Here is a 57,671-nt window from a genome sequence, read left to right as displayed (position 1 = left end):
GCACGGGGGACCGACATGATCACGACCGAGCGAGAGACCCTATCCATGTGCCAGCACCAGCCGCCGTGTCCGACCGCCGAATCCGCCGACCGGGAGTCCGCCCGCCTCACGGCGCACCACCCGGAGCAGGGCTGGAGCCTGCTGTGCAACGGCGTTCTGCTCTTCGAGGACACCGGTGAGCTCCTGCCCGACGGCCAGATCATCGCGCCGCACCGCCCGCTCGGCGCCGGCCGCGTGGTGACCGCCGCCTGAGAGACCACCGCACCACCGCATCACCCCGGGCGGTCCCGCCGCTCCGCCCGGTGACCAGCAGGGGCCGGACGCACACGCATGGTGCGCACCGGCCCCGACGTGCGTCCGGGGTCGGTCACCCCGAGTAGCCGAGAGCTGTGCGCAGCGCGAAGTAGGCCGGTTTGGGGGCGAGTTGCTCGTCCCAGGGCAGGGCCGCGCCCTCACCGGGGAAGAACGCCGGGATCCACGAGTACTTGTCCGTGTAGTCCCAGACCGTGATCCCGACGCACCTGCGCACGGCGAGACACGCCTTGGTCAGATCGGCGTACCAGGTCGCCTGCTCGGCCAGCTTCTCGTCGGTGGCCGGCAGCTGCATCCGTACGTCCACCTCGGTGAGCGCGGTGTCCAGGCCGAGGCGGGAGAAGCGGCGGAGGTTGTCCTCCAGGGTGGCCGGATAGCCGTACTGCAGGGCGAGGTGGGCCTGGAGGCCGATGCCGTCCAGCGGCACGCCCTCGGCCTTCAGCTGCTGGGCGAGCGCGTAGTAGGCGTCGCTCTTCGCGCCGAGGGCCTCGATGTTGTAGTCGTTGAGGTAGAGCTTCGCGTGCGGGTCGGCCTGGTGGGCCCAGCGCAGCGCGTCCGCGATGTAGCCGGGGCCGAGCGTCTTGTACCAGAGGGTCTCGCGGTAGCTGCCGTCCTCGTTGAACGCCTCGTTGACGACGTCCCAGGAATAGACCTTGCCCCGGTAGTGCCGTACCTCGGTCTGGATGTGCTTCTTCAGGACCGCCCGCAGTTCGGTGGCCGTCCACTCGCGTGCGGTGAGCCAGCCGGGCAGCTGGCTGTGCCAGACCAGGGTGTGGGCGCGGACCTGCTGGTGGTTCCTGCGGGCGAGGTTCACGATCTGGTCGCCGTTGGTCCAGTCGAAGACGCCCTGCTGGGGCTCGGTGGCGTACCACTTCATGCCGTTGCCGGGCGTGATCATGTCGAACTCGGTGCCGAGGAGCTTCGTGTAGGCGGTGTCGGTGAGTTCGGGGTTGTCGGTGGCGCTGCCGAAGTAGCGGCCGTGGCGCTGGGCCAGTTCGGCGAGGGTGGGCTGCCGGTCGTGGGCCTGGGCGGCCGGGCCGGTGGCCACACCGGCCGCCACGAGTACGGCCGCGAGGGCACCGGCGAGTCTGAGACGCGTACGGGACATCGTGCGACTCCTGTCCGTGAAGGGGCGTGGATGGGGTGTTCAGCCCTTGGTGGCGCCGGCGGTGAGGCCGCCGACCAGCTGGCGCTCGGCGACCGAGTAGAAGGCCAGGGCGGGAACCATGGCGAGGACCAGGTACGCGAAGACCCGGGCGGTGTCGGTGGCGTACTGGCCCTGGAACTGCTGCACGCCGACCGGGATCGTCCACCACTTCGGATCGGTGAAGACCAGCAGCGGCAGGAAGAAGTTGTTCCAGCTGGTGACGACCGCGAGCACGGAGACCGTGCCGAGCGCCGGCCGGGCCATCGGCAGCAGGACCCGCCAGAAGAAGCCGAACGGCCCGCAGCCGTCGAGCGTGGCCGCCTCCTCCAGCTCCCCGGGGATCTCCCGGAAGAAGCCGCGCAGGATGATGATGGTCATCGGCAGCCCGAACGCGGCCTGCGGGAGGATCACGCCCAGCGGGTTGTCCAGCAGGTTCATCGAGCGCAGCAGCAGGAAGAGCGGAAGGGCGGCCACCGCGAAGGGGAACATCAGCCCCATCGTGAACACGGTGAACAGCACTTCCCGCCCACGGAACGCGAACCGCGCGAAGGAGAAGGCGGCGAGTGCCGAGACCGCGACCACCAGGACGGTGGTGGCGACCGCGATCAGCGTGCTGTTGCCGACCAGCCGCCAGAACGCGCCGGAGCCGAGGATGCCGGTGTAGTTGGCGGTGACCCAGGACTCGGGCAGCCCGACCGGGTTGCGGGACAGCTCGCTGGTCGTCTTGAACCCGGAGAGCAGGGCGTACAGCAGGGGTACGACCATCAGCGCGCCGACCACGACGAGGACCAGGTGCAGCGGAAGGGTCCGTACGGTCTTGCGGTCGCCGCTCATGCGCCGTCCCCCCGCATGTTGGTGGTGGCGCCGGCCAGGTCGCGGCGGAGCACGAACCGCTGGTAGGCGAGGGCGAAGACGAGGCTGACGGCGAACATGGCGACGCTGATCGCGCTGGCGTAGCCGACCTGGTAGCGCTTGAAGCCGTACTGGAACATGGTCACGGCCATGGTCTCCGAGTGGTGGTCGGGGCCGCCCGCCGTGACCACCCACACCAGGTCGAAGAGCTGGATGGAGCCGATCACCGACAGGAAGACGCTGATGCGCAGGGTGGGGGCGAGCAGCGGTAGGGTGACGTGCCGGAAGCGCTGCCAGGGCGAAGCGCCGTCGACGGTCGCGGCCTCCGTCAACTCGGCCGGGATGGACTGGAGTCCGGCGAGGTAGAGCATCATGTGGAAGCCGAAGTACTTCCAGGTCATGACCAGGAAGAGGGTGGCCATGACGGTGGAGGGGTCGGCGAACCACTTCCCGCCGAGCGCGCCGAGGCCGAGGTCGCCGAGGATGTGGTCGGCGAGACCGTCGCCGGGCGCGAAGATCATGCCGAACAGCACACCGGTGATCGCCTCGGAGAGCACGTACGGCGCGAAGAACAGCATCCGGTAGACGGCCCGGCCGCGGATCCGCTGGTTGAGCAGGACCGCCATGGCGAGCGCGAACGGCAGTTGCAGCGCCAGCGACAGCACGACCAGGAGCAGGCAGCGCCACAGGTCGCCGAGGAAGACGTCGTCCTGGAAGAGCCGGGTGAAGTTGTCGGTGCCGGTGTAGTCGGAGGGCATGCCGAAGCCGCCCCAGCGGAAGAACGAGGCGTACAGCGCGAACAGGATCGGCAGCAGGACGAGGACGCCGAACAGGACCAGGGCGGGCAGCTGGAAGCCCATCGCGGTGAGCCAGTGCAGCAGCCGGCGCCTGGAGCGCGCCCGGCCCGCGGGCGGCAGCGGCTGCGGCGCGGCGTCCGGTCCCGACCGCGTGCCGGGCAGGTAGGTCGAGGTCATCGGGCGGCCTACTGCTCTTCCTTCGCGGTCTTGGTGATCGCCTGGGTGACGTCCTCGGGCGACTTGGACCCGGCGATCAACCCGGCCACGCTGTCGTTGACCTGCTGGCCGACGGCGGGCGCGTAGGCCTGGTCGAGGTAGAGCTGGAAGCCGGTGGCGGCCTTCAACTGGGCCTGTACGAGCTTGAGGTTGGTGTCGGTCAGCGCGCTCTCGGCGGCGGGTACGACGGGCAGCACGCTGGTCTTCTTCACCAGTTCCACGTCCGTCGTCTCGGAGGCGAAGAACTTCAGGAAGTCGACGGCGGCCTGCGGGGCGTCGGCGCGCAGTGCGTGTCCGCCGCCGCCTCCGAAGACCTCGGTGACGGTGCCCTTGCCGCCCTCGACGGCCGGGAACGGGAAGAAGCCGAGGTCGGCGCCGATGCCCTTGCCGGCGTCGGCCTCGACGCTGGGGGCCCACTGGCCCATCAGCTCCATCGCGGCCTTGGCGTTGCCGACGGTGGCGGCCTGGCCGGTCGGGGTGGAGTAGGCGGCGCCCAGGAACCCCTTCTGGAAGGGCTGGAGGGCGACCAGGTCCTTCAGGTGCTGTCCGGCCTCGACGAACCCGGCACCGGTGAAGTCCTTGTCCTCGTCGGCCTTCTTGAGGGCGTCGATGCCGGCGGTGCGCATCGCGAGGTAGGCCCAGTAGTACATCCCGGTCCAGCTCTCCTTGCCGGCCAGGGCGAGCGGGGTGACACCGGCGGCCTTCAGCTTCCTCACGGCGTCGAGGAAGCCGCTCCAGGTGGCCGGGGGTGTGCTGATGCCGGCCTTCTTGAAGAGCGCCTTGTTGTACCAGAAGCCGATCATGCCGATGTCGAACGGGATGCCGTACGTCTTGTCGTCCAGGATGTACGGCTGCTTGGCCACCGGGAGCAGGCCGTCGGCCCAGGACTTGGTGGGGTCGGTGAGGTCCTTGACGAGACCGGCGTCGACCTGCTGCTGGAGGACGCCGCCGCCCCAGGTGTGGAAGATGTCGGGGAGCTTCCCGGAGGCGGTCAGGGCCGTCATCTTCGTCTTGTAGGCGTCGTTCTCCAGCTGGACGATCTTTATCTTGACCTTGGGGTTCTGCGCCTCGAACTTCTTGGCGAGAGCCGCCCAGACGCCCTTCGCCGGGTTGGTCGTGGAGATGTTCCACCACTCGATGGTGGTGGTTCCCCCCGACGACCCCGAGTCCGAGCCACCGCAGCCGCTGAGGGCGGTCATGCCCAGACCGGCGGCCGCGGTGGCCGCCAGGAAACCGCGACGGGACAGTGCCGGGTCGCCCATGTTGCGCTCCTTGGGGTACGGGACGACCGACGCCGTCCTGGTTCGGTGGTGCTCTGGGGCCGCCGTTTTCGAAACATTCGGTGTTTTCACCGAACGTTCCGAACGGCGACTCTAGAAAGGCGCATCAGGAGCGTCAAGGTGTCGCGCATCAGCTCATCGGCATGTATGCGAACCAGTCGAAGGCGGCCCGGCCCTCGGTGACGTACATGCCGATGACCCGGCCGGTGAACCCGCCCGCCACCTCGGTGGAGAGATAACGGCCGTCGAGTTCGGCCAGTCGAACGACACCGTCGGACGTTTCGATCGAAAGGGTCACGGCGTCGGGCCCGGCGGGGCGGACCCCACGCCCGTCGTCCTGCCCCGGTGCGGTGGCGGTGGGCGGCGGCACCCGGGTGGTGCGGATCTCCACCACGAGGGTCGACGGGCCGGGTGGGACCGCGCGTTCGGCGATCCGCTGCCGCAGGGGTCCGATCCGCGCGATCGCGCTCACCACTCCCCCGCTCACCTCCAGGTCGTAGTGGTGGGCCTCGTCGACGCGGACCGTGAGACCCGCACGTCCCACGCCCGGGTCGAGCAGTGCGGCGACCCGGCAGTCGGCGTGCTGCTGGCGCCGGCCGACGAAGGTGTGCCCGGGGCGGTCGAGGCTGTCCCCGGTGGCCGTGAGCGTGAGCCATCCGGGTCGTTCGGCCAGCGACCAGGACCCGGCCGGCCGGCTGCGCGGGGAGATCCAGTGCGGCGCGAGGGCGGGGGCCGTGAAGTCGTCCCGTGCGGGCGGCTGTTCGACCGGGTGCCAGGCGGCCGGCGCCTCCTCCCGTACCCGCACCGGGCCCATGCGCGGCCAGCCGTCCACCCACTCCACTGGGGCCAGGAAGGTCTCCCGGCCGAGCACATGGAACTCGGGGAACCAGCCGCGCGGCCGGGTGCCGAGCAGCACCGCCCACCAACTGCCGTCGGCCGCCCGGACCAGGTCGGCGTGCCCGGTGCACTGGACGGGTTCCCGGGTGCCCCGGTGCGAGACCAGCGGATTGCCGGGCGCGGGTTCCCAGGGCCCGCGCGGCGAGCGGGCGCGGGCCACGGACACCCCGTGCCCGAGCGCGGTGCCGCCCTCGGCGACCAGCAGGTACCACCAGCCGCCGACCCGGTGGAGGTGCGGCGCCTCGGGGTCGCGCAGCCCGGTCCCGGACCACATCGGCAGCGGCCCTTCCAGCACCTTCCCGCTGCGGGTGTCGATCCGGGCGACCGCGACGCCCGCCACGGCGCACCAGCAGTCGCCGTTCTCGTCCCAGGCCAGGTCGGGGTCGATGCCGGGGACGTCGACCCACACCGGGTCGGACCAGGGTCCCTCGGGCCGCTCGGCGGTGACGAGGAAGTTCCCTCCGCCGCTGACATTCGTGGTGATGACGTGGAAGAGCCCGTCGTGGTGCCGGATCGTCGGGGCGTACACACCGCCCGAGGCCGGCGTGTCGTCCGGGAGCGTCAACTGCCCCGGCCGGTCCAGGACGTTGCCGAGCTGCCGCCAGTGCACCAGGTCCCGGCTGTGGAAGAGCGGGACGCCGGGGAAGTACTCGAAGCTGGAACAGACGAGGTAGTAGTCCTCCCCGACCCGGCACACGCTCGGGTCGGGGTGGAAGCCGGGGATGACCGGGTTGTCGTAGGTCCGCAGGTGCGGGTCTCGCATGTGTGTGCCCCTCCCCAGGCCGCACCGAAAGTTTCGGCACGGTCGGCGAACATTACGGGGCGCACTGTAGGAGCCTGTCCGAGGCCCGACAAGGCAGCGGTCACAGCTTCAGCCGGTACGGCAGGAGGCACACCACGACGTCGGTGCGGGCCCGCAGGACGGTGGCGAGCAGCAGGCCGCGCTGGTTCTGGAGGATCTCGTAGCGCCGGTGCCTCGGCTCCACCTCGGGGATGAGGACGGCGACCTGGCGGCCGTCCGCCGCCGCCCGCTGCACGTAGTCGACGACCGGCTGCACCAGCGAGCGGTGCGGACTGTCGATGATGTCCAGGCGCACGCCCGGGTTCCAGCGCTCCCAGGCCTCCTCCAGCGCGCGGGACCTGGCCGGGTCGCCGTGCACCGCGACCGCGACCACCTCGTCGCCGAGGGCGAGGGCGGCGCCGAGGGCGTGCCGGGCGAGCTTGCTGACCTCGCCGATCGGCACGATCACCAGGCTGGCGGTGCGCCGGGCTGGCGGTTCCGGGACACGGCCGAGGCCGAGTTCCTCGCCCACCTCGGTGTAGTAGCGCTGGATGCGGGCGAACAGCAGCATCATCAGCGGTACGGCGAGCACGACCACCCAGGCGCCGGAGAGGAACTTGGCGAACAGCAGGATGACGCCGGCGAGGGTGGTGAGCACGGCGCCGGTGCCGTTGACGAACGCGCGGCGCTTCCAGCCGGCCGGGCGCAGGGTTGTCCAGTGCCGGACCAGGCCGGCCTGGCTGAGGGTGAAGCCGATGAAGACGCCGATGGCGAAGAGCGGGAGCAGCCGGTGGGTGTCGGCGTCGGTGGCCAGCAGCAGGAGCGCGGCGAGCAGGGCGAGGGCGACCACGCCGTAGCGGTAGACCGGGCGTTCGGCGCGCAGGCCGAAGAGGTGGGGCAGCCGGTGGTCGCGGGCGAGCAGGCTCATCAGCACCGGCAGCCCGCCGAAGCTGGTGTTGGCGGCAAGACCGAGGACGAGGGTGACGACGAGGTTGGTGGCGTAGTAGGGCCAGCCGGTGCCGTAGGCGCCCGCGGTGAGCTGGGCGAGGACCGTCACGCCGCCGCGCGGGGCCACATGGTCGCGGTGGATGAGGACGGCCAGCCCGATCAGCATGGTCCCGAGCAGCGCCCCCAGCATCAGTTCGGTGCGCTGGGCGCGCCTGACCCTCGGCTCCCGGAAGGTCGGCACGGCGTTGGCGATGGCCTCCACGCCGGTCAGGGCCGAGCAGCCGGACGAGAACGCCTTGAGGACCAGCAGCGCGGTCAGTGCCTCGGTGGCGTGCACGGGCTGGGCGGTGCCGACTTCGGCGACCGGGTGCGAGCGCAGCAGGCCGAGCACGATCACACCGAGGATCGCCACGATGAACAGGAGGGTCGGCAGCATCAGCACCCGGGCGCTCTCGGTGACACCGCGCAGGTTGACGGCCGCCAGCAGGGCCAGGCCGATCAGGCAGACGAGCAGCTTGTCGTGGGCGAGGGCCGGGAACGCGGAGACGAGCGCGTCGGCGCCCGCGGCGAGGCTCACGGCGACGGTGAGCACGTAGTCGACGACCAGACTGGCGGCGGCCAGCAGGCTCGCGGTGGCGCCCAGCTCCGCCTTGGCGACCGCGTAGGCGCCACCGCCGTCCGGGTGTACGGCGATGACCTGGCCGTACGACACGACGAGGGCGGCAAGCAGGAAGGTGATCGCGAGGGTGATGGGCAGGGTGGCGGTGAGCGCGCCGGTGCCGGCGACCACCAGGGCCAGCACGATCGCCTCGGGTCCGTACGCCACCGAGCTGAGCGCGTCCAGGGAGAGCGCGGCCAGGCCTTCCAGGCTGGTCAGATGGTGTTTGTCGCCCTCGCCCGGGCGCAGCGGAACCCTCGGTCTCAGTTCACGGCGTGCCAGGCCATACGCCATCGGTACCTCATCACGGCCGGTGGGTCGGTCGGCAACAGTGTCCTCTGAGCCGCCCGTGTCCGCCCGACCGCGGGCGGCTCACAGGTTGTGGAAGTCGGTGGCGCCGTCGAAGCCCGCCATCGCGCTGCCGTCGCCGTTGACGTCGGAGGTGTAGGCGTACACCAGCTCGGTCAGCCCGTGAGCCCCCGGGTTGCCCATGGAGGACCGGCCGTCGCCGAGGGCGAGCGCGAGCGCCGCGCAGCCGAGGGTCGCCGTCGGGGCGTACAGGGCGTACAGGGCGACGTACCGCATCTCCGGGAACCCGATCCGCTTGCGCAGGTGCTCGGAGATGCGGCCACCATCAGACCGCCGACGAACACGGCGCTCACACATGCGGACATGGGTATGGATCACCTCCGGGCGGGGGCCGGGGAGTCTCCCGCCCGGAGGTGGGCATGGGGCGCGTGGGACGCGCGCTCGGCGCGGGCGGCGGACGGACGCCGGCCGGTCGCCGGGTGGGCCGGGGGCGTCCCCCTAGAGCCCCACGTCCCGGCGGCGGATGTCGTCCAGGGACTCCCGGCGCACCAGGAGCCGGGCCTGGCCGTCGTGCACAGCGGTCACCGGCGGTCGGCCGACCAGGTTGTAGCCGGAGGCCATGGACAGCTGGTAGGCACCGGCGACGGGCACCGCGAGCAGGTCGCCGGGGCGTACGTCGGCGGGCAGTTCGACATCGGCGGCGAGGACGTCGCCCGCCTCGCAGTGCCGGCCCACCACGGTCACCGGGGCCATGGGCCCGGTGCTCGCGCGGCCGATGAGGCGGGGCGCGTAGCGGACGCCGTACAGCGCGGGACGCGGGTTGTCGCTCATGCCGCCGTCGACGGCGACGAACGTGGTCGTGCCGGTGCGCTTGACCGCGAGCACGTGGTAGACGGCGATGCCCGCGGGACCCGCCACGGCCCGGCCCGGCTCGATGATCAGCCGGGGCACGGGGAGCCCGGCGGCCGTGCAGGACTCGGTCAGTTCCGCGCGGACCCTGCGGGCCAGCATGGTCAGGTCGAGTGCCTCCTCGCCGGGGCGGTAAGCGATGCCGTGGCCGCCGCCCAGGTCCAGCTCGGGCAGCACCAGCCCGTGCTGCTCGTGGAGGCGGGCCATCAGACCGACCAGGCGGCGCACGGCCGACAGGTACGGCTTGACGCTGGTGATCTGCGAGCCCAGGTGGCAGTGCAGGCCGGTGAGTTCGAGCTGCGGCTGGTCGAGTATGCGGGCGATGGCGTGCTGGGCGTAGCCGTCGCGGATGGACAGTCCGAACTTCTGGTCCTCGGTGCCGGTGCGGATCTTGTCGTGGCCGCCGGCGCTGATGCCGGGCACCACCCGGACCATGACCTTCTGCCGGCCCCCGGGGCCGACGGCGGCGGCGAGCCGGGCGATCTCGGAGGGGCTGTCGATCACGATCCGGCCCACGCCGAGCCGCAGTGCGGCCTCCAGGTCGCGCGGCGACTTGGCGTTGCCGTGCAGCACGATCCTCTCGGGCGGGAACCCGGTGGTGACGGCGAGCTCCAGCTCGCCGGCCGAGCAGACGTCCAGGCCGAGGCCCTCCTCGTCCATCCAGTGCACCATGGCCCGGCACAGGAACGCCTTGGCGGCGTAGAGGACTTCGGCGTCGGGGAAGGCGTTGCGGTAGGTACGGCAGCGCTCCCGGATCTCGTCCTCGTCGAGGACGTAGACGGGGGTGCCGAAACGGTCGGCGACCTCGGCGAGCGGGACTCCGCCCACGGCCAGGTCACCGGGCCGGGGCTCGGTGGTGGAGGCGGGCCACACCGAAAGGTCGGTGGGCGTGGTGGTGACGACGGGTTCGTGCAGGGTGGTCATCGATCGCTCCCCTCTGATGCGATTCTTATGCGATCCGCAGGGACACGGCGACGGGCGCGACGGGCCGCACCGGCGCGGGGGCCGGGGCCAGATGCGGAGCCGGGGCCGTGAGTTGGGGGTCGACCGTGACGGTGGTGACGCCCAGCGGTGCGGTCAGGGCACGCAGCGCGGGTTCGGCGAGCCGGATCCAGGCCTGGTCGGGGCCGAGCGTGGCGGCGAGTCTGCTGGGCGAGGTGAAGCCGACGGCGGTGCGCTCGCCCAGGGGGGTGCGGAAGAGACGGGCCGCACACCCCGCGGGTCCCGGCCGGACCGGTACGAACAGGGGACCGGCCGGGAAGCGTTCGGAAGGCTCCGGATCGTCACCGCACAAGAGTTCTGGCATGGAATGCCTCCTGGATCGGAAGGTGCTGAGCGCCCCGGGGGCGGGGAGGCCGACCGGGGCTCTGCCCAGACGCTACGCCCGCCCCGGGCACCCCTCCGATGCCTCATGACGCGACGCTGACGGTGATCCGGGCGACGTTGACGGGACGCTGACGGAGAGGTCGTCGGTGCTGGTCGCGGGTGTCAGAGGCGTGCCAAGAAGCGGCTGCGGGACTGGCCGTGCCCCGCCCCGAGGAGTGTCATGGAGACGGTTGGTCCCCGGGACACGCCCGGGGGCCGCTGACGAAGTACGGTGGATACATGTCCGGTTACGACACCTGCACATCCGGTCGGGTCGTCGTCGGTGTGAGCGGTTCGCTGGGCAGCGTCACGGCCCTGTGCCGGGCGGCGGCGGAGGCCCGGCGGCGGGAGGCCGAGCTGTGGCCGGTGCTCGCCTGGGAACCGCCGGGCGGCGAACTGGCGGCGCGCCGCTCCCCGGTTCCGCCGCCGCTGGTCACGGAGTGGCAGCAGACGGCCCGCGAGCGGCTGCTCGACGTCCTCGACCAGGTCTTCGGCGACGCCCGTCCCGACCTTGTGCTGCACGGCACGGTGGTGCGCGCGACCCCGGGCCTGGCCCTGGTGGAGACGGCGGACCGGGAGGACGACATCCTGGTCGTCGGCGCGGGCCGGCGCGGCTGGCACCGGCCGTTCTCCGGCCGCGTCACCCGCTACTGCCTGACCCACGCGCACTGTCCGGTCCTCGCGATACCACCGTCCCCGCTGGAGGACACGCTGGCGTCGGCACACCGCCGCAACAGCTGGCATCTGCCGCTGGACGTACGGCAGTTGTCGTCCTGAGGCGTGACGACGCGCCAGCGGGCGGCACGGCTCACCACGTCGCCGCGGCCACGGCTACGACGTCGCCGCGGCCGAGAGATCCGGCCGCCCCGGTCTCCGTCCCGGCGCCAGCGGCAGGCTCAGCACCATGGTGAGCCCACCGCCCGGCGTGTCCTCGGCGGTCAGCGTGCCGCCCATCGCCTCGGCGAAGCCCCGGGCCACGGCCAGGCCGAGGCCCACCCCGGCACCGCGCGGCGAGTCGCCGTACCGCTGGAAGGGCTCGAAGATGCGCTCCTTGGCCTCGTCCGGGACACCGGGTCCGCGGTCCACGACCCGCATCTCCACCCGGTCGGCTATGGAACTGGCCTTCACCAGGACGGGGGTTTCCGCGGGGCTGTACTTGACGGCGTTCTCCACCACGTTGGCGACGACCCGCTCCAGCAGCCCCTTGTCGACGTACACCATGGGCAGCGTCTCCGGGACGTCCAGTTCGACGCTGTCCTCGGGGATCCCGCCGAGCGCCATCGGCACCACCTCGTCCAGATCGGCCTCGCGGACGATCGACGTGACGGTACCGGTCTGCAGGCGGGACATGTCGAGCAGGTTGCCGACGAGGTGGTCGAGCCGGTCGGCGCCCGCCTCTATGGCCTCCAGGAGCTCCGCCCGGTCCTGCTCGGACCACTCGACGTCGTCCGAACGCAGCGACGACACCGAGGCCTTTATGCCGGCCAGCGGGGTGCGCAGATCATGGCTGACCGCGGCGAGCAGCGCGGTGCGGATGCGGTTGCCCTCGGCCAGCTCCTTGGCCTGGTCGGCCTCTTCCTGGAGCCGCTGCCGTTCGAGTACGACGGCGGCCTGGGCGGCGAAGGCGGCGAGGACACGGCGGTCGGAGGCCGGCAGCACCCGTCCGGACAGGGCGAGGGTCATGTGCTCGCCCACCGGCATGTCGACATCCGCCTGTTCGGGCGCCTGGCACGGCTGCGGTCCGACGCTGCCCGCGCAGGTCCACGGCTCGACGTCGCTCACCCGCTCCAGCAGGGCCACGGACTCCATGCCGAAGGTCTCCCGGACCCGTTCCAGCAGTTCCTCCAGGCTGGTCTCACCACGCAGCACACTGCCCGCGAGGAAGGACAGGATCTCCGACTCGGCGCGCAGCCGGGCGGCTTGGTGGGTGCGGCGGGCCGCGAGGTCCACGACGGAGGCCACCGAGACCGCCACCCCGATGAAGATCGCGATCGCGACGATGTTGTTCGGGTCCGCTATCGTCAGCGTGTGAATCGGCGGGGTGAAGAACCAGTTGAGCAGCAGCGAGCCCACCACCGCCGAGGTGAGCGCCGGCAGCAGACCGCCGAGCAGAGCCGCCGCGACCGTCAGTGACAGGTACAGCAGCATGTCGTTGGCGAGGCCGACCGAGGGTGCCGCGGTGGTGAGCAGGAGCGTGAGCAGCACCGGGCCGAGCACGCCGACCAGCCACCCCCACAGGATCCGGGCGCGGCTGAGCCGGCTGTGGGCCACGGGCAGCCCGCGCCCCTTGCCGGCCTCGTCGTGGGTGATGAGGTGGACGTCCAGGTCGGGTCCCGACTCGCGGGCGACCGTGGCGCCGACGCCGGGTCCGAGGACGTACTGCCAGCTCTTGCGCCGCGAGACGCCGAGCACGATCTGGGTGGCGTTGACACCACGTGAGAAGTCGAGCAGGGCGGCGGGGACGTCGTCGCCGACGACGTGGTGGAAGGTACCGCCGAGGTCCTCCACGAGCGTCCGCTGGACGGCGAGTTCCTTCGGGGAGGCCGAGGTCAGGCCGTCGCTGCGGGAGATGTAGACGGCGAGCACCTCGCCGCCCGCGCCCTTCTCGGCGAGCCGGGCGGCCCGCCGGATCAGGGTGCGGCCCTCGGGGCCGCCGGTGAGGCCGACCACGATCCGCTCGCGCGAGCCCCAGATGGCCGAGACCCGGTGCTCGCTGCGGTACGCGTTGAGGTACTCGTCGACCCGGTCGGCGACCCAGAGCAGGGCCAGCTCCCGCAGGGCGGTGAGGTTTCCGGGGCGGAAGTAGTTGGAGAGGGCCGCGTCGACCTTGTCCGGCTGGTAGATGTTGCCGTGCGCCATCCGGCGGCGCAGCGCCTGCGGCGACATGTCGACCAGTTCGATCTGGTCGGCCCGCCGTACCACCTCGTCCGGCACGGTCTCCTGCTGCCGTACCCCCGTGATGGACTCCACCACGTCACCCAGCGACTCCAGGTGCTGGATGTTGACCGTCGAGACGACGTCGATGCCGGCCGCGAGCAGTTCCTCGACGTCCTGCCAGCGCTTGGCGTTGCGCGAGCCCGGGACGTTGGTGTGCGGCAGCTCGTCGACGAGGGCGACCTGGGGGCGGCGGGCCAGGACGGCGTCGATGTCCATCTCGGTGAACACCGCGCCGCGGTACTCCAGTTCCTTGCGCGGGATCTCCTCCAGGCCGTGCAGCATCACCTCGGTGCGCGGTCGGCTGTGGTGCTCCACGAAAGCGACGACGCAGTCGGTGCCCCGTTCCACGCGGCGATGCGCCTCGGACAGCATCGAGTAGGTCTTGCCGACGCCGGGGGCGGCGCCCAGGTAGATCCGAAGCCTGCCGCGTGCCATGTCATCCTTCGAAGCGGTAGCCCATGCCGGGCTCGGTGATCAGATACCGGGGATGTGCGGGGTCCGCCTCCAGTTTGCGGCGGAGCTGGGCCATGTAGACCCGCAGGTAGTTGGTCTTGTTGCTCTGCGAGACGCCCCACACCTCGCGCAGCAGGTGTTTCTGCGTGACGAGACGCCCCGGATTGGTCACCAATATCTCGAGGAGATGCCATTCGGTGGGGGTGAGACGGACGTCGTGATCACCGCGGGTGGCCCGCTTCGCGAGCAGGTCGATGGTGAAGTCCTCCGTCTCCACCAGCGTGGTCTCGGGGGCGAGCGGGGTGTCCCCGGTACGGCGGACGGCGGCGCGCAGCCGGGCCATGAGCTCGTCCATGCTGAACGGCTTGGTGATGTAGTCGTCGGCCCCCGCGTCGAGCGCGGCGACCTTCTCGTCGGACGCCTGACGGGCCGACAGCACCAGGATCGGTACACGGGTCCAGCCGCGCAGTGCCCTGATGACGTCGACCCCGTCCATGTCGGGCAGTCCGAGGTCGAGCATCACCACGTCCGGCTGACGCGCGGCCGCCAGCCGGAGGGCCGTGGCGCCGTCGGGCGCCGCGTCCACTCCGTACTGGCGTGCCTGCATATTGATCACGAGTGCCCGTACGAGCTGTGGGTCGTCTTCCACGACCAGCACCCGGGTCATCAGCTGCCCTTGATCAGTTCCTTGAGTGCGATGTTGAGTTCGAGGACGTTCACCCGGGGCTCACCGATGAAGCCGAGGGTCCGGCCCTCGGTGTGGTCCTTCACCAGCTTCTCCACCTGGGCGACGGGCAGGCCGTTCTTCTCGGCGACCCGGTGGACCTGGATCTCCGCGTACTCCGGGGAGATGTCGGGGTCCAGGCCGGAGCCCGAGGAGGTGACGGCGTCGGCGGGGACCTCGGAGGCCTTGACCGTGTAGCCGGCCACCGAGTTGTCCTTGACGACCGCGGCCTTGGCGTCCTTGACCTGCTGGATCAGGACCTTGCTGTCGGCGGACAGGTTGGTGGCACCGGACAGCAGCAGCTTGTACTGGGTGTTCACGCTGTTGCTGCCGAGCCCGTTGGCCGGCCGGCCCTGGAACCACTGCAGGGCGGCGTCCGGGGTCTCCTGCCCCTTCTTCAGCGGCAGGTTGTACGACTGCCCGATGAGGGACGAGCCGACGACCTTGCCGTCGGACTTGATCTCGGAGCCGTTCGCCTTGTCGTGGAACGCGGCCTGGGCGATGCCGGTGACGACCAGCGGGTAGACGACACCCGTCACCAGGGTCAGCACGAGGAGGGCCCGCAGGCCCGCCCACAGCAGCCGGGCGGTGTTGGTTACGGAGTTGTTCATCGCGATCAGCCGATTCCGGGAATGAGGGAGATGAGCAGGTCGATGATCTTGATGCCGATGAAGGGGGCGATCAGACCGCCGATGCCGTAGATCGTCAGGTTGCGCCGCAGCATCCTGTCGGCGCTCACCGGCCGGTACTGCACGCCCTTCAGGGACAGCGGCACCAGCGCGATGATGATCAGCGCGTTGAAGATGACCGCGGACAGGATCGCGGAGTCCGGCGAGGACAGGTCCATGATGTTGAGCTTGTCCAGGCCCGGGTAGACCGCCGCGAACAGCGCCGGGATGATCGCGAAGTACTTCGCGACGTCGTTGGCGATGGAGAACGTGGTCAACGCACCGCGCGTGATCAGGAGTTGCTTGCCGATCTCGACGATCTCGATGAGCTTGGTCGGGTTCGAGTCGAGGTCGACCATGTTGCCGGCCTCCTTGGCGGCCGACGTACCCGTGTTCATCGCCACGCCGACGTCGGCCTGCGCGAGCGCGGGCGCGTCGTTGGTGCCGTCACCGGTCATCGCGACCAGCTTGCCGCCGGCCTGCTCGCGCTTGATGAGCGCCATCTTGTCCTCGGGAGTGGCCTCCGCGAGGAAGTCGTCGACGCCCGCCTCGTCGGCGATCGCCTTGGCCGTCAGCGGGTTGTCACCCGTGATCATGACGGTCTTGATGCCCATGCGGCGCAGTTCCCCGAACCGCTCGCGCATGCCTTCCTTGACGACGTCCTTGAGGTGGATGACACCCAGGACTCGGGCGCCCTGGTCGTCCTTGACGGCGACCAGCAGCGGGGTGCCACCGGACTCGGAGATGCGGTTGGCGAGACCGTCCGCGTCCTCCGCGACCGTGCCGCCCTCCTCCCGCACCCAGGCGATGACCGAACCGGCCGCACCCTTGCGGATCTTCCTGCCGTCGACGTCCACACCCGACATGCGGGTCTGGGCGGTGAAGGCGATCCAGTCGGCGTGCGCCAGCTCGCCCTGGTGACGCTCGCGCAGGCCGTACTTCTCCTTGGCGAGGACGACGATGGAGCGGCCCTCGGGCGTCTCGTCGGCCAGCGAGGAGAGCTGGGCGGCGTCGGCCACCTCGGCCTCCGTCGTGCCGCGCACCGGCAGGAACTCGGACGCCTGACGGTTGCCGAGGGTGATGGTGCCGGTCTTGTCGAGCAGCAGCGTGGAGACGTCACCGGCGGCCTCGACCGCACGGCCGGACATCGCCAGGACGTTGCGCTGGACCAGGCGGTCCATGCCCGCGATGCCGATCGCGGACAGCAGCGCGCCGATGGTGGTCGGGATCAGGCAGACCAGGAGCGCGACCAGCACGACCATCGTCAGGTGGGTGCCCGCGTAGTCCGCGAGCGGCGGCAGGGTGGCGACGGCCAGCAGGAAGACGATGGTCAGCGAGGCGAGCAGGATGTTCAGCGCGATCTCGTTCGGCGTCTTCTGCCGGGCCGCGCCCTCGACGAGGCTGATCATCCGGTCGATGAAGGTCTCGCCCGGCTTCGTCGTGATCTTGATGACGATCCGGTCGGAGAGAACCTTCGTACCGCCCGTGACGGCGCTGCGGTCGCCGCCGGACTCGCGGATGACCGGAGCCGACTCGCCGGTGATCGCCGACTCGTCGACCGAGGCGACACCCTCGACGACGTCACCGTCACCCGGGATGATGTCGCCGGCCTCGCAGACGACCAGGTCACCGATCTTCAGCTCGGTGCCCGGGACCTGCTCCTCGGTCTCCCCGACGAGCCGACGGGCGACGGTGTCGGTCTTGGCCTTGCGCAGCGTGTCGGCCTGGGCCTTGCCACGGCCCTCGGCGACCGCCTCCGCCAGGTTGGCGAAGATCACGGTCAGCCACAGCCAGGCGCTGATCGCCCAGCCGAACCAGTCGCCCGGGTCCTTGAAGGAGAAGACCGTGGTCAGGACGGAGCCGACCCACACCACGAACATGACGGGCGACTTGACCATCACCCGCGGGTCGAGCTTGCGGCAGGCGTCGGGCAGCGACTTGAGGAGTTGCCTGGGCTCGAAGAGGCCCGCGCCGACACGGCCCTCGGCGGTCTTGTGCCCGGTGGGGACGTCGCTGTGCGGCGCCCGGGTCGGAGTGGCTGTGGACATCGAGTCCTCTTCGTTGTCTGTGCGGGTGGTCATCACGCCAGCCCCTCGGCGAGCGGACCCAGTGCCAGCGCGGGGAAGTAGGTGAGACCGGTGATGATCAGGATCGCGCCGACGAGCAGGCCGGTGAACAGCGGCTTCTCGGTGCGCAGGGTGCCCGCGGTGACCGGGACCGGCTTCTGCTCGGCGAGCGAGCCGGCCAGCGCCAGGACGAACACCATGGGCAGGAAGCGGCCGAACAACATCGCGAGCCCGGTCATGGTGTTGAACCAGTCGGTGTTCGCGTTCAGGCCGGCGAAGGCCGAGCCGTTGTTGTTGGCCGCCGACGTGAAGGCGTACAGGACCTCGGAGAAGCCGTGCGCCCCGGAGTTCAGCATGGAGTGCGGCGGCGTCGGCAGAGCCATGGAGGCCGCGGTGAAGACGAGGGCCAGCGCCGGGGTGATCAGGATGTAGATCGCCGACAGCTTGATCTCACGGGCGCCGATCTTCTTGCCCAGGTACTCGGGCGTACGGCCGACCATCAGACCGGCGATGAACACCGCGATGACCGCCATGATCAGGATGCCGTAGAGGCCGGAACCGGTACCGCCTGGGGCTATCTCGCCCAGCATCATGCTGAGCAGGGTGATGCCGCCGCCGAGGCCGGTGAAGGAGGAGTGGAAGGAGTCCACCGCACCGGTCGAGGTGAGCGTGGTCGACACCGCGAAGATGGACGAGCCGCCGACCCCGAAGCGGACCTCCTTGCCCTCGTACGCGCCGCCCGCGAGCTGGAGCGCCGGGCCGTGGTGGGCGAACTCGGTCCACATCATCAGGGCCACGAAGCCCAGCCAGATGGTGAACATCGTGGCGAGGATGGCGTAGCCCTGCTTGACCGAGCCGACCATCACGCCGAAGGTGCGGGTCAGCGAGAACGGGATCAGCAGGATGAGGAAGATCTCGAAGAGGTTGGTGAACGGGGTGGGGTTCTCGAAGGGGTGGGCGGAGTTGGCGTTGAAGTAGCCGCCACCGTTGGTGCCCAGCTCCTTGATGGCCTCCTGGGAGGCCACGGCCCCGCCGTTCCACTGCTGCGACCCACCCATGAACTGACCGACCTCGTGGATGCCGGAGAAGTTCTGGATGGCACCGCAGGCGACCAGGACGAGGGCGGCCACCACGGACAGCGGCACCAGGATGCGTACGGTGCCGCGCACCAGGTCGGCCCAGAAGTTGCCGATCTCACCGGTACGGGAGCGCGCGAACCCGCGCACCAGAGCCACCGCCACCGCGATGCCGACGGCCGCGGAGACGAAGTTCTGCACGGCCAGACCGGCGGTCTGCACGACGTGACCCATGGTCTGCTCGCCGTAGTACGACTGCCAGTTCGTGTTGGTCACGAAGGAGACGGCCGTGTTGAACGACTGCGCCGGGTTGACGGAGGAGAAGCCGAGCGAGCCGGGCAGGATGCCCTGGAGCCGCTGCAGCAGGTAGAGGAAGAGGACGCCGATCAGGGAGAAGGCGAGGACGCCGCGCAGATAGGCGGGCCAGCGCATCTCGGTGTCGGGGTTGGCGCCGATGCCCTTGTAGATCCACTTCTCGACACGCCAGTGCTTGTCGGAGGAGTAGACCTTGGCCATGTAGTTGCCGGCGGGGACGTAACAGAGCGCCAGGGCGCCTATGAGGGCGACCAGCTGGAGCACGGCTGCGGTAACGGGACCCATGTCGCCCGCTGCGGAGGCAGCTGATGTCACAGTCAGAACCTCTCCGGGAAGATCAGGGCGAGGACGAGATAGCCCAGCAGGGCGACGGCCACGACGAGGCCGACGATGTTCTCGGCGGTCACAGCTTGGTCACCCCCTTGGCGACGAGAGCCACCAGCGCGAAGCCTGCGAGCACGGTGACGACGAAGGCCAGATCGGCCATCGTGAACTCCTGGATGAGGTTCGGAACGGACGTGGACTGTTAGAGGAAAGCGTCTTTCTGGCCGGATTCGGCCCCCGTTGACGGGTCCCTTACGGCGGCGTTCACGCCTTTGACGGGACTCTTACGCGGGCTCGACCGACCCGCGACCGGAAGCCGCCGTTCGGCCGACGAAACCTCCTGAACTGGGGAAACGCCGGCCGCAGACGCATCAGAGGCGTCAGGACAGGCGGAACCGCAGCCGGCAGATCACCGCGTCGGTCTCGCGGCGCACGGCGTGCGCCACGACAGCACCCCGCTGGTTCTGCAGGAGTCGCTGCCAGAGCCGCTCGGGCTCGGTCTCCGGGATCAGCACGGTCACCTGGGTGGCCGGCTCGGCCGCGGTCACCTCACGGACGTACGCGGCGATGGGACGGCCGAGCGTGCGTCGCTCGCACGCGAGCCGGACCAGCGGCACCCCGGGGTCCCACTCGGCCCAGGCGCGTTCCAGGGCGTGCAGCCGGGCCCGGTCCTCGGGGTCGGGATGGCAGACGGTGACGGCACGGACCTCGTCGCCGAGGGAGGCGGCCGCGGAGAGCGCCTGGGAGGTGAGCCGGGTCAGGGACGACACCGGCACGATCACGACCGAGCGCTCGCGGTGCGGAGCCTCCGGGATCCGCCCGAGCCCGAGCCGGTCCCCGATCCGCCCGTAGGCGCGGTGCACGGCGACGAAGGCGCCGACGAGCAGCGGCAGCATCAGCACGACGAGCCAGGCGCCCTCGGCGAACTTGCCGGCGGTGACGACGACGGTGGCGACGCCGGTCAGGACCGCCCCGAAGCCGTTGAGCAGCGCCTTGCCCCGCCAGCCGGGCCCGCGCTCCAGTCTCCAGTGCCGCACCATGCCCACCTGGGCGATGGTGAACCCGACGAAGACCCCGATGGCGAACAACGGCACCAGCGTGTTGGTGTCGCCGCCGGAGAACACCAGCAGCGCGGCCGAGACGACGGCCAGGGCGAGCACACCGTGCCGGTGCACCTGCCGGTCGGCCTTCAGCGCGAAGACATGCGGCAGGTAGTTGTCCCGGGCGAGCAGCTCGAGCAGCACCGGCAGCCCGCCGAACGACGTGTTGGCGGACAACGCCAACAGGATCATCGTCGCGAACTGGATGACGTAGAAGCCCCAGTTGTGGCCGAGGGAGGCGTCGGCGAGCTGGGCGAGGACGGTCACGCCCTCGACCGGCTGGAGGTGGAACCGGGAGATCAGCACCGAGAGCCCGATCAGCATCGCGCCCAGCACCGCCCCCAGGGCGACCTCGGCGTGCTGGGCCCGCTTCGCCCGGGGCGCCCGGAAGGAGGGCACGGCGTTGGCGATGGCCTCGACGCCGGTGAGGGCGGCACAGCCGGAGGCGAAAGCTTTCAGCAGGAGCAGGGCGCCGACACTGGAGGCATTGTCGGCGAGCACGGAGGCATGCCCGGCGGCGGTGGCCATACTGGCCGGCGAGGACCGGAGGAGCCCCACCACGATCAGCACGAAGACCGACCCGACGAACACGACCGTCGGCACGATGAACGCCTTCGCCGACTCCACGATGCCCCGCAGGTTCACCCCGGTGACCAGCGCCAGCACGGCCAGGCACAGCCACAGCCGGTGCGGGTACAGCGCCGGGAAGGCGGAGGTGAGGGCGGCGACACCGGCGGTGACGGCGACGGCGACGTTGAGCACGTAGTCGAGCACCAGGGAGGCGGCGGCGACCAGGCTGGTCCGCGCACCGAGGTGGGCCCGGGCCACGGCATAGGACCCTCCCCCGTCCGGGAAGGCCGCGATGACCTGCCGGTACGAGGCGACGAGCACCGCGAGAAGGGCCGCGATGGCGAGGGTGACCGGCAGGGTGTAGCCGAGCCCGTGCGCACCGGCGGCGGCCAGCACGAGCACGATGGCCTCCGGTCCGTACGCCACCGACGCCATCGCGTCCAGCGACAGCGCGGCGAGGCCGGTGACGGCGGTGAGGCGATGCCGTTCCCCGGTGTCGGGCGGCTCCTGGCCGGCGGGCACGGCGCCCGGTTCGGCGGTCGGTACGAACATGGGACGGTGCTCCTCAACGAACGGGACATGCCTTCGCGCGCGGCAGTGCCGCGCGCGATGCGACCAGGTTCTGTCCCGTTCCGGCCAGGCCCGACAATCCCTTGCGCGTTCTTCGCGCGGGAGGCGGCGACTTTGACACGCCCTTGACGGCAGCGCCCCTGCAAGGGGAGCGGGGCTGTATCGATGTGCGGCTACCGCCGCGTGGGCGCGCTCAACCCCCACCGGCCCGCACGGACCCACAACCGTCAGAGTCCCATCAAAGACATGCCGCACCTACTGACGCCGTGCACCGCCGCTCCCTACCGTCACCCCATGCAGCACTCCGAGGACCACCGCTGGTCCAAAGACGTCTACGCATCGGCCCGTTGCGCAGGCGCCCTCCTCGCCCTGCTCCTCCTGATCGACTGGGGGTCAGGGACGCTGGGCTGGTGGCGCGGCACCCTCTGGATCTCCCTCGCCCTGCTCCTCTTCGGCGTCCTCTGCCCCGCCAGGGTCCGCGCCGGCGACGGCTGGCTCACTTCGCGCAGGCTGCTGCGCACCCGCAGGGTCCGCACCGACCTCCTGGTCTCCGTCCGCCGCCTCGACGGCATCTCCCCCCGGCTGCTGCTCCGCGACGCCTTCGGTGACCGGTTGGAAATCGACCCCCAGGTCCTCGTCGCCAACCCCGACCTCTGGCTGCTCGTGGACGCGGGTGCCCGCAAGGCCGCCGCGGCGGGCACCCTCACATGCGGCGCGATGGCGCTCAGCCGCCTCAGCGAGGAGATCGAACGCGAGAACGCCCTGGGCGTCTTCAAGGCGTCAGGCCTGGAGTAGGTACTGCTCACCCTTGCCGCACCCCCGTCATCAGCACGTCGAGCCCTCGCCGGGTGGTCACCATCACCACCCGGTCCCCCACCGCCAGCACCCGCCCCTGCGCCGGACGCCAGTCGAAGGCCGGCTGTCCCGGGGCGCCCCCGCCGACCGGCCCCACCGCCAGCACCCGCCACTCCCGCCGCCGGAACGCCTGGTGCACCGAGCGCCCCTCCAGCTCCGGGTGCCCGGCCACGTCCACGCAGGTGAACAGCAGCGAGCCCCGCTCCACCGGCATCACGCCCAGCACATGACGCCCCATCATGGCCGCCGCGAACGACGGCGCGGCCAGCGCCGAAACGCTCCGGCTCCGGGTGAGCGCGTCCGGGTAGGACGCGCGCAGCGTGCGCTGGACGGTCGCGGCGAAGGCGTCGTCGTACAGCCGGGTGACCACCCGTACCTCGGGGTTGGCCTCCCGGACGGCCATGACGATGTCGAGGTTCTGGCCGTCGTCGCGGGTGAGGACGAGCAGCGAGCCGCACTGCCGGACCCGGGCGAGGTCGAGGACGCCGTGGGCGGTCGCGTCCTCCAGGACGAGCGGGAAGCCGAGTTCCCGGGCGAGCGCGACTCCCCTGGCGCGTGGGTCCCGCTCGATGGCCACCACCTGGTGGCCGGTGGTGCGCAGCCGGTCCAGCACCCGGGTGCCGACCATGCCGAGGCCGACCAGGACGATGTGACCGCTGACGTCGTCGCCGGGCGGGTGGTTCACGGAGGCGGTGCGGAAGGCCTCGGTGGCGTTCATGGTCGCGGCGACCACGAGCGGCAGCACGGCGAGCCCGACGAAGCCGGCGAGGAGCTGCAGGATGCGGCGGGCGGGCGACTCCTCGGTCGCCGGATCCCCCATCGTGAAGATGTCCAGCAGAGGCAGATAGACGTTCTTCCACCAGGGGTGCTCGTCCGCGAAGAGCGCGGTGGCGGTGGACAGGGCGACCACCACGGCGGCCAACGAGCCGTAGACGGCGGCCAGTTGCCGGGAGAGCAGGACCCGCCACGGCAGATGGGCGAACCGGGCCCGGGCCCAGCGCACCGGCCGGAACCGCCAGGCGCGGCGGGCCGGTTCGGCCGTGTCGAGGTGGACGACCTCCTCCAGCATCAGCCGCCCGTGCGTGAACTGCCGGTGGTAGGCCGTCCGGTCGTCCGGCAGCAGCAGGGTGCCGTCCTCACCGGGCGTCTCCGCACTGTCCTGGCTGGCCGGGTCGTCCTCGTGGGCGCCGGAGAGCACGGCCAGGGTGGCGAGGTCGGTGAGGTGCGTCGGGGTGCCCGCGGGCCGTACGACACCGCGGAAGACCTTGCCCTCGACCTCCAGGGTGTGGCCGTGGCCCACGGCGGCTGCCGCGACCAGCTCGGGTACGGCGGTGTCGGCGTCGGAGAGCACGGTGGTGGAGGTGTCCGGCGCCGGGGCGTCGCACAGGCCCGCCGCCCGGTCGAGGAGCCGTTCCAGATGGCTGCCGCGCTCCCGGTTGAACATCCGCACGACCAGCCGGACGGAGGGGTTGACCGCGCGGGCGAGCAGGGCCGCGGTGACGTTGACCTGGTCGTCGCGGTAGGTCAGGGCGAGCGCGGCGGCCCGTGCCACACCGGCCGCGCGCAGGGTGGCCTCGTCCGGGCGGGCCGAGATGTGCAGCTGGACGGCGGACGCCGGGTCGCGGTGCAGGGCGGCGACCCGGGCGCCGTGCTCGTCGTCGGCGGACGGCAGGACCACGGTGACGGCCTCGCCGCACACGGCGTCCAGTTCGACGGCGAGCCGGTGCGCGAGGCCGTCGTCGCCGCAGATCACCATGTGCCCGGTTCTCTCTCCGGATGCCGCTGGTACGGCGAGGGTTGACGTCACATCAGCCAGAACGGAACCAGCCGCGGCGGCGGTTCCGGCCGGGCGCCGGGCTCCGTTCAAATGTCCGTCAAGAACATGTCAACAACGGTCCGCACCGGCCCGGGTCCCGGGGTGAGCATGAACCGGCCGAGGTGGTGCCCGTCGCCGTACGCGCGCAGCTGGGTCCGTCCTTGCCCAGCCGGGCCGGCTGTCCCAGCAGGGTGCCGTACTCGAAGCGGCAGCCGGACAGGCCGAGCAGCGCGGTCAGTTCGCCGCGGACGTGGTCGACGACGAGCAGCAGCACGGCCGTCCCGATGCCTGCGCCGGCGCTGATGTCGAAGGTCTCGTAGGGCCGGGTGAAAAAGAAGTCGAACCAGGCCGCCGCCGAGAGCGCCGCCACCACTCCGGCGAGGCGGCTGCCCGGCGCGGCCACCACGACGACCACCACGACGAGGATCAGCGCCGCATTGGTGTGGGAAAGGTGGGTCCGGAGGGGGACGAGGAGCAGGGAGACCGGGAAGGGGGCGACGAGACCTGCAGCGAGGGCCGCCCGGTCCCGCGTCGGCAGGGCCACGACGGGCCGCCGTACGACGCTCGCTCCGAGGCCGGCGTGCGTGCTGCTCATGGGGCACCTCCTACGCGCTGCGGCGTCCGGAAGGGTCGGGCCCGATCGGCCAGGGGCAGCGAGACGACCATGGTCAGTCCGCCGCCCGGGGTGTCCTCGGGGGTCAGGGTGCCGTCCATCGCCTCGGTGAGCCCCCGGGCGAGGGCGAGTCCGAGGCCGAGGCCGGTGGTGTTGTCGGTGTCGCCGAGCCGCTGGAAGGGCTCGAAGAGGCGGTCGCGGCCGTCGGCCGGCAGGCCGGGGCCCCGGTCGATGATCCGGAGTTCGGCCCGCCCCGCCAGCGCGCTCGCCGTCACCAGCACCCGCTTGCCGGGCGGGCTGTAGCGGGCCGCGTTGCCGACCAGGTTGGCGATCACGCGCTCCAGCAACGGCGGGTCGGCGAGCAGTGGGGGCATGTTCTCCAGCTGGCCGTGCACCTCGACCGCCGGAGTGTCCGCCAGAGCCGTCGGGAGCACCTCCTCCAGGGCCGTGGCCCGCAGGTTGAGGGTGAGGACACCGGCCTCCAGGCGGCTGAGGTCGAGGAGGTTGTCGACGAGGCGGCTGAGCCGGGCCATGGACTCCTCCGCGGTGGCGAGGAGTTCGTCGCGGTCCTCCGGGGTGAACTCCACCTCCCGGCTGCGCAGCGAGGTGACCGCCGCCCAGCCGGCCGCGAGCGGGGTGCGCAGGTCGTGGCCGACGGCCCGCAGCAGCGCGGTGCGCATCCGGTCGGCGGCGCGTACGGGTTCGACCTCGGCTGCGACCTGGGCGAGCCGGGCCCGTTCGACCGCCGAACCGACGTGCGCGGCGAACGCGGCGAGGACCCGTCGCTCGGAGGAGGAGGGCGTACGGCCGCGCAGCACCAGGTAGTTGCCGGTGCCCGCGGGCACGGCGGTGGCGTCGGCGCCGTCCGGCGGTTCGTCGACGAGTTCGGCGGAGTCCATGCCGAAGGTCTCGCGGGTGCGTTCCAGCAGCGCCGGGATGGTCTGGCCGCCGCGCACGATGCTGCCGGCCAGCGACGACATGGTCTCCGCCTCGGCGGTGGCCCGCGCCGCGCGTCTCGACAGCCGCAGCGAGCGGTCGACGACCGCGGCGACGACGGCCGCCACGACCGCGAAGACCCCGAGCGCGAGCAGGGCGTTGGGATCGTCGAGGGTGAACTGGCCGATGGGCGGTATGAACCAGTAGTTGAGCAGCAGGGACGCGGTGACGGAGGCGATCACCGCGGAGGTCACCCCGCCTATGCAGGCCACGCCGACCACCGCGAGCAGGAACAGCAGGGCCTCGCTGGTCAGGTTGACGGTGCCGCGCACCTGGGCGAGGGCGACGGTGAGCAGGACCGGGAGCACCAGCCCCGCGACCGGTCCGGCGATCAGGCGGCGGGTGGAGAGGGTGCGGCGGCGGGAGGGCAGCAGGGTGCCGCGGCCGGCGCGTTCGTGGGTGACCCGGTGGACGTCGATGTCGCCGGAGAGGGCGGTGACGGTCTCGCCCGTCCCCGGTCCGGTGAGGAAACGTTCCAGGCGGCCCCGGCGGCTGGTGCCGAGGACGAGCTGGGTGGCGTTCTCGGCGCGCGCGAACTCGACCAGCGCGGTGGCCACGTCGTCGCCGACGACGGAGTGGTAGCTGCCGCCGAGATCCTCGACCAGCCTGCGCTGCCGGGCCAGCGAGGCGTGCGAGACGCCCGCGGCCAGGCCGTCGCTGCGGGCCACGTGCACGGCGAGCAGGTCGCCGCCCGCGGACCGGTCGGCGATGCGGGCGGCCCGTCGTACCAGCGTGTCGCCCTCCGGGCCGCCGGTCAGGGCGACCACCACCCGCTCCCGGGTCTCCCACACCCCGCCGATGGCGTGCTCGGCGCGGTACGACTGGAGCGCCTCGTCGACCCGGTCGGCGACCCAGAGCAGGGCCAGCTGGCGCAGGGCGGTGAGGTTGCCGGGGCGGAAGTAGTTGGCGAGGGCCGCGTCGATCTTCTCGGGGGCGTAGATGTTGCCGTGCGCCATCCGGCGGCGCAGGCCCTCGGGCGGGATGTCCACGACCTCGATCTGCTCCGCCCTGCGGACCACCTCGTCGGGGACCGTCTCGTGCTGCGGCACCCCGGTGATCTTCTCGACGACGTCCTTGAGTGATTCGAGGTGCTGGATGTTGACGGCGGTGATCACGTCGATGCCTGCCGCGAGCAGGGCCTCGATGTCCTGCCAGCGCTTGGGGTGCCGGCCTCCGCCCGGGACGTTGGTGTGGGCGAACTCGTCGACGATCGCCACCTTCGGGCGGCGCGCCAGCACGGCCGCGACGTCCATCTCCTCGAACTGACCGCCCCGGTAGGCGCAGCGCAGCCGCGCCACGACCTCCAGGCCGTCGATCATGGACTCGGTGAGGGGGCGCCCGTGGCACTCCGCATACCCCACCACCACGTCCGCGCCCCGGGACGCGCGGCGCCGTGCCTCGTCGAGCATGCGGTAGGTCTTGCCGACCCCGGGGGCGGCCCCGAGGTAGACCTTCAGTCGTCCGCGCGGTACGTCGTTCATCACCTCAAAGAGAAGCGCGCCGCAAGGTCCCGGGTCCGTCCTCTTGACGCGTCTCTGGCGCCGCTGACGAGGACGTTGACACTGTCTTGACGGCCCTCGGCCCGATAGGGTGAAGGCGGTGTGCCGGGAAGTCTGGTCGGCCGGGAGTCACAGTGGCTCCTGACAAGGCCCCAGGGGGACGGCATGCGCGGCGTGGGTACGGTTCTCGCACTCGTGGTACTGGCCACGGTGGTGGCGACCTTCGCCCGCCGATGGCGGATTCCCGCCCCCTCCCTCCTCGTGGTCGCGGGCCTCGCCGTGGCCCTGCTGCCGGGCACCCCGACGATCCGGGTCAGCCCGGAGGTCATCGGACTGGTCGTCCTCCCGCCGCTCCTCTACGCCAGCGCGGAAGAGCTCTCCTGGCGCGAGCTGCGCGCGGTGTGGAAACCGGTCAGCGTGCTCGCGGTCGGCCTGGTGCTGGCCTCGGCGGCGGCCGTGGGTGCCGTCGCCTCCATGGTCACCCCGCTGTCCTGGCAGATGGCGCTGGTCCTCGGCGCGATCCTGGCCAGCACCGACCCGGTCGCGGTGACCGCGCTCGGCCGCCGACTGGCCCTGCCGCCGAAGGTGCAGATGCTGGTCCAGGCGGAGAGCCTCTTCAACGACGCGACCTCGCTGGTCCTCTACCGGGTCGCGGTGAGCGTCGCGGTGGCCTCGGCGGCGGCGAACTGGGGGGCGGCGGGCGGTGAGTTCCTGCTGCTGGCGGGCGGCGGCACGCTGATCGGCGCGCTGGTCGCCGCCGTCGTCACGGTGATCAGGCGGCGCACCGAGGACCCGGTCCTGGAGACGGTGATCTCCCTGGTCACACCGTACGCGGCGTATGTCCTCGCGGAGGCCGCCCATACCTCGGGGGTCACCTCGGTGGTCGTGGCGGGCGTGGTCCTGGGCGGCCGCGGCGACCGGCTCACCAACGCCCGCATAAGGCTCCAGCTGCACGCCGTCTACGGCACGGTGGTCTTCCTGCTGGAGAGCGTGGTCTTCAGCCTGATAGGGCTCGCGCTGCCCGCCCAGGTACGCGCGCTGTCCGACGGTGACAAGGCCTGGCCGCTCTACGCGCTGGCGGTGGCCGGCACGCTCATCGCGGTGCGGCTGCTGTGGCTGGCGCCGCTGTCGGCGGTGGTGCAGCGCAAGGGCGGCATACAGCGGCCGAACTGGCGGCTCCCCGTGGTGCTGACCTGGGCCGGCACCCGGGGCGTGGTGCCACTCGCGGCCGCGCTGTCGATCCCGGTGGTGGCGAAGGACGGCTCGACGCTCACCGAACGCCCGCTGGTGCTCGTCCTCACCACGTCGGTCGTGGTCGTCACCCTGGTCGTGCAGGGCTTCACCCTGGCCTCAGTGGTGCGCCGCTCCGGGATCGCCCTGGAGCCCGACCACACCGAACGCGAGGAGGCCGCCGCCCGCTGCCGGCTGGCCGACGCGGGCATCCGGCGCCTGGAGGAGCTGTCCGAGCTGGAGGCCGTACCGGACGTGGTCCTCGACCGGCTCCGGCGCGGGCTCAACGCCCGCCTCGACGACGCCCGCGACCGCCTGTCCGACCGCACCGTCGAGTCGGCCGACCTGGTCTACCGGCAGCTGCGGCGCGACCTGATAGCGGTGGAGGCGGCGGAGCTGCGGCGGCTGTACGACGAGCACACGATCAGCGACACGACCCGAAGACGGCTCCAGCGGTCGCTGGACCTCGAGGAGGCCCGGCTGGCCGACGCGTAGCGGTCCGCGGGCAGGGGCCGGGCCCTCGGCCGCGGCTGGGTGACGGCCGGTCAGCGGAACTCCGCCAGCCGGGGCCGGAGCCCCAGCCCGGTCAGCGCCACCGCGAGCACCAACAACCCGCACGTCCAGGGCAGTCGGCCGGTCAGCTCGCCCCGTCCCGCACCCACCGACTCGTCGAAGTGGGCCCGGTTGATGTCGGTCACCTCGTCCAACGCGGTCATCCACGCGCCGAAGTGGGCGTTGGACGTGCCCGCCTCCCAGCCCATGCAGAACTCCACCGCCTGCTGCTCCTTGCCGGCGGCGAGCAGCGCGCGGATCCTCCGGTCGTCGCGCTCGTAGACGGCGTACGCGTCGACCGTCCGCTCGGCCGCGGCCCGCTCCCCGGGGAAGGTGATGTTGTCCAGCTCGCGCCGGAACTCGCCGGTGAAGCGCAGGTCGGTGGAGTCGGCGCGGTAGTCGTTCCAGGTGGACGCGAGCCGGGCGTCGTACGTCGACAGCGTGGCGCCCCGGATGCCGTACAGCTGCTGGGACTTGGCGAGGAAGGAGTCGGCGTACCGGGTGCGGCGCTGCGGGTCGAGGAGGTAGCGGCTCTCGTCGGCGTTGGCGTCGTAGGCGATCGCGCGGGCCCGGGAGAGGGCGACGACGGAGTCGAAGGCGTCGTGCCGGGCCACCTTCAGGTGCGCGGCGGAGGCCGAGAGGAGCTGGGTGCCGAGGACGACGGCGGCCAGGGTGCACACGGTGGCGGCGAGGGCGGCGGGGTTGAGGTTGCGGCGGAAGCGGCGGGCCAGGTACCACTGCAGGACGCCGAGGACGGCCAGGAGCAGCAGACCGAGGACGAGAACCGCGACGAGCTGGCCGAAGAGCGCCGAACGGGCCGCCGCGTAGTGGGAACCGAAGGCCGCGTCGTTGGCGGAGACCAGCTTGCGCGCGTCCGGCAGAAGGCTGTTGCGCAGCAGGTCGGTGGCGTCACGGTAGTCGGTGATCGCGTCCGGCCTGCCGCCCGCCCGGCGGTCGTTCTCCAGGGCCCGGCCGACGAGTTCCTGGTACTCGGCGAAGTCGTCGGTGAGCGACTCGACGGTCTTCTCGTCGGCCCGGTCCCCCTGGGCGGCGGCGGAGAGGGTGCGCAGGTCGTGGCCGATCTCGCGGCGGGCGTCGCCGTACATGCCGACGGCCTTGGCGTGCGGGGTCTCCAGTGCGCCCTTTCCGCCGTCCCCGCCGGACAGCAGGATGTTGGCGACCTGGGCGTCCATGTCGTTGAGGGCCAGGTCGAGGCCGGCCGCGCTGGTGGTGCGGGGCGCGTCGCGGTCGGCCACGTCGTCCCAGGTGCCGTGGGCAACAAGGCCTGCGACGAGCAGCAGCACCCCGAGGGCGACGGCGAGCAGGACCGTGGCCGCGCGCAGAAGGCGCAGCCGGGCCGGGACGGTCGCCCGGAGACGGCGGCGCAGAGCGGCCCGCGCGGCCACGATCCGCTTCCCCGGGCGCCTGGCCGGCCCCGGGGTCGATACGGGCGGCGGGACGACCGTGGCTTGCCGTGGCTTTTCGACAGCCTCCGCCGGAGGTCTGTTCGCTGTGCCGGCCGTGATGGTCACGGTCCCCTCCCAGGTACCCGCCACGGACGGTCGCCCGTCCCCCGTGCCGCTCAGTCTGCGACCGGATCCGGCCATGACCGGTCGGCCTTGATGGGCTCCTGACGCGCCTTCAGGCGGGTTTGACGGGACCTTGACGGCCGGCTCGCGACGCCCGTACGGGATCCGCAAATTCCGTGCTGAGCAGGCAGGTTCGGCACGCGACGGCGGATGGGTTCTCAGTCGGCCGCCCGAGGAGGCCACGGGCGTCAGCGGCCTCACGGCCCCGGATTCCGTGACCCACGGGGCGCCGGCCCTCGCCCTCTCGCCAAGGGACCTGACCCGGTCCGGCGCCCCCCCTTCTTCGCCTTCATCCCGCACGCCCGCCGCCCCGCCCGGGGCCGTGGCGCGTGCCCGCAACCCCGGATGGGACCATGCCCGACTCCACCCTTTCCTCCCGTACCGTCCTGATCACCGGCGCCACCTCCGGCATCGGCCTGGAGACCGCCCGGCAGCTCGCCGAGCAAGAAGAAGGCCAACCACGGCAACAAGGCCAGGCAGGGACGGGGCGGCTCCGCCCCGTCGCACCTCCAGCGCACGGGCCGCCGCCTGCCCTCCCGGATCCGCGCGGCCCTCCGGCCGGTCCCCCGAGTACGTGCACCACGGGGTGGCCGGTCCGGTCGTACCCGAACCGCCGAACGCGTGCGAGAGCACGGGCAGGACCTGGTGCGGGATGCCGTAGGGGATAACGCTCGGTGTCCGGCGCCCGGCATCCGCCCGGCGTCCCCCGTACAGCCGAACGCCCGCCCTCGGCCTCCGAGCCGCCCTTTCTTGATGCTCCGGCACCTCCTGTCAGGCGATTCTTAACGCAAGCTTGACGCCCAGGGCTCGCCGATCCGTGGGCCCACGCGTCACTCTCTGCATACGCTGGTGCCGCCGTCCGCGTGATGGCCGGAATCGAACTGCGCCGCACACCCCGCGCCGGACACCAGGAGCCCACCCCATGGCCACGACCGAACATCCCCCTCCCAGTCGCCTGCGCGCCTGGATGCTGGAGGGGCTGTCCGACATGGGCAAGGGCGCCGGACACGGCGGCCAGCAGGCGCAGCCCGAGGCCGCGCACAAGGGCCAGCGGTGGTGGCGGGTGATGTGCCTGACCGGTGTCGACTACTTCTCGACCCTCGGCTACCAGCCCGGTATCGCCGCCCTGGCGGCCGGCCTGCTGTCGCCGATCGCGACCATCGTCCTCGTCATAGTCACCCTGGCCGGCGCCCTGCCGGTCTACCGGCGCGTCGCCGAGGAGAGCCCGCACGGCGAGGGCTCCATCGCCATGCTGGAGCGGCTGCTCTCCTTCTGGCAGGGCAAGTTGTTCGTGCTGACCCTGCTCGGCTTCGCCGCCACCGACTTCCTCATCACCATCACCCTGTCGGCCGCGGACGCCTCCACCCACCTGGTGGAGAACCCGCACCTCACCGACTTCCTGCAGGGCAAGCAGCTGGTGATCACGCTGTTCCTGGTGGCCCTGCTCGGCGCGGTCTTCCTCAAGGGCTTCCTGGAGGCGATCGGTGTCGCGGTCGTCCTGGTCGGCATCTACCTCGCGCTCAACGTCGTGGTCGTGATCGTCGGCTTCTACCACGTCCTCACCGCCGAGCACGTCGTCACCGACTGGACGAGCGCCCTGACCGCGGAACACGGCAACGTCTTCGTCATGATCGGCGTGGCCCTGATCGTCTTCCCGAAGCTCGCCCTGGGCCTGTCCGGCTTCGAGACCGGTGTCGCGGTCATGCCCCACGTCGAGGGCGACCCGGGCGACACCGAGGAACGGCCCACCGGCCGGATCCGGGACACCAAGAAGTTGTTGACCGCCGCGGCGGTCATCATGAGCGTCTTCCTGATCGCGACCAGCTTCATCACCACGCTGCTCATCCCCGAGCAGGCGTTCAAGTCGGGCGGCGACGCCAACGGCCGTGCACTCGCCTACCTGGCGCACGAGTACCTCGGCAACGCCTTCGGCACGGTGTACGACGTCTCGACCATCTGCATCCTGTGGTTCGCCGGCGCCTCCGCGATGGCCGGCCTGCTCAACCTGATGCCGCGCTACCTGCCCCGCTACGGCATGGCCCCGCACTGGGCCCGTGCCGTGCGCCCGATGGTCATCGTCTTCACCCTGATCGCCTTCCTGGTGACCTGGATCTTCGACGCCGACGTCGACGCGCAGGGCGGTGCCTACGCCACCGGTGTGCTGGTGCTGATCAGCTCCGCGGCGATCGCGGTGACCATCGCCGCCCGCAAGGCCGGCCAGCGCAAGTGGACGATCGGGTTCGGGGTGATCTCGGCGGTGTTCCTCTACACGACCGTCGTGAACGTCATCGAGCGCCCCGACGGTGTGAAGATCGGTGCCTGCTTCATCGTCGGCATCATCCTCGTGTCGCTGCTCTCCCGCCTCGCCCGCGCCTTCGAGCTGCGCGTGACCAGCGTGACCCTCGACGACATGGCGGAACGGTTCATCCGCGACATGGCCAGCCGCAAGATGCGGTTCATCGCCAACGAGCCGGACCGCCGCGACAAGGCCGAGTACCGCGAGAAGATCGAGCAGATCCGGGCCGACAACGACATGCCCGAGCAGGAGGACTTCGTCTTCGTCGAGGTCACGGTCACCGACCCCTCCGAGTTCGAGGCGGGCCTGGCCGTCCGCGGCGAGGTCCTGCACAACCGCTACCGCGTGCTGACCCTGGAGTCGGCCTCCATCCCCAACGCCCTGGCCGCACTGCTGCTGCACGTCCGGGACGAGACCGGCGCCATCCCGCACATCTACTTCGAGTGGACCGAGGGCAGCCCGTTCGCCAACTTCCTGCGCTTCTTCCTCTTCGGCCAGGGCGAGGTCGCCCCGGTCACCCGCGAGGTGCTGCGCGAGGCGGAGCCGGACCGCGCCCGGCGGCCGCGCGTCCACACCGGCTGAGCACTCGCCCGGGGCGCGTCCTCGTCGTAAGAATCCCGTCAAGAACCGGTCGGTACGCATAAGAAGCCCGTCAGCGCCCGGTCCCACGCTTCCACCGGCCCCTACCGTCGGCCTCATGGAGGACAGAAGACACAGCGGCCGGGCGGCGGGCGACCGCACCTGGCGCGGCAGCGCACGTCTGGCCGTCGGCTGCGCCCTCGGCTTCGGCGGGCTGACGATCCTGGTGGACTGGGACGCCGGCACCCTCACCCCGGCCCGCGCCCTGCTCTGGGTCACCCTGTCGGCCGCGATCCTCACCATGCTGCTGCCGGCCCGCGTCACGGCGGGCCCCGGCTGGCTGGCCGTCCGCGGCCCGCTCCGCCGCCGTACCGTCCGCACCGACTCGCTCGTCTACGTCGGCCAGTACGGGGACGTCGCGGCGCATCTCGTCCTGCGCGACACGCACGGCAGCCGCCTGGAACTCGACCCGGGCGTGCTGCACGCCAACCCCCTGCTCTGGCACGAGCTGGACACCGGCGTCCGCCGCTCCGTGGAGCGCGGCACCCTGCGCCGGGGCGCCGACGTGCTGGCGCAGCTCGGCCACGAGATCGACGACACGAACGCACGCGCGGTCCTCGACGCGTCCGGCCTCACCTGACCGCCGCCCCACGTCCTCCTCCCCCGCCACCCGGCCCTATCGTGAGCGCATGCCTTCCTACACGATCGGCCAGGCGGCACGGCTGCTCGGCGTCAGCCCGGACACCGCCCGCCGCTGGGCCGACGCGGGCCGGATGGCCACCCATCGTGACGAGGGCGGCCGACGGCTCATCGACGGCGCGGACCTCGCCTCGTTCTCCGTCGAACTGGCCAAGGCCGGCTCCGGCGAGGAGGACGCGTCCTACACCTCGGTCCGCAACGCCTTCCCCGGCATCGTCACCGCGATCAAGCTCGGCGACGTCGCCGCCCAGGTCGAGATCCAGGCCGGCCCGCACCGGCTGGTCTCCCTCCTGACCCGGGAGGCGGTCGAGGAACTCGGCCTGGAGGTCGGCATGGAGGCCACCGCCCGGGTGAAGTCGACGAACGTCCACATCGACCGCGTCTGACCGACCATCCGGCGAGCTGACCATCCGGCGAACCGACCACCCGACCGCCTGGTCAGCCGACCATCCGGTCAGCCGGTCAGCAGCTCTACCGCCGATCGGACAACCGCTCGTCCGACAAGCCGCTCATCTGCACAGCAGCGCGGCCCACAGGTCCAGCCGGTCGCTCAGCCGGGACAGGTCCCGGCCGGTGAAGTGCTCCACCCGCTGCATCCGGTAGTGCACGGTGTTGACGTGCAGATGCAGCGCCTCGGCCGTGCGCGCCCAGGAGCCGTCGCAGGCCAGGAAGGTCTCCAGGGTGCTCAACAGCACGGCGGAGGCAGCCCGTTCTCCGTCGAGGAGCGAGCCGAGGACGGCATGGCGGTAGGCCGCGCGGACCTCGGCCGGCACCCCGGTGAGGAGCGCTTCGAGGCTGGTGAGCGTGGCGGTGTCGGTGAGGACCGAGGTGTCCGGGGCGGTGGCGCGGGCCGAGGTGAGTGCGTAGCGTGCCTGCGCCAGCGCCCCCGCCAGCTCGCCCGGCCCCGCCGCCACCGCCCCGGTCCCGCCGTGCAGCGGGACACCCGGTTCGCAGCCTGCGACCAGCTCCCAGACCTCGCCGATGCTCTGCGCGGGCAGCACGGCGAACGCGGTCCCGTCCGGCAGCCGCCCCACCGCCGCCCGCGCCGCGACATGCCCGGCGACCTCCGCCAGCGCGCCCTCGGCGAGCCCCGGCCGCCGTGCCCCGGTGTCGGCGACCACCACCCGGTAGGGCCCGTCGACGGGCAGCCCGCACTCCCCCACCATGTCCCGCAGGACCCCCTCCGCCGCCCCGGCCCCCGCCCCGGCCAGCAGCGCGCCCAGTTCGTCGGCCGCCTGCCGCTCGGCCGACCGGCGCCGGACCGCCGTCTCCTGGCAGCGGCCCAGCGCGGCGGCGACCTCGTGCAGCATCCCGGCCGGCGCGCTGTCCGGCTCGGGCAGGTACAGCAGCCAGCGCTCGTAGGGCGAGACGCTGTCGGCGGCGACGGACACCGTCATCCCGCGCCCGTCCGCGACCAGCGCGGCGGCCTCCCGCGCGGGCACACCGGGTGCGGCGGCCGTGGCCGCGACGGTCCGCCCCGACGGCGTGAAGACGTACGCGGCGGTCCGGTCCAGATGCGCGAAGGCCGCCGCGAGGACGTCCGCGGGCCCGGCCTCCTGCGCGAGCAGCCTGCTCAGCCGGACCCGCGCGGTCTCCGGCAGCGCCTGCCTGCGGCTCAGCTCACCCCACTGCCGCAGGTACACGGTGTCCGTGATCGCCCGGAACATGATGTGCGCCGGCACCCCGGCGACCGGGACACCGTGCCGTACGCACGCCTCCACCAGTTCCTCGGGCACGCCCCCGTGGGTCTCCTCCCCCGCGAACAGCGCCGCGGCCCCGGCCTGCTCGAGGGCCGACACGAACCGCTCCGACTTGCCCGGCGCCCACCACACCAGCCCGCTGAGCACCACCTCCCCCGGCCGCACGAAGCGGGCCGGGTCCTCCAGGTCCGTGACCGTCACCCCGCTGATCTCCCGGGCCAGCAGGGCGGCGTCCTGCGTCCCCAGCGGACGCAGCCCGAGGGAGACGTCCGTGAGGAGGTGTTCGACGTGCATGTGCTCAGACTCCTTGCGACGACCTCGCATTCACCAGGTGAGTGCGAGTTACAGCATCGTAAATGCAAGTGTTTCCGCACGGAACGTCTCTTGGTGAATCATCCAGGACCGGCCCCTCCCGGCTCGCCTTTTCCGTGCCCCGCACCAGTCGTGCGAGTCCCTCGCGCGTTGCTTCACTGACCGGCATGGACCTGAACACGGTGGCGGAGATCCTCGACGCCCGGAACCCGGCCCCCTGGCGCCCCGGCGACGCCTGGCTCGGCGGCGGGACGTACCTCTTCTCCGAGCCCCAGCCGCACCTGCGCCGCCTGGTCGACCTGAGCCGCACCGGCTGGACGCCCGTGCACCACGCCCCGGACGGTTCCCTGGAGATCGCCGCCACCTGCACCGTCGCCCAGCTGTCCCGCTACGCGCGGACCTTGCCGGCGGCCGCCGCCCCGCTCTTCGAGCAGTGCTGCCGGGCCTTCCTCGCCTCCTTCAAGATCTGGAACATGGCCACGGTCGGCGGCAACCTCTGCAACGCCCTCCCGGCCGGCCCGATGATCTCCCTCACGGCCGCCCTCGACGGGGAGTGCCTGCTGATCGCCCAGGACGGCGTGCGACGGCGGGTCCCGGTCGCCGGCTTCGTGACCGGCGCGGGCCGCAAGGACCTGGCCGAGGGTGAGCTGCTGCGCTCGGTCACCCTCCCGGCCCGCGCGCTCGCCTCCCTTACCGCGTTCCGCCAGGCATCCCTCTACGGTCTGGGCCGCTCCGGTGTCCTGGTGATCGGCACCCTGGACCCGGTCGACGGCTCCTTCGCCCTGACCATCACCGCGTCGACCGTGCGACCGGTCCGGCTGTGGTTCCCGCTGCCGCCGACGGCCGAGGCCCTGCGGACGGCGATCGGCGGGGCCGTCGCCGACGACGAGTGGTTCGACGACATCCACGGCCTGCCCGAGTGGCGCCGGCACATGACGTTCCGGTACGCGGAGGAGATCCGACGGGAACTTCGTGAACCGGGGGAGCGATGAGGATCGAGGTCAACGGGCAGTGCCACGACGACGAGCCGCGCGCCGGCCAGTGTCTGCGCACCTACCTCCGCGAGCGCGGCTGGTTCGGGGTGAAGAAGGGCTGCGACGCGGGCGACTGCGGGGCCTGCACGGTGCACGTCGACGGCGAACCGGTGCACAGCTGCCTCTACCCGGCCTTCCGCGCCGACGGCCGCACGGTCACCACCGTCGAGGGCCTGGCCGCCCCCGACGGCGAACTCCACCCCGTACAGCGGAAGTTCCTGGCCGCCCAGGGCTTCCAGTGCGGCTTCTGCACGGCGGGCTTCCTGATGACCACGGCGGCCCTGACCGACGACCAACTCACCGATCTCCCCCGGGCGTTCAAGGGCAACCTGTGCCGCTGCACCGGCTACCGGGCCATCGAGGACGCCGTACGCGGGGTCAGGCACGTCGAGGAGCCGTCCGCCGGCGAGTCCGTCGGCCGCAACCTGCCCGCGCCCGCCGGACCCCAGGTCGTCACCGGCACCGCCCGCTACACCTTCGACGTCGACGTGCCCGGCCTGCTCCACATGAAACTGCTGCGCTCCCCGCACGCCCACGCCCGCATCACCTCGATCGACACCTCGGCCGCCCTGCGCGTGCCCGGCGTGCACGCGGTGTTCACGCATCACGACGCCCCCGAACGCCACTACTCCACCGCCCGCCACGAGCACCCCGAGGAGGACCCCGCCGACACCCGCCTCCTCGACGACACCGTCCGCTACATCGGCCAGCGGGTCGCGGCGGTGGTCGCGGACAGCGAGGCGGCGGCGGAGGAGGGCTGCCGGCGGATCACAGTGGTATATGACATCGCACCCGCGGTCCTGGACCCGGAGGAGGCGATGCGCCCCGGCGCCCCCGTCGTCCACGACAAGGACCCCTCGGCCGCCCGCATCTCCCGCCCGCACGCCAACGTCGTCGGCGAGGCGCACGGCGAGATCGGCGACGTCGAGGCCGGTTTCGCCGAGGCCGACGCCGTCTACGAGGAGACGTTCCGCACCCAACGCGTGCAGCACGCCAGCCTGGAGACGCACGGCGCGATCGCCTGGCTGGACGAGGACGGCCGGCTCACCGTCCGCACCAGCTCGCAGACCCCGTTCCTCACTCGCCGCGCCCTGTGCGCGCTCTACGACCTGCCGCCTGAGCAGGTCCGGGTGGTCGCGGGCCGGGTCGGCGGCGGTTTCGGCGGCAAGCAGGAGATGCTCGTCGAGGACATCGTGGCCCTCGCCGTGCTGCGGCTGCGCCGCCCGGTCAAGCTGGAGTACACCCGCGCCGAGCAGTTCCACGGCGCCACCACCCGGCACCCCTTCACCGTCCACGTGAAGGTGGGCGCCCGCCGGGACGGCACCCTGACCGCGCTCCGGCTCCGGGTGGTCTCGAACACCGGGGCCTACGGCAACCACGGCCCCGCCGTGATGTTCCACAGCGTGGGCGAGTCGACGGCGATGTACCGGGCCGCGCACAAGAAGGTCGACGCCTACTCCGTCTACACCCACACCGTCCCGGCGGGCGCCTTCCGCGGCTACGGCCTGGGCCAGGTGCTGTTCGCGGTCGAGTCCGCCCTGGACGAACTGGCCCGCAGGCTCGGCCTCGACCCCGTCGACCTCAAGGCCCGCAACATCATCGGCCCGGGCGATTCGATGCTCACCCCCGGCGGCCACGAGGAGGACCTGCACATCGCGAGCTACGGCTTCGACCAGTGTGTCTCCATCGTCCGCCGCGCCCAGGCGGAACCCTGCGACCCGGCCCCCGACGGCTGGCTGGTCGGCGAGGGCTCGGCACTGGCGATGATCGCGACGGGTCCGCCGGGCGGTCACATCGCCGACGCCCGGGCCGCCCTGCTCCCCGACGGCGGCTTCGATCTGGCGGTCGGTACGGCCGAGTTCGGCAACGGCACCACGACCGTCCACCGGCAGATCGCGGCCGGTGAACTCGCCACCACCGTCGACCGGATCACCGTCCGCCAGTCCGACACGGACGTCGTACGGCACGACACCGGCGCCTTCGCCTCCACCGGCACCGTGGTCGCGGGCAAGGCCACCCTGCGCGCCGCCCGCGCCCTCGCCGACCTGCTCCTCGACTTCGCCGCGGCCCACCTGCGCGTGCAACGCGCCGACTGCCAGCTGTCCGAGGAGGCTGTCCTGCACCCCGGCGGGCGGCTGCCGCTCAAGGAGCTGTACGCGGCCGCCCGCGCGGTCGGCATCGAGTGCGCCGCCGACGGCCACTTCGGCGGCACCCCGCGCTCGGTCGCCTTCAACTCCCAGTGGTTCAGGGTGGCCGTGGACCCCGGCACCGGGGAGATCCGCATCCTGCGCAGCGTGCACGCCGCCGACGCGGGCAAGGTGATGAACCCCATGCAGTGCCGCGGCCAGGTGGAGGGCGGGGTGGCCCAGGCGCTCGGCGCGACCCTCTTCGAGAACGTACGGCTGGACGCGCGCGGCGAGGTCGAGACGGCCGCCTTCCGCCGCTACCGGCTGCCCCAGTACGCCGACATCCCGCGCACCGAGGTGCACTTCATGGAGACCACCGACGCCATCGGGCCGCTGGGCGCCAAGTCGATGAGCGAGAGCCCGTTCAACCCGGTCGCCCCGGCGCTGGCCAACGCGCTGCGGGACGCGACGGGCGTGCGGTTCACGGAGCTGCCGCTGACGCGTGACCGGGTGTGGCGGGCACTGGATGCCGGCCGCCGTACGTCCCGTCCACCCGAATCTCCCTGATGCCGCTGATGTGCCGGGCCCCGCAACGGTCCTGGGGAAGCACCAGTTGCGGACCCGCCAGGTCCAGCGAGGTGTCGTCGATGCTGACACCGAGCAGAACCGGAGCATGGCCGAAGTCGGGGTCGATCTCCGCCCAGGAGAGCAGGGTGTGGTGCCCGTCGGCGCCGGAGACCGCGATGAGGAACCGCAGCCGGTCCTTGCGCCGGCCGGGGTCGAATCCGGGTCCGGCGTCGGTGAGGACGTCGTACAGCCGTGGGCCGGTGAAGCGGTGGTGCTGGATGCCGCTGGTGGCGCACTCGAAGCTGACCTGGACCCGGTGCTGGGGCCAGCGCAGCAGGTCGGGCACGGTCAGCCGGGTCGGGTGTGCGAGGTCTCCGGTGAGGACGAGTTCGGCGAGCGTCATGCGGCCACCTCCCGGATGACGGTACCCGCGGGGCCTCACCGTACAAACGCACATGCCAGATACAAGTCGTAAGTATGCAGCTCATGCGATGTGACAGAAGACTTACGCCTGGCAAATGCGGCAGTATCATCGCCAGGCGGCTGATACACAGGTCGTAGCAGGGCGCGACAGTTTTCTCATAGAAACCAGAGGAGTTCACTCGTGATGACCCGTTCCGTGCGCCGGACCCGGCGGACGCTCCAGGTGGCCGGTGCCTCGGTCGCGGCCCTGCTGGCCCTGAGCGCCTGTTCCTCCTCCGACGACGACTCGTCGGCGACGACGAAGTCGGACACGTCGTCGGCGGCGACGCCCAAGCTGTCGGGCTCGATCACCGTGTTCGCGGCGGCCTCGCTGCAGGAGAGCTTCACGACCCTGAAGGCCGACTTCGAGAAGGCCCACCCCGGCACCACCGTCAACTTCAGCTTCGGCGGCAGCGACACCCTGGCCGCGCAGATCACCAGCGGTGCGCCGGCCGACGTGTTCGCCGCCGCGAGCCCCAAGACCATGGCGATCGTGACGGACAAGAAGGACACCGCCACCACCCCGGCGACCTTCGTCCGCAACCAGCTGGAGATCGCCACCCTGCCGGGCAACCCCGACAAGATCTCCTCCCTGAAGGACCTCACCAAGTCCTCGCTCAAGGTCGTCCTCTGTGACAAGACGGTGCCGTGCGGCGCCGCCGCGCAGAAGGCCCTGGACGCCAGCAAGCTCAAGCTCACCCCGGTCTCCTACGAGGAGGACGTGAAGTCCGCCCTCAACAAGGTGGTCCTGAAGGAGGCCGACGCCGCGGTCGTCTACAAGACCGACGTGAAGGCCGCCGGCAGCAAGGTGGAGGGCGTGGAGTTCCCCGAGTCCTCGAACGCGATCAACGACTACCCGATCGCCCTCCTCAAGAACGCCCCGAACCCCACGGTGGCCAAGGCGTTCATCGCCCTGGTGCAGTCCGCCGAGGGCCAGCAGGTCCTGAACGAGGCCGGGTTCCTCAAGCCGTGACGAAGACCGACGCGTCCGGCGCCGCCGCCGGCCCCCGCATGGGCGGCCCTCGGCGCCGGCGCGTTCGGGCAGCCGTACCGCTACCGCTCCTCCTCCCCGGAGCGGTAGCTCTGGTCTTCCTGCTCCTGCCGCTGGTCGCCCTGCTGGTGCGGGCCCCCTGGAGCAGCCTCCCGTCCCTGCTGACCAGCACCGAGGTGTGGCAGGCCCTCCAGCTCTCCCTGATCTGCGCCACCGCGGCGACGGCCGTCAGCCTCGTCCTGGGCGTCCCCCTGGCCTGGCTGCTGGCCCGCACGGAGTTCCCCGGCCGGGGCTTGGTCCGCGCACTGGTCACCCTCCCCCTCGTCCTCCCCCCGGTGGTCGGCGGTGTGGCCCTGCTCCTCGCCCTGGGCCGCAACGGGGTGGTCGGCCAGTGGCTGGACGCCTGGTTCGGCATCACCCTCCCCTTCACCACGGCGGGCGTGGTGGTCGCCGAGTCCTTCGTGGCCATGCCGTTCCTGGTGATCAGCGTCGAGGGCACGCTCCGCGCCGCCGACCCCCGCTACGAGGAAGCGGCCACCACACTGGGCGCCTCCCGCTTCACGGCGTTCCGCCGGGTCACGCTCCCCCTCATCGCCCCCGGCATCGCGGCCGGCGCGGTCCTGGCCTGGGCCCGCGCGCTCGGCGAGTTCGGAGCGACGATCACGTTCGCCGGCAACTTCCCCGGCCGCACCCAGACCATGCCGCTCGCCGTCTACCTCGCCCTGCAGAACGACCCCGACACGGCGATCGCACTCAGCCTGGTGCTGCTGACGGTGTCGATCGCGGTGCTCGCGGCATTGCGGGATCGTTGGATGACGGCATCATGAGAACGCCCCTCTGGACGACACCCCGATGACAGACCCACACCCCGCAGCGGCAGACAACACCCAGCCACCCCACGGCCTGTCAACGTCCGCCGACGACACACAACCACCCCGCGGCCTGCCGACAGCCGCCGACGGTGCGCAACCTCCCCGGCGGCCACCCGCAGCCGCCGGCGGTGCGCAATCTCCCCACCACGGACCACCTGCAGCCGCCGATGGCGCGCAGCCCCCACAGGGGCCACCCGCACCTGACACTGACAGCCGCACAGGTGGTGCGGGTGGGAACCCAAACCCGGCCGAAGGCCGGGTACCCACCACGCACCCGCACCCGACCACGCACCCGACCACCCACGGCCTCCACGCCCACCTCGTCGTCACCCGCCCCACCTTCCACCTGGACATCACCCTCACCGCCGCCCCCGGCGAGGTCGTCGCCCTCCTCGGCCCCAACGGCGCCGGAAAGACCACCGCCCTCCGCGCCCTGGCCGGCCTCACCCCCCTCACCACCGGCCACCTCCACCTCGACGGCACGGAGTTGGACCGCACACCCCCCGAATCCCGCCCGGTCGGCGTCGTCTTCCAGGACTACCTCCTCTTCCCCCACCTCACGGCCCTCGACAACGTCGCCTTCGGCCCCCGCTGCCACGGCGCGACCAAGGCCGACGCCCGCACCCAGGCCGCCGCCTGGCTCGACCGCATGGGCCTCACCGAACACGCCGGCGTCAAACCCCGCCGTCTCTCCGGCGGCCAGGCCCAGCGCGTCGCGCTGGCCCGCGCCCTGGCCACCCGCCCCCGCCTCCTCCTCCTGGACGAACCCCTCGCCGCCCTCGACGCCCGCACCCGCCTTGACGTACGGTCCCAACTCCGCCGCCATCTGGCCGAGTTCGAGGCCGTAGCCGTCCTGGTCACGCACGACCCGCTGGACGCCATGGTGCTGGCCGACCGCCTGATCGTCATCGAGGACGGCCGCGTCGTCCAGGAGGGCACCCCCGCCGACATCGCCCGCCACCCGCGCACCGACTACATCGCCCACCTGGTCGGTCTCAACCTCTACCGGGGCCGGGCCGAGGGCCACACCGTCGAACTGGAGACGGGCCCCTCGAACACCACCATCATCACCACCACCGAAGTCCTCGCCGGTGACGTCTTCGTCGCGTTCCCGCCGAGCGCCGTCACCCTCTTCCGGGACCGCCCCACCGGCGCCAGCGCCCGCAACCTCTGGCGCTGCGAGGTCGTCGGCCTGGAGACCCACGGCGACCAGATCCGCGCCGACCTGACCGGCGAACTCGCCCTCGCCGCCGACCTCACCACGGTCGCCGCCGCCGAACTGGACCTGCACCCGGGGGCCCCGGTCTGGGCGACGGTGAAGGCGACCCAGACGCACGCCTACCCGGCGTAGCACCACACGGCAGAGGCCCCGCCGAAGCGGGGCCTCTGGCACGCGATCCCTGTGCGTCAGTCCTCGTACGCGTCCAGCGGCGGGCACGAGCACACCAGGTTCCGGTCACCGAAGGCCTGGTCGATCCGGCGCACCGGCGGCCAGTACTTGTCGGCGGCGGACACCCCGGCGGGGAAGACGGCCTCCTCCCGGCTGTACGCGTGCTTCCACTCGCCGCCCAGCGCACCGGCGGTGTGCGGAGCGCCGCGCAGCGGGTTGTCGTCGGCGGGCCACTCCCCCGCCCCGACCTTGTCGATCTCCGCACGGATGGCGATCATCGCCTCGCAGAACCGGTCCAGCTCGCCGAGGTCCTCGGACTCGGTCGGCTCGATCATCAGCGTGCCGGCCACCGGGAAGGACATCGTCGGCGCGTGGAAGCCGTAGTCGATGAGCCGCTTGGCGACGTCGTCGACGCTCACTCCGGTCGCCTTGGTCAGCGGCCGCAGGTCGATGATGCACTCGTGCGCGACGAGCCCGCCGGGCCCGGTGTAGAGCACGGGGAAGTGCGGCTCCAGCCGCTTGGCGACGTAGTTGGCGCTGAGCACGGCCACCTGCGTGGCCCGCTTCAGCCCCTCGCCGCCCATGAGCCGGACGTACGCCCACGAGATCGGCAGGATCCCCGCCGAGCCCCACGGCGCGGCCGAGATCGGCCCGACGCCCGTCTCCGGCCCGGCGGCGGGCTGCAGCGGGTGGTTCGGCAGGTACGGCGCGAGGTGGGCGCGCACCGCCACCGGACCGACACCGGGACCGCCGCCGCCGTGCGGGATGCAGAAGGTCTTGTGCAGGTTGAGGTGCGAGACGTCGCCGCCGAAGTGACCCGGCTTGGCGACGCCGACCAGGGCGTTGAGGTTGGCCCCGTCGACGTACACCTGGCCGCCGGCCTCGTGCACCTGCGCGCAGATGTCGGCGACGTGCTCCTCGAACACACCGTGCGTGGACGGGTAGGTGATCATCAGCACGGCGAGCTCGTCGCGGTGCTGCTCGATCTTCGCCCGCAGGTCCGCGACGTCGATCTCGCCGTCCTCGGCGGTCTTCACGACGACGACCTTCATGCCCGCCATCACGGCGCTGGCGGCGTTGGTGCCGTGCGCGGACGACGGAATCAGGCACACGGTCCGCTGCGCGTCCCCGTTGGCCCGGTGGTACGCGCGTACGGCGAGCAGCCCGGCCAGCTCACCCTGCGATCCGGCGTTGGGCTGCAGGGAGACGCTGTCGTACCCGGTGACCTCGGCGAGCCGCTCCTCCAGCTCGCGGATGAGGGTCAGGTAGCCCTGCGCCTGCTCGGCGGGCGCGAACGGGTGCAGCTGGCCGAACTCGGGCCAGGTGACCGGTTCCATCTCGGTGGTCGCGTTGAGCTTCATGGTGCAGGAGCCCAGCGGGATCATGCCCCGGTCCAGCGCGTAGTCCCGGTCGGCGAGCCGGCGCAGGTAACGCAGCATCGCGGTCTCGGAGCGGTGCTGCTGGAAGACGGGGTGGGTGAGATAGCCGTCGGTGCGCAGCAGTGCCTCGGGCAGCGTGTCCTCGGCAACGGCGTCCAGCGCCTCGACGTCGCCCTCGACGCCGAAGGCCGTCCAGACGGCGCTCAGCTGGGCGCGGGTGGTGGTCTCGTCGCAGGCCATGGAGACGTGGCCGGCGTCGACGAGCCGCAGGTTGACGCCCCCCTCGCGGGCGGCGGCGACGATCTCGGCGGCCTTGCCGGGCACCCGGGCGGTGAGGGTGTCGAAGTAGGCGCCGTGGACGATCCCGACACCGCCGGCCTTGAGCCCCGCGGCGAGGATCGTGGCGTAGCGATGCGTCCGCTGGGCGATGGCCCTGAGCCCCTCGGGCCCGTGGTAGACGGCGTACATGCCGGCCATCACGGCGAGCAGCACCTGCGCGGTGCAGATGTTGCTGGTGGCCTTCTCCCGCCGGATGTGCTGCTCACGGGTCTGCAGCGCCAGCCGGTACGCCCTGTTGCCGTCGGCGTCCACGGAGACGCCCACGAGCCGTCCGGGCAGGCTGCGTGCGAACTTCTCGCGGACCGCCATGTAACCGGCGTGCGGCCCGCCGAAGCCCATCGGCACACCGAACCGCTGGGTGGTGCCGACGGCGATGTCGGCCCCGAGCTCACCCGGCGAGGTCAGCAGGGTCAGCGCGAGCAGGTCGGCGGCGACGGTGACGAGCGCGCCGATCTCGTGCGCCTGCTCGACGACGGCCTTGATGTCGCGTACGGCACCGGAGGCGCCGGGGTACTGGATCAGCACGCCATTGACCTCACGCGCGGCGAGGTCGGCCGGGATCCCGTCGCTCAGATCGGCGACCACGACCTCCACGCCCGTCGGCTCGGCGCGGGTCTGGATCACGGCGACGGTCTGCGGCAGCGCGTCCGCGTCGACGACGAAGACGCCCTTCTTGTTCTTGCCCATGCGCAGCGACAGGGCCATGGCCTCGGCGGCGGCCGTGCCCTCGTCGAGCAGCGAGGCACCGGAGGTGGGCAGCCCGGTGAGGTCGGCGACCACGGTCTGGAAGTTCAGCAGCGCTTCCAGCCGGCCCTGGGAGATCTCCGGCTGGTACGGCGTGTAGGCCGTGTACCAGGCGGGGTTCTCCATCACGTTGCGCAGGATGACGGGCGGCGTGAAGGTCCCGTAGTACCCCAGCCCGATCATCGAGTCGAGCACCTGGTTCCGGTCGGCCAGCGACCGCAGCTCGGCCAGCACCTCGGCCTCGGTCCGGGCGCCCGGCAGCTCCAGGCGGTCGGCGTTCTTGATCACGTCCGGCACGGCGGCGGCGGTCAGCTCGTCGAGCGAGCCGTACCCGACCTGGGCGAGCATCTTGGCCCGAGCCTCGTGATCGGGCCCGATATGGCGCTGCTCGAAGGGAATACCCTGCTCGAGCTCTGAGAGCGGAACACGCTGGGCGGTCATTGCGGAGGCCTCCTGGTCTGACGCGACCTTCGAGGGGTACCCCGGCGCGGGTACCCCGACGGCCTCCCCCTCTGTCATCTCAACCTGAGAGCTTCACCGGTGCCGCCTCTGCGGTCTCCCGGCTTTCACCGTCGGTGAGGGCGGACACCGTCGACGTCCGCCCTGCTTTCCAGAGTGACCTCGTCCGTGCGGTACGTGGGCCTGAGAGATTCCGGGGAGGATTTGCTCCTTCGGCGCCTCCGGTTGCCCGGAGGACTCTCCCGCACGGGGTCAGCAGCCGCTGCCAGCCTACCAGCGAGGGCAACGCCAGGGCCTTCGAGTGGCCGCCTCCTCCAATGTGCTCTTTTGTAGTGCTTACGGATGAGTTGCGACCAAGTGGAGGGCCCGTGCTGACCGACATCGATCCGCGCAACCTGATCGGCCGCAAGGCGTTCGACCGCAACGGCACGAAGATCGGCACGATCGACGAGGTGTACCTCGACGACGCGACGGGCGTGCCGGAGTGGGCGGCCATACGCACCGGCCTGTTCTCCCGGGACGCCTTCGTGCCCCTGGAACCCAGCGAACTGGTCGAGGGCACCCTGCACGTCCCCTTCGACCGCGCCCTGATCAAGGACGCCCCCGACTTCGGCGTGGGCCGCCACCTCTCCCCCGAGCAGGAACTCCAGCTCTACCACCACTACGGCCTGGACACGGCTCCCCCTCCCCACGGCCACCCGGACCACGATTTCGGCAAGCTGGCAGGCACGGAGGACACGGGGTCGTAAGGCCGACGCCGGGGCGCTGCCCAGCCGCCCGTCCCGACTACTCAGCTACCCAGCTGCGGGCAGTCGTGCCGGTGGGGCGGCACGGGTGGGCGCAGCGGCACCCCGCCAACGCGGGCGAGTGAAATCCCCCGCACCCAGCCCACACCCCGGTCACGCCCCCACCCCGTCCACCGCAACCCCCTGTCATCCCGGCACCAACGGCAACGGCTCCGCCGGCTCCAGCCCAGGGTCCTCGACCCGAAACGTCCGCACCCTCCCCGGCTCCAGGGACCCCGGCGTCTCGAACCGCACCGTCACCCGCCCCAGCCCGCTCCCCTGCACCCATCCGTGCCCGTACTCGGCATGCCGTACATCGTGCCCCGCGGGCCACCGCCGCTCGGCAGCCACCTGTTCCTCCGCTACCGGCTCCGCAACGTCCTCGTCCGCCGCCGCGGACTCCGCCGCCCCCTCCCCTGCCGCCGCCTGCGCGAACAGATCCTCCTGCGTGTAGTCGGCCAGCCCCGACACCCCCACGCCCAGCAACCGCACACCCCCCGTCGTGTCCACCGAGTCCAGCAGCCGCGCGGCCGCCTCCCGCACCACCGCCGGATCGTCGGTCGGCCCCCGCAGCGTCTCCGACCGGGTGAGCGTCGAGAAGTCGTACCGCCGTACCTTGAGCACGATGGTCCGACCCGACAGCCCGGCCCCCCGCAGCCGCCGCACGCACCGGTCGGCCAGCCGCTGCACCTCGATCCCCACCCGCAGCCGGTCGTGGATGTCCACGTCGTAGGTGTCCTCGACCGACACCGACTTCGTCTCCCGCTCGGCCACCACGGGCCGCTCGTCGTGCGCGAGCGCCATCGCGTACAGCGCGTGCCCGTGGGCCTTGCCGAGCAGCCGGACCAGCTCGTCCTCCCCGGCCTCGGCGATCTCGTCGACCGTGGCGATCCCGGCCCGCCGCAGATGGTCCCCGGTCGCCGGCCCCACCCCCGGCAGGGTCCGTACCGTCATGGGCCCCAGCATCGCCCGCTCCGTGCCCGGCTCGATCAGCACCAGCCCGTCCGGCTTGGCCTGCTCGGAGGCGATCTTCGCGAGCATCTTGGAGGCGGCGAGCCCGACGGACCCGGACAGCCCCGTGGCGGCCCGTATGTCCGCGCGCAGCCTCTCTCCCACCAGCCGGGCCGACCCGGCGTCCCAGGCCGTCTCACCGGCCTCCAGATCCACGAACGCCTCGTCCAGGCTCAGCGGCTCCACCAGCGGCGAGAGCCCGCGCAGCAGCCCCATCACCTGCTCGCTGATCGACCGGTACAGCCCGAAGCGCGGCACCAGGTACGCGGCGTTCGGCGCCAGCCGCCGTGCCTGCCCCATCGGCATCGCGGAGTGCACCCCGAAGACCCGGGCCTCGTACGACGCGGTGGCCACCACACCGCGGGGTCCGAGCCCGCCCACGACCACGGCCTTCCCGCGCAGGCTCGGCTTGGACGCCTGCTCCACCGAGGCGAAGAAGGCATCCATGTCGAGATGCAGGATCGTGGGCGCGTTTCTCACATCTCCGATGCTGCACCACAGCACTGACAATGCCCCGGCACGGGACCGTGCCGGGGCATCACCAGAGGCTTTCAGACCGCCCGGTTGCGCCGCCGGGCCAGCTCGTCGGCCGGGTTGTGCCCGACGAGCGTCTCGCCGGTGTCGACGCGCTCTCCGTGCAGCTGGGAGAGCGCGCTCTCCACGTCCCGCCACACCACACCGACCGCGATCCCGAAGATGCCCTGACCGCCCTGGAGCAGGGCGTGCACCTCGTCCGGCGAGGTGCACTCGTAGACCGTGGCGCCGTCGCTCATCAGGGTCATGCGCTCCAGGTCGCGGAAACCGCGTTCCCTGAGGTGCTGGACCGCGGTGCGGATGTTCTGGAGGGAGACCCCGGTGTCCAGGAACCGCTTGACGATCTTCAGGACGACGACGTCCCGGAAGCTGTACAGACGCTGGGTGCCCGACCCGTAGGCGGGCCGCACGCTGGGCTCGACCAGGCCGGTACGGGCCCAGTAGTCGAGCTGCCGGTAGGTGATGCCGGCCGCCGCACAGGCCGTGGGCCCTCGGTAGCCGATCTCCTCGGTCGCCATGGACGCCGCCCCTCCGCCGCTCGGCACTGCGGTCGGCCGCTGTGGGGCGTGACCGGCAGTGCTGCTGTGAAGCGGGTACGGAAGGCTCTCCCCGAAACCGCGTTCCGGGGCACCCCCAGCCGTACCGTCGCCGCTGCTTCTCACGCCGACCTCCGTCCTTGACCTGCCTTCTCGACGGTAGGCAGTCACCAGGGGTGCGTCAACGATCGCCACACTCGGCACGCCGAGTGATAATCACCCTAGGAGTGGTTTCCCGTGCTCCACCGCGGGGAAAGGCTAGCCGAATGCTCTGGCGGCAAGCCGTAGGACGCTCTCAATGGCCGCTGGCAATTGCCCATGAGTTTCGGCTGTGACCAGCCCCGAACCGGCCCGTCACCGGCCTTCTGTCACGAACCGGCCCGTCACCGACCTCCTGGTGGGTGACGGGCCGCTGTGGTCCCTCACTGGCTGCTGGTGCCGAAGTCCTCGGGCGAGATCTGGTCGAGGAACTCGCGGAACTTCTCCACCTCGTCCTCCTGCTCGTCCGGGATCGCGATGCCCGCGTCGTCCAGCACCGTGTCGCTGCCGTAGATCGGCGTTCCGGTCCGCAGCGCCAGCGCTATGGCGTCGGACGGACGGGCACTCACCTCGACCCCGCTGGCGAAGACCAGCTCCGCGTAGAAGACGCCCTCACGCAGGTCCGTGATGCGCACTTCGGTGAGCTCCTGGCCGACGGCCTCCAGCACGTCCTTGAACAGGTCGTGGGTCAGCGGCCTGGCAGGCGCCATGCCCTGCTGGGCGAACGCGATCGCCGTCGCCTCCCCCGGCCCGATCCAGATGGGGAGGTAACGGTCGCCTCCCACTTCGCGCAGGAGCACGATCGGTTGGTTGGAGGGCATTTCCACCCGGACACCTACGACATCGAGCTCGTTCACACAGCAACCCTAGGCCGTGCCCGGGACGTTTGGGTAGTCGGGCCGGGAACGCGCGCCCGATCCGGCCTCCGCCCGGGTCCTGTCGTGGTAGTCACGGCAACCGCACCCCGAGGGCGGTCTGCACCAGTGCCGAGTGCAGCTTCACCGTGAGCGCCGCCAGCTCCTTCGCACGGGCCTCCGCATGGGCCCTGGTCTGCGGGTTGCGGTGGCGCTTGAGCGGGGCCACCACCTGGTCCACCAGGCCGGCCTCGCGGTCGGCGGCGGCCTTCATCACCCGCAGGTGACGCGGCTCGATCCCGAACCGGCCCAGCTCGGCCACGAGCGAGGCCACGGTGACCGTCTCGGCGTCGTACACACCGCTCTCCAGCGGAGCGATCAGTCCGTACGACTCCCACTCCGTGAGGCAGTTCTCGTCGATGTCGGCGGCCGCGAGCAGCTCGTCCCGGCCGATCCTGGCCACCGTGGGCACCTCGGCGACCGTCGGCACCGGCTCACCGTCGCGCTGCCGCCCCAGCACGGGCAGCTGTACCGCCTCGCCGCGCGCCATGGCTTCCAGGTACTCCCGGATGACCTTGAGCGGCAGATAGTGGTCCCGCTGCATCCGCAGGACGTGTCCCAGCCGCTCCACGTCCCCGGCGCTGAACTTCCGGTACCCGGAAGGGGTCCGGCGCGGCTCGATGAGCCCCTCCGACTCCAGGAAACGGATCTTGGAGATGGTGACTTCGGGGAACTCGTCGCGCAGCACGTTCAGCACCGTGCCGATGCTCATCAGCCCGGGTTCCGTGGCGGCGGTGCCGTGACCGGTACCGCCGCTCGGTGTGTGCAGCATGGACCTTCTTCCCTGGGGTCCCCGAACGAGGTCCGGCGGGGTCAGATGCCGTGCCGGCTCGCGTAGAAGACCAGCCGGTACTTGCCGATCTGGACCTCGTCACCGTTCGACAGGGCGACCTGGTCGATGCGCTCCCGGTTGACGTACGTACCGTTGAGGCTGCCGACGTCGGCCACCGTGAACGAGCCGTCCGGCTGGCGGCGGAACTCCACGTGCCGGCGCGAGACCGTCACGTCGTCCAGGAAGATGTCGCTCTGCGGGTGGCGGCCGGCCGTGGTCAGGTCGCTGTCCAGCAGGAAGCGGCTGCCCGAGTTGGGGCCGCGGCGCACCACCAGCAGCGCGGAGCCGAGCGGCAGCGCGTCGACCGCCGCCTGCGCCTCGGGTGAGAGCGACGGCATCTGGGTCTGGCCGGTGACCTCGGCGTCGTAGGCCTCCAGACCGGAGATCGAGATCGTGGACGTCGTCTCCGACGCACGCTCGGGGACGGCGCCCGCACGCAGCGGGGCTCCGCAGTTGGAACAGAAGCGGGCGTTCTCCGCGTTGCGGTTACCGCACCTCGTACAAACCAGGGCCGACATGGACGGATCCTCCTGCCGCGGCTGCCCCGCCGGGGCGTTGGACGCGTACGGGCCGGAGGCGAACCCTCCACCCGCACCTGAGGTTGACGGTTGCCCGAAACCTATGCCGCCGGAGTGGGACGGGTCAACTGACGGCGCGCCCTGACCTCCCGAAATGTCACCCCCCGGACCAGCCACCTGATCCCGGAACAGCGGGCGCTGGCCCTCCGCGTCGGGCTGTGCCCGATGGCGAGCGGTCGCGTTGTCGCTACCCTCTCGCGCGCTCTTGCCGAACAACTTCGCAAACAACTTCACGGGCGATTCCCCTTGACCGAAACAGACCCGCCCGTGGGGCAGGACGAACCCTGACTGAATAAACCGGCCGACCCGGACAACCACACAACGTCCGTATCCACCAGACAGTTTCCACCACGCTCCGGTTCCCCGGTGCGCCGACCCCCCGCATCCTCATGCCCCCGCCCGACGTCCCCCATGCACCGCCGGTTCACTGTGAGGACGACCGAGCGTAGTCAGGCTGCTTCGCCGGTCGCAAGGCATCCACCACGATCTTGGCCGACCGCTCGACGGTCACAGTCGCCTGTTCCTTCTCCAGGGTCTGCACCACGCCTCCGGGGATGTTGAGAGCCGGTTCGAGATCCTGCGGCTTGCCGATCACCCTGAAAACGTAGGGCTGGGTGATCTTGTTCCCGTCGACGCTCACACTCTTCCCCGAGTCGGTGAGGTAGGTACCGGCGATCACCCGTACCCCGTTCACCTGGATCGCCTCCGCACCGGCCGCGCGCAGCTCCTGGATCGCGTCGAGCAGCATGTCCGCCTGCACCGTCCCCTTCGGGTCGTCGACCGTCATCGTGATGCCAGGACCCTGCGCCGCCACGGTGCCCGCGAGAATGCCGAGTTGCCTCTCCTTCTCTGCCGTCTGCCTGCGGGCCTCCGCCGCCTGGTCGGAGCTGCTCTGCAACTCCTGGCGCTGCTTCTCGAGTCCTGTCTTCTCGTCCTCAAGACGCTGAGTACGGTCGTCCAGTTCATCGAGAATGCGAACAAGATCTTCCTGACGGGCCCCGCGCAGCGCGCTGTCGCTGTCGCTGTTCGACGCCACCTGCACGGCGAGCCCGAATCCGAGCCCGAACAGCAGCACGGCGACGATCAGTTGCGCCCTGCTCACCCGTGGCGGCCACAGCCCCTGGACCAGCCGCTGCCGGCCGGTCGACCCGGCCTCCGGCTTCGGTTCCGCGGCGGACTCGGCCTCCGGCGCCGCGGCGGGCACCTCGGCCGGAAGTTCTCTGCGCAGCCGGTGCTCGGGCTGCTTCTCGTGCTTGTGCTGGTGCTCGTGCTCGCTCATGCCGCTCACGCCCGGAAGACGTGACGCCGGATCGCCGCGGCGTTGGAGAAGATACGGATACCGAGGACCACCACGACGCCCGTGGACAGCTGCGAGCCCACACCCAACTTGTCGCCGAGGAAGACGATCAGCGCGGCCACCACCACGTTCGACAGGAACGACACCACGAAGACCTTGTCGTCGAAGATCCCGTCCAGCATGGCCCGCAGACCGCCGAAGACGGCGTCGAGCGCCGCGACGACGGCGATCGGCAGATACGGCTCGACGACCGCCGGAACCTCAGGCCGGACCAACAGTCCGGCCACGACGCCCACGACGAGGCCAAGTACGGCGATCACGATGTGCCCTTCTCAGTCTTCTCGGTGTACGGCTGTGCAGTACGTACGATCACGCTCGGAGCAGCGGGCAACCGGACGTCACTCTCCGTGGAGATGGTCGCCCGGATGTCGAAGTTCTCCTCCAGGGCGTGCAGGTACAGCCCATCGGGGCTGTCCTGGAACCTGGAGCCGAGTTTCGCCCCGTCCCCCACCGCCAGCACCGTGTACGGCGGTACCAGCGGCCTGTTGTCGACCAGTATCGCGTCCCCCGCGGCCCTGATCGCGGACAGCGCGGTCAGCCGCTGCCCGTTGATGGAGATCGCCTCGGCGCCCGAGGCCCACAGCCCGTTCACGACGCGCTGCATGTCATGGTCCCGCACCCGGCCGGTGTCGGAGAACCCCGAGGTCTCCCGGGGATTGCCGGCGTCGCCGCCCGAGGAGGCCTCCTTGGCGTCGTTCACCACCAGCTTCACACCGGGGCCGCGCACCGCCGTGGCGCCCGACAGGACGCCCACCAGGTCCGCCTGCCCACTTCCGCCGCTCTCCTTCAGGGCGGACCGCTGACGGGCGCTGACGTCGTCCCGCAGCTTGTCGACATTGGTCTCCAGCTTGTCCGCGGCCGCCGTCTCCCGGTCGATCCGGTCGATCAGCTCCTGACGCTCCTTCGCCACGACGGGCGCCGTCACGCGCGCCTGCGCCGCTCCCACGGTCACCACGAGGGCCGCCAGCACCAGACCACCGGCGAGACCCAGCCTGGCCCGGAGGGTCTTCGGCATGCCGCCTTCCTGCCCCTGAGCCCGCTTCCGGGCGGCCGCCTCGGCATACCCGTCGTCGAGGCTGTGGTCCATGACGTTGGTGATCAACGACATGGAGGCGTCCGGGCGCGACGGCCGGGCGGCGCTGCTCCGAACGGGGGGTTGCTGCGGCATGCCGCACATCGTCGCACGTCGCGACCAGTACCTCCGAACGGCCCCACCGGCGTGCCGGACCGGCCCCCGTGGGGACACATGTCCGGCACGCACGCGTGCAGCGGTTTTACCGTCCGGCGCTGTCCACGGTCGCCGACCACTCGTCCAACAGGGCCTGCGCGGAGGCGTCATCGGGCCCCTCGGCCCACAGATGGGTGACCGCCTCGGCCGGGTCGGGCAGCACCATCACCCAGCGCCCGTCGGTCTCGACGACCCGCACGCCGTCCGTGGTGTCGACGAAGCGATCCCCGGCCGCCTCGACGACACGCCGCATGACCAGTCCCTTGACAGCCCACGGGGTCGCCAGGTCCCGCTTGAGGACATGCGCCCGCGGGATCCGGGCGTCGATCTGGCTGAGGGTGAGCTGCGTCCGCGCCACCAGACCGATCAGGCGTACGAAGGCGGCCGTGCCGTCGTAGACGCTGCTGAACTCCGGAACGATGAACCCGCCCTTGCCGTCACCACCGAAGATGGTGCCTTCCTCCCGCCCCACACGCGTGAGGTCGTCGGGAGAGGTGGTCGTCCACTCGACCTGGGTGCCGTGGTACGCCGCCACCTGCTCGGCGATCCGGGTCGTGGTGACCGGAAGCGCCACCCGCCCGCTGCGCCGCTCGGCGGCGACCAGGTCGAGCATCACCAGCAGCGCCCGGTCGTCCTCGATGATGCGGCCCTTCTCGTCCACCAGGGACAGCCGCTCACCGACCGGGTCGAACCGCACGCCGAACGCGGCCCCGGAGGACGCCACAATCTCGCCCAGGCGCACCAGCCCCGCCCGCCGCTGATCGGCCGTCTCGGTGGGCCTGGCCTCGTTCAGACCGGGGTTGATGGTCAGCGAGTCCACACCGAGCTTGCCGAGCAGGCTGGGCAGCACGAGCCCGGCGCTGCCGTTCGAGGCGTCCACGACGACCTTGAGGCCCGCTTCGGCGATCCCGGTCGTGTCGACGTTGCGCAGCAGCGACCCGGTGTAGGAGTCGAAGACGCTGGCCGGGAAGTACAGGTCACCGATCTCACCGGGGAACGCACGCCGGTACTCCTGCCGCGCGAAGATCCGGTCCAGCTTGCGCTGGCTGGCCTGGGAGAGGTCGGCGCCCTGCCCGTCGAAGAACATGATGTCGACGGAGTCCGGCACCCCGGGCGAGGTCCGGATCATGATCCCGCCGGCGCTGCCCCGCCCGGTCTGCTGCCGCGCCACGGGCAACGGAACGTTCTCCAGGTCGCGTACGTCGATGGCGCTGGCCTGGAGCGCGGAGATCACCGCCCGCTTGAGCGCACGGGCACCGCGGGAGTGGTCACGGGCCGTCGTGACGGTGGACCCCTTCTTCAGGGTGGTGGCATACGCGCCGGCCAGCCGCACGGCCAGCTCCGGCGTGATCTCGACGTTCAGGATCCCCGACACACCACGGGCGCCGAACAGATGGGCCTGGCCCCGGGACTCCCAGATCACCGACGTGTTGACGAAGGCGCCGGCCTCGATGGTCTTGAAGGGATAGACCCGGACATTGCCCTGAACGATCGATTCTTCACCGATCAGGCACTCGTCACCGATGACCGCCCCGTCCTCGATCCGCGCGGCCCGCATGATGTCGGTGTTCTTCCCGACGACACAGCCCCGCAGATTGCTGTGCTGCCCGACGTACACGTTGTCGTGGACGACGGCCCGGTGCAGGAAGGCGCCGCTCTTGACGACGACATTGGACCCGACGACGGTGTGTTCCCGGATTTCCGCGCCGGCCTCGACCTTGGCGTAGTCACCGATGTACAACGGCCCGCGCAGATCTGCGTCCGCGTGCACCTCCGCCCCCTCGGCGACCCATACACCGGGGGATATCTCGAAGCCGTCGATGTCGACGTCGACCTTGCCCTCGAGGACGTCGGCCTGCGCCTTCACGTACGACTCGTGGGTACCGACGTCCTCCCAGTAGCCCTCGGCGATGTAGCCGTAGACCGGCTTCCCTTCCTTCATCAGCTGCGGGAAGACATCGCCGGACCAGTCGACGGGAACGTCCGCCTCGACGTAGTCGAATACCTCGGGCTCCATGACATAGATGCCCGTGTTCACCGTGTCGGAGAAGACCTGGCCCCAGGTCGGTTTCTCAAGGAAGCGCTCGACCTTGCCTTCCTCGTCGACGATGGTGATGCCGAATTCCAGCGGATTGGGCACCCGCGTCAGGCAGACCGTGACGAGCGCGCCCTTCGCCTTGTGGAAGTTGATCAGTTCGGTGAGGTCGAAGTCGGTCAGCGCATCGCCGGATATGACGAGGAAAGCATCGTCCTTCAACGCCTCTTCGGCGTTCTTGACGCTTCCGGCGGTACCGAGTGGCTTCTCCTCGTTGGCATAGGTGAGCTCCATACCGAGCTCCTCGCCGTCCCCGAAGTAGTTCTTGACCAGCGATGCCAGGAACTGCACAGTGACGACGGTCTCGGTGAGCCCATGCCTTTTGAGCAGCCGTAGCACGTGCTCCATGATCGGTCGGTTGACGACCGGAAGGAGTGGCTTGGGCATGCTGGAGGTCATGGGGCGAAGGCGAGTGCCTTCACCACCGGCCATCACGACGGCCTTCATGTCGGAAGCGTCCTCCTCTAAGAGATGACGGTCTAGCCGACTTCACCCGTCCAGATTGTCCCGCACTTTTCCGCCGCGGGCCATCGAGAGCAATCGAGGGGCCACTACGTCCGGACAATCGCCGAGCTCAATCGGCTGTGGCGTCCGCACGAACCAGGCGACGGACCTGCACCACGTAGAGCACTCCTGCCCACCAGTACAGGGTTGTACCCCACCCTGCGAACGCCCATCCGAAAATAGCAGCGAGTGACGAGATCCAACCGCTTCCGTCACTGAGCAGGAGGAGCGGGAACGCGTACATCAGATTGAACGTCGCGGCCTTCCCCAGGAAGTTCACCTGTGGCGGCGGATAGCCGTGCCGCCGGAGGATCCCCACCATCACCAGCAGAACCAGTTCACGCAGAAGTAGTGCGGCCGTCAGCCAGAGCGGCAGGATCTCCCGCCAGGTGAGTCCGACCAGCGTCGACAGCACGTAGAGCCGGTCCGCGGCGGGGTCCAGCAGCCGGCCGAGGCTGCTGATCTGGTTCCAGCGCCGGGCGAGCTTGCCGTCCAGGTAGTCGCTGACGCCGCTGAAGAGCAGTACCAGCAGGGCCCAGCCGTCGCTCTTGGGCCCGCCGAACTCGGGCCTGAGGACCAACCACAGGAAGACGGGCACGCCGACGAGACGCGCCATGCTGAGGATGTTCGGGATGGTGAGGACACGCTCCGTTTGGACACGCGTCTCCTGGACCTCCACCCGGGGGCCTCCTGTGGTGGGAAACGAGCCAACTTTTCCCCCTGACCCTACCTCAACGCAAAAAAGCTCTGGCTCTCGGGCATGTGCCCAAGAGCCAGAGCTCTAAAAGGAGTTCGGCGGTGTCCTACTCTCCCACAGGGTCCCCCCTGCAGTACCATCGGCGCTGTAAGGCTTAGCTTCCGGGTTCGGAATGTAACCGGGCGTTT

General features: G+C 71.3%; 46 protein-coding genes, 1 rRNA gene and 1 riboswitch. Of the genes, 13 read left to right on the top strand and 34 right to left on the bottom strand.

The genetic code is table 11. The annotated features are described in order from the left end of the window. Positions 1–45 precede the first annotated feature (45 nt). A complete protein-coding gene (locus tag ACFWPQ_RS24490; protein ID WP_089105610.1) occupies positions 46–252 on the top strand; it encodes a DUF5999 family protein in 207 nt (68 codons plus the stop codon). Positions 253–367: 115 nt separating this feature from the next. Here ACFWPQ_RS24490 and ACFWPQ_RS24485 read toward each other — a convergent pair whose 3' ends face one another. The 9 genes from ACFWPQ_RS24485 to ACFWPQ_RS24445 form a co-directional block, all read right to left on the bottom strand. Beyond that, a complete protein-coding gene (locus ACFWPQ_RS24485) occupies positions 368–1,420 on the bottom strand; it encodes an endo-1,4-beta-xylanase (protein WP_384038516.1) in 1,053 nt (350 codons plus the stop codon). A gap of 39 nt (positions 1,421–1,459) precedes the next feature. After that, complete coding sequence (locus ACFWPQ_RS24480) at positions 1,460–2,293, bottom strand: carbohydrate ABC transporter permease (protein ID WP_384038513.1); 834 nt, start codon at positions 2,291–2,293, stop codon at positions 1,460–1,462. Then, positions 2,290–3,285, bottom strand: a complete 996-nt coding sequence (locus ACFWPQ_RS24475; protein ID WP_384038510.1) for a carbohydrate ABC transporter permease — start codon at positions 3,283–3,285, stop codon at positions 2,290–2,292. Before ACFWPQ_RS24475 ends, ACFWPQ_RS24480 begins: the two co-directional genes overlap by 4 nt. Before the next feature lie 8 nt (positions 3,286–3,293). After that, a complete protein-coding gene (locus ACFWPQ_RS24470) occupies positions 3,294–4,586 on the bottom strand; it encodes an extracellular solute-binding protein (protein WP_384038508.1) in 1,293 nt (430 codons plus the stop codon). A gap of 148 nt (positions 4,587–4,734) precedes the next feature. Further along, positions 4,735–6,264: a glycoside hydrolase family 43 protein gene (locus tag ACFWPQ_RS24465; protein ID WP_384038505.1), complete on the bottom strand. Its 1,530-nt coding sequence runs from the start codon at positions 6,262–6,264 to the stop codon at positions 4,735–4,737. Between the two features lie 100 nt (positions 6,265–6,364). Next, positions 6,365–8,182, bottom strand: a complete 1,818-nt coding sequence (locus tag ACFWPQ_RS24460; RefSeq protein WP_384038502.1) for an APC family permease — start codon at positions 8,180–8,182, stop codon at positions 6,365–6,367. 78 nt (positions 8,183–8,260) lie between these two features. Further along, positions 8,261–8,554: a potassium-transporting ATPase subunit KdpA gene (locus ACFWPQ_RS24455; RefSeq protein WP_384038499.1), complete on the bottom strand. Its 294-nt coding sequence runs from the start codon at positions 8,552–8,554 to the stop codon at positions 8,261–8,263. A gap of 141 nt (positions 8,555–8,695) precedes the next feature. Continuing rightward, positions 8,696–10,030, bottom strand: a complete 1,335-nt coding sequence (gene lysA / locus ACFWPQ_RS24450; protein WP_384038496.1) for a diaminopimelate decarboxylase — start codon at positions 10,028–10,030, stop codon at positions 8,696–8,698. 25 nt (positions 10,031–10,055) lie between these two features. Further along, positions 10,056–10,412, bottom strand: coding sequence for an SAV_915 family protein (locus ACFWPQ_RS24445; RefSeq protein ID WP_384038494.1), 357 nt, complete (start codon positions 10,410–10,412; stop codon positions 10,056–10,058). Between the two features lie 299 nt (positions 10,413–10,711). On the opposite strand from ACFWPQ_RS24445, the gene ACFWPQ_RS24440 reads away from it, so the two are divergent. Further along, positions 10,712–11,248, top strand: coding sequence for a universal stress protein (locus ACFWPQ_RS24440; protein WP_384038491.1), 537 nt, complete (start codon positions 10,712–10,714; stop codon positions 11,246–11,248). A 54-nt stretch (positions 11,249–11,302) separates the two neighbouring features. Here the strand turns inward: ACFWPQ_RS24440 and ACFWPQ_RS24435 are convergent, their stop codons facing one another. The 7 genes from ACFWPQ_RS24435 to ACFWPQ_RS24405 all read right to left on the bottom strand — a co-directional run bounded on the left by ACFWPQ_RS24435 (position 11,303) and on the right by ACFWPQ_RS24405 (position 21,256). Further along, positions 11,303–13,843 carry an ATP-binding protein gene (locus ACFWPQ_RS24435; protein ID WP_384038488.1) on the bottom strand — a complete coding sequence of 847 codons (2,541 nt, stop codon included), beginning with the start codon at positions 13,841–13,843 and terminating at the stop codon, positions 11,303–11,305. A gap of 1 nt (position 13,844) precedes the next feature. Next, on the bottom strand, positions 13,845–14,528 hold the full coding sequence (locus tag ACFWPQ_RS24430) for a response regulator (protein ID WP_384038486.1): 684 nt from the start codon (positions 14,526–14,528) through the stop codon (positions 13,845–13,847). Then, positions 14,528–15,196, bottom strand: coding sequence for a potassium-transporting ATPase subunit C (locus tag ACFWPQ_RS24425; protein WP_384038483.1), 669 nt, complete (start codon positions 15,194–15,196; stop codon positions 14,528–14,530). Before ACFWPQ_RS24425 ends, ACFWPQ_RS24430 begins: the two co-directional genes overlap by 1 nt. Positions 15,197–15,201: 5 nt before the next feature. After that, positions 15,202–17,334: a potassium-transporting ATPase subunit KdpB gene (gene kdpB, locus ACFWPQ_RS24420; protein ID WP_384038480.1), complete on the bottom strand. Its 2,133-nt coding sequence runs from the start codon at positions 17,332–17,334 to the stop codon at positions 15,202–15,204. Next, positions 17,334–18,995, bottom strand: a complete 1,662-nt coding sequence (gene kdpA / locus ACFWPQ_RS24415; RefSeq protein WP_384038876.1) for a potassium-transporting ATPase subunit KdpA — start codon at positions 18,993–18,995, stop codon at positions 17,334–17,336. Before kdpA ends, kdpB begins: the two co-directional genes overlap by 1 nt. A gap of 32 nt (positions 18,996–19,027) precedes the next feature. Further along, entirely contained in the window at positions 19,028–19,117 is a 90-nt protein-coding gene (gene kdpF, locus ACFWPQ_RS24410) for a K(+)-transporting ATPase subunit F (protein WP_016434100.1), read from the bottom strand. Positions 19,118–19,414: 297 nt separating this feature from the next. Continuing rightward, a complete protein-coding gene (locus tag ACFWPQ_RS24405) occupies positions 19,415–21,256 on the bottom strand; it encodes an APC family permease (RefSeq protein WP_384038477.1) in 1,842 nt (613 codons plus the stop codon). A gap of 312 nt (positions 21,257–21,568) precedes the next feature. Here ACFWPQ_RS24405 and ACFWPQ_RS24400 point away from each other — a divergent pair, with 312 nt between their 5' ends. Beyond that, on the top strand, positions 21,569–22,069 hold the full coding sequence (locus ACFWPQ_RS24400; RefSeq protein WP_384038474.1) for a hypothetical protein: 501 nt from the start codon (positions 21,569–21,571) through the stop codon (positions 22,067–22,069). Positions 22,070–22,076: 7 nt separating this feature from the next. On the opposite strand, the gene ACFWPQ_RS24395 is transcribed toward ACFWPQ_RS24400, so the two are convergent. From ACFWPQ_RS24395 to ACFWPQ_RS24385, 3 genes are all read right to left on the bottom strand, one after another. Further along, entirely contained in the window at positions 22,077–23,885 is a 1,809-nt protein-coding gene (locus tag ACFWPQ_RS24395; RefSeq protein WP_384038471.1) for an NAD-binding protein, read from the bottom strand. 118 nt (positions 23,886–24,003) lie between these two features. Next, positions 24,004–24,540, bottom strand: a complete 537-nt coding sequence (locus ACFWPQ_RS24390) for a DUF4118 domain-containing protein (protein WP_384038468.1) — start codon at positions 24,538–24,540, stop codon at positions 24,004–24,006. Next, on the bottom strand, positions 24,537–27,035 hold the full coding sequence (locus tag ACFWPQ_RS24385; protein ID WP_384038465.1) for an ATP-binding protein: 2,499 nt from the start codon (positions 27,033–27,035) through the stop codon (positions 24,537–24,539). The genes ACFWPQ_RS24390 and ACFWPQ_RS24385 overlap by 4 nt, the downstream gene beginning before the upstream one ends. Before the next feature lie 183 nt (positions 27,036–27,218). Here ACFWPQ_RS24385 and ACFWPQ_RS24380 point away from each other — a divergent pair, with 183 nt between their 5' ends. Then, positions 27,219–28,778: a Na+/H+ antiporter gene (locus ACFWPQ_RS24380; protein ID WP_384038462.1), complete on the top strand. Its 1,560-nt coding sequence runs from the start codon at positions 27,219–27,221 to the stop codon at positions 28,776–28,778. Positions 28,779–28,828: 50 nt separating this feature from the next. Here ACFWPQ_RS24380 and ACFWPQ_RS24375 read toward each other — a convergent pair whose 3' ends face one another. Next, positions 28,829–30,241: a hypothetical protein gene (locus ACFWPQ_RS24375; protein WP_384038459.1), complete on the bottom strand. Its 1,413-nt coding sequence runs from the start codon at positions 30,239–30,241 to the stop codon at positions 28,829–28,831. A 1,105-nt stretch (positions 30,242–31,346) separates the two neighbouring features. On the opposite strand from ACFWPQ_RS24375, the gene ACFWPQ_RS24370 reads away from it, so the two are divergent. The 3 genes from ACFWPQ_RS24370 to ACFWPQ_RS24360 all read left to right on the top strand — a co-directional run bounded on the left by ACFWPQ_RS24370 (position 31,347) and on the right by ACFWPQ_RS24360 (position 34,384). After that, positions 31,347–33,302, top strand: a complete 1,956-nt coding sequence (locus ACFWPQ_RS24370; RefSeq protein ID WP_384038457.1) for an APC family permease — start codon at positions 31,347–31,349, stop codon at positions 33,300–33,302. 115 nt (positions 33,303–33,417) lie between these two features. Beyond that, positions 33,418–33,939, top strand: coding sequence for a hypothetical protein (locus ACFWPQ_RS24365; protein WP_384038454.1), 522 nt, complete (start codon positions 33,418–33,420; stop codon positions 33,937–33,939). A 49-nt stretch (positions 33,940–33,988) separates the two neighbouring features. Further along, positions 33,989–34,384: a helix-turn-helix transcriptional regulator gene (locus tag ACFWPQ_RS24360; RefSeq protein ID WP_361305969.1), complete on the top strand. Its 396-nt coding sequence runs from the start codon at positions 33,989–33,991 to the stop codon at positions 34,382–34,384. A gap of 123 nt (positions 34,385–34,507) precedes the next feature. Here the strand turns inward: ACFWPQ_RS24360 and ACFWPQ_RS24355 are convergent, their stop codons facing one another. Beyond that, the gene (locus ACFWPQ_RS24355; protein ID WP_384038451.1) at positions 34,508–35,992 is read right to left on the bottom strand and encodes a PucR family transcriptional regulator; all 1,485 of its coding nucleotides are present in this window, start codon (positions 35,990–35,992) and stop codon (positions 34,508–34,510) included. Between the two features lie 185 nt (positions 35,993–36,177). Between ACFWPQ_RS24355 and ACFWPQ_RS24350 the strand changes: the two genes are divergently transcribed. Then, complete coding sequence (locus ACFWPQ_RS24350) at positions 36,178–37,002, top strand: FAD binding domain-containing protein (protein ID WP_384038448.1); 825 nt, start codon at positions 36,178–36,180, stop codon at positions 37,000–37,002. Next, positions 36,999–39,737, top strand: coding sequence for a molybdopterin-dependent oxidoreductase (locus ACFWPQ_RS24345; protein ID WP_384038446.1), 2,739 nt, complete (start codon positions 36,999–37,001; stop codon positions 39,735–39,737). The genes ACFWPQ_RS24350 and ACFWPQ_RS24345 overlap by 4 nt, the downstream gene beginning before the upstream one ends. Here the strand turns inward: ACFWPQ_RS24345 and ACFWPQ_RS24340 are convergent. After that, entirely contained in the window at positions 39,652–40,140 is a 489-nt protein-coding gene (locus ACFWPQ_RS24340) for a molybdopterin-dependent oxidoreductase (protein WP_384038444.1), read from the bottom strand. The two genes, ACFWPQ_RS24345 and ACFWPQ_RS24340, sit on opposite strands and share 86 nt — an antisense overlap. A 204-nt stretch (positions 40,141–40,344) precedes the next feature. Between ACFWPQ_RS24340 and modA the strand changes: the two genes are divergently transcribed. From modA to ACFWPQ_RS24325, 3 genes are read left to right on the top strand one after another with little or no spacing between them, the layout of a single operon-like run. Continuing rightward, positions 40,345–41,172, top strand: coding sequence for a molybdate ABC transporter substrate-binding protein (gene modA, locus ACFWPQ_RS24335; RefSeq protein ID WP_384038442.1), 828 nt, complete (start codon positions 40,345–40,347; stop codon positions 41,170–41,172). Between the two features lie 38 nt (positions 41,173–41,210). Beyond that, a complete protein-coding gene (gene modB / locus ACFWPQ_RS24330) occupies positions 41,211–42,017 on the top strand; it encodes a molybdate ABC transporter permease subunit (RefSeq protein WP_384038872.1) in 807 nt (268 codons plus the stop codon). Between the two features lie 25 nt (positions 42,018–42,042). Continuing rightward, a complete protein-coding gene (locus ACFWPQ_RS24325) occupies positions 42,043–43,413 on the top strand; it encodes an ABC transporter ATP-binding protein (protein WP_384038439.1) in 1,371 nt (456 codons plus the stop codon). A 56-nt stretch (positions 43,414–43,469) separates the two neighbouring features. Here the strand turns inward: ACFWPQ_RS24325 and gcvP are convergent, their stop codons facing one another. Continuing rightward, complete coding sequence (gene gcvP, locus ACFWPQ_RS24320; protein ID WP_384038436.1) at positions 43,470–46,355, bottom strand: aminomethyl-transferring glycine dehydrogenase; 2,886 nt, start codon at positions 46,353–46,355, stop codon at positions 43,470–43,472. A gap of 179 nt (positions 46,356–46,534) precedes the next feature. Then, positions 46,535–46,628: riboswitch (glycine riboswitch) on the bottom strand. Positions 46,629–46,741: 113 nt separating this feature from the next. On the opposite strand from gcvP, the gene ACFWPQ_RS24315 reads away from it, so the two are divergent. Next, positions 46,742–47,122, top strand: a complete 381-nt coding sequence (locus ACFWPQ_RS24315) for a PRC-barrel domain-containing protein (RefSeq protein WP_384038433.1) — start codon at positions 46,742–46,744, stop codon at positions 47,120–47,122. Positions 47,123–47,305: 183 nt separating this feature from the next. On the opposite strand, the gene ACFWPQ_RS24310 is transcribed toward ACFWPQ_RS24315, so the two are convergent. The 11 genes from ACFWPQ_RS24310 to rrf form a co-directional block, all read right to left on the bottom strand. Further along, positions 47,306–48,649 (bottom strand): DNA polymerase IV, encoded by a 1,344-nt coding sequence (locus ACFWPQ_RS24310; RefSeq protein WP_384038430.1) that lies wholly within the window; start codon positions 48,647–48,649, stop codon positions 47,306–47,308. 71 nt (positions 48,650–48,720) lie between these two features. Next, positions 48,721–49,365, bottom strand: a complete 645-nt coding sequence (locus ACFWPQ_RS24305; RefSeq protein ID WP_383719550.1) for a MerR family transcriptional regulator — start codon at positions 49,363–49,365, stop codon at positions 48,721–48,723. 296 nt (positions 49,366–49,661) lie between these two features. Continuing rightward, positions 49,662–50,135 (bottom strand): bifunctional nuclease family protein, encoded by a 474-nt coding sequence (locus ACFWPQ_RS24300; RefSeq protein ID WP_026253112.1) that lies wholly within the window; start codon positions 50,133–50,135, stop codon positions 49,662–49,664. Between the two features lie 91 nt (positions 50,136–50,226). After that, positions 50,227–50,964: a MerR family transcriptional regulator gene (locus tag ACFWPQ_RS24295; protein ID WP_384038427.1), complete on the bottom strand. Its 738-nt coding sequence runs from the start codon at positions 50,962–50,964 to the stop codon at positions 50,227–50,229. A 41-nt stretch (positions 50,965–51,005) separates the two neighbouring features. Beyond that, positions 51,006–51,836 carry an FHA domain-containing protein gene (locus tag ACFWPQ_RS24290; RefSeq protein ID WP_384038424.1) on the bottom strand — a complete coding sequence of 277 codons (831 nt, stop codon included), beginning with the start codon at positions 51,834–51,836 and terminating at the stop codon, positions 51,006–51,008. Positions 51,837–52,026: 190 nt separating this feature from the next. Further along, positions 52,027–52,881: a DUF881 domain-containing protein gene (locus ACFWPQ_RS24285; protein ID WP_384038421.1), complete on the bottom strand. Its 855-nt coding sequence runs from the start codon at positions 52,879–52,881 to the stop codon at positions 52,027–52,029. 5 nt (positions 52,882–52,886) lie between these two features. Further along, positions 52,887–53,219: a small basic family protein gene (locus tag ACFWPQ_RS24280; RefSeq protein WP_046727248.1), complete on the bottom strand. Its 333-nt coding sequence runs from the start codon at positions 53,217–53,219 to the stop codon at positions 52,887–52,889. Further along, positions 53,216–54,127: a DUF881 domain-containing protein gene (locus tag ACFWPQ_RS24275; protein WP_384038418.1), complete on the bottom strand. Its 912-nt coding sequence runs from the start codon at positions 54,125–54,127 to the stop codon at positions 53,216–53,218. The genes ACFWPQ_RS24280 and ACFWPQ_RS24275 overlap by 4 nt, the downstream gene beginning before the upstream one ends. A gap of 106 nt (positions 54,128–54,233) precedes the next feature. Then, a complete protein-coding gene (locus ACFWPQ_RS24270; RefSeq protein ID WP_361305937.1) occupies positions 54,234–56,729 on the bottom strand; it encodes a mannose-1-phosphate guanyltransferase in 2,496 nt (831 codons plus the stop codon). Between the two features lie 127 nt (positions 56,730–56,856). Continuing rightward, on the bottom strand, positions 56,857–57,465 hold the full coding sequence (locus ACFWPQ_RS24265; RefSeq protein WP_384038415.1) for a CDP-alcohol phosphatidyltransferase family protein: 609 nt from the start codon (positions 57,463–57,465) through the stop codon (positions 56,857–56,859). 111 nt (positions 57,466–57,576) lie between these two features. Further along, positions 57,577–57,671 (bottom strand): 5S ribosomal RNA (gene rrf, locus ACFWPQ_RS24260); the annotation flags it as partial.

It is taken from the genome of Streptomyces sp. NPDC058464 (genome assembly GCF_042721035.1).
Classification (GTDB): domain Bacteria; phylum Actinomycetota; class Actinomycetes; order Streptomycetales; family Streptomycetaceae; genus Streptomyces.
Note: the sequence above shows the minus strand (reverse complement) of the source record. Positions and strands in the feature narration are given on the sequence as shown.

Coding starts and splice junctions, on each gene's coding strand:
- ACFWPQ_RS24480 (WP_384038513.1), bottom strand. CDS start 2,293: ATGAGCGGCGACCGCAAGACCGTACGGACCCTTCCGCTGCACCTGGTC.
- ACFWPQ_RS24380 (WP_384038462.1), top strand. CDS start 27,219: ATGCGCGGCGTGGGTACGGTTCTCGCACTCGTGGTACTGGCCACGGTG.
- ACFWPQ_RS24425 (WP_384038483.1), bottom strand. CDS start 15,196: ATGAACAACTCCGTAACCAACACCGCCCGGCTGCTGTGGGCGGGCCTG.
- modA (WP_384038442.1), top strand. CDS start 40,345: ATGACCCGTTCCGTGCGCCGGACCCGGCGGACGCTCCAGGTGGCCGGT.
- ACFWPQ_RS24275 (WP_384038418.1), bottom strand. CDS start 54,127: ATGCCGCAGCAACCCCCCGTTCGGAGCAGCGCCGCCCGGCCGTCGCGC.
- ACFWPQ_RS24325 (WP_384038439.1), top strand. CDS start 42,043: ATGACAGACCCACACCCCGCAGCGGCAGACAACACCCAGCCACCCCAC.
- kdpA (WP_384038876.1), bottom strand. CDS start 18,995: ATGGGTCCCGTTACCGCAGCCGTGCTCCAGCTGGTCGCCCTCATAGGC.
- ACFWPQ_RS24430 (WP_384038486.1), bottom strand. CDS start 14,528: ATGACCCGGGTGCTGGTCGTGGAAGACGACCCACAGCTCGTACGGGCA.
- ACFWPQ_RS24485 (WP_384038516.1), bottom strand. CDS start 1,420: ATGTCCCGTACGCGTCTCAGACTCGCCGGTGCCCTCGCGGCCGTACTC.
- ACFWPQ_RS24445 (WP_384038494.1), bottom strand. CDS start 10,412: ATGCCAGAACTCTTGTGCGGTGACGATCCGGAGCCTTCCGAACGCTTC.
- ACFWPQ_RS24440 (WP_384038491.1), top strand. CDS start 10,712: ATGTCCGGTTACGACACCTGCACATCCGGTCGGGTCGTCGTCGGTGTG.
- ACFWPQ_RS24435 (WP_384038488.1), bottom strand. CDS start 13,843: ATGGCACGCGGCAGGCTTCGGATCTACCTGGGCGCCGCCCCCGGCGTC.
- ACFWPQ_RS24355 (WP_384038451.1), bottom strand. CDS start 35,992: ATGCACGTCGAACACCTCCTCACGGACGTCTCCCTCGGGCTGCGTCCG.
- ACFWPQ_RS24295 (WP_384038427.1), bottom strand. CDS start 50,964: ATGCTGCACACACCGAGCGGCGGTACCGGTCACGGCACCGCCGCCACG.
- ACFWPQ_RS24365 (WP_384038454.1), top strand. CDS start 33,418: ATGGAGGACAGAAGACACAGCGGCCGGGCGGCGGGCGACCGCACCTGG.
- modB (WP_384038872.1), top strand. CDS start 41,211: ATGGGCGGCCCTCGGCGCCGGCGCGTTCGGGCAGCCGTACCGCTACCG.
- ACFWPQ_RS24470 (WP_384038508.1), bottom strand. CDS start 4,586: ATGGGCGACCCGGCACTGTCCCGTCGCGGTTTCCTGGCGGCCACCGCG.
- ACFWPQ_RS24460 (WP_384038502.1), bottom strand. CDS start 8,182: ATGGCGTATGGCCTGGCACGCCGTGAACTGAGACCGAGGGTTCCGCTG.
- ACFWPQ_RS24465 (WP_384038505.1), bottom strand. CDS start 6,264: ATGCGAGACCCGCACCTGCGGACCTACGACAACCCGGTCATCCCCGGC.
- ACFWPQ_RS24490 (WP_089105610.1), top strand. CDS start 46: ATGTGCCAGCACCAGCCGCCGTGTCCGACCGCCGAATCCGCCGACCGG.
- ACFWPQ_RS24475 (WP_384038510.1), bottom strand. CDS start 3,285: ATGACCTCGACCTACCTGCCCGGCACGCGGTCGGGACCGGACGCCGCG.
- ACFWPQ_RS24370 (WP_384038457.1), top strand. CDS start 31,347: ATGGCCACGACCGAACATCCCCCTCCCAGTCGCCTGCGCGCCTGGATG.
- ACFWPQ_RS24395 (WP_384038471.1), bottom strand. CDS start 23,885: ATGGTGATCTGCGGCGACGACGGCCTCGCGCACCGGCTCGCCGTCGAA.
- ACFWPQ_RS24340 (WP_384038444.1), bottom strand. CDS start 40,140: ATGACGCTCGCCGAACTCGTCCTCACCGGAGACCTCGCACACCCGACC.
- kdpB (WP_384038480.1), bottom strand. CDS start 17,334: ATGACCACCCGCACAGACAACGAAGAGGACTCGATGTCCACAGCCACT.
- ACFWPQ_RS24385 (WP_384038465.1), bottom strand. CDS start 27,035: ATGAACGACGTACCGCGCGGACGACTGAAGGTCTACCTCGGGGCCGCC.
- ACFWPQ_RS24270 (WP_361305937.1), bottom strand. CDS start 56,729: ATGAAGGCCGTCGTGATGGCCGGTGGTGAAGGCACTCGCCTTCGCCCC.
- lysA (WP_384038496.1), bottom strand. CDS start 10,030: ATGACCACCCTGCACGAACCCGTCGTCACCACCACGCCCACCGACCTT.
- ACFWPQ_RS24405 (WP_384038477.1), bottom strand. CDS start 21,256: ATGTTCGTACCGACCGCCGAACCGGGCGCCGTGCCCGCCGGCCAGGAG.
- ACFWPQ_RS24400 (WP_384038474.1), top strand. CDS start 21,569: ATGCAGCACTCCGAGGACCACCGCTGGTCCAAAGACGTCTACGCATCG.
- ACFWPQ_RS24345 (WP_384038446.1), top strand. CDS start 36,999: ATGAGGATCGAGGTCAACGGGCAGTGCCACGACGACGAGCCGCGCGCC.
- ACFWPQ_RS24360 (WP_361305969.1), top strand. CDS start 33,989: ATGCCTTCCTACACGATCGGCCAGGCGGCACGGCTGCTCGGCGTCAGC.
- ACFWPQ_RS24390 (WP_384038468.1), bottom strand. CDS start 24,540: ATGAGCAGCACGCACGCCGGCCTCGGAGCGAGCGTCGTACGGCGGCCC.
- gcvP (WP_384038436.1), bottom strand. CDS start 46,355: ATGACCGCCCAGCGTGTTCCGCTCTCAGAGCTCGAGCAGGGTATTCCC.
- ACFWPQ_RS24455 (WP_384038499.1), bottom strand. CDS start 8,554: ATGTGTGAGCGCCGTGTTCGTCGGCGGTCTGATGGTGGCCGCATCTCC.
- ACFWPQ_RS24350 (WP_384038448.1), top strand. CDS start 36,178: ATGGACCTGAACACGGTGGCGGAGATCCTCGACGCCCGGAACCCGGCC.
- ACFWPQ_RS24285 (WP_384038421.1), bottom strand. CDS start 52,881: ATGAGCGAGCACGAGCACCAGCACAAGCACGAGAAGCAGCCCGAGCAC.